Origin of the sequence: Rhizobacter sp. LjRoot28 (genome assembly GCF_964253025.1) — a bacterium.
Taxonomy (GTDB): Bacteria; Pseudomonadota; Gammaproteobacteria; order Burkholderiales; family Burkholderiaceae_C; genus Rhizobacter.
Genome location: NZ_CAXUQC020000001.1, coordinates 2,690,334 through 2,746,039, shown reverse-complemented (window position 1 = coordinate 2,746,039; position 55,706 = coordinate 2,690,334). Strand labels below are relative to the sequence as shown.

The 55,706-nt window shown below is 68.9% G+C and carries 49 protein-coding genes (2 of these 49 cut by a window edge); 19 read left to right on the top strand and 30 right to left on the bottom strand.

Features of this window, described 5'->3' with window-relative positions:
- On the bottom strand, positions 1-374 hold the beginning of the coding sequence (gene xerD / locus ACSQ2F_RS12525) for a site-specific tyrosine recombinase XerD (RefSeq protein WP_436023237.1). 535 nt of this gene lie to the left of the window's left edge; 374 of the gene's 909 nt are visible here — the first part of the coding sequence; the start codon lies at positions 372-374; its stop codon lies beyond the left edge, outside the window.
- 7 nt (positions 375-381) lie between these two features.
- Positions 382-1,356 carry a tripartite tricarboxylate transporter substrate binding protein BugE gene (locus tag ACSQ2F_RS12520; protein ID WP_436023235.1) on the bottom strand — a complete coding sequence of 325 codons (975 nt, stop codon included), beginning with the start codon at positions 1,354-1,356 and terminating at the stop codon, positions 382-384.
- Positions 1,357-1,549: 193 nt separating this feature from the next.
- Here ACSQ2F_RS12520 and ACSQ2F_RS12515 point away from each other — a divergent pair, with 193 nt between their 5' ends.
- A complete protein-coding gene (locus ACSQ2F_RS12515; protein ID WP_436023233.1) occupies positions 1,550-2,452 on the top strand; it encodes an AEC family transporter in 903 nt (300 codons plus the stop codon).
- Positions 2,453-2,469: 17 nt separating this feature from the next.
- Here the strand turns inward: ACSQ2F_RS12515 and queG are convergent, their stop codons facing one another.
- Positions 2,470-3,582: a tRNA epoxyqueuosine(34) reductase QueG gene (gene queG, locus ACSQ2F_RS12510; RefSeq protein WP_436023231.1), complete on the bottom strand. Its 1,113-nt coding sequence runs from the start codon at positions 3,580-3,582 to the stop codon at positions 2,470-2,472.
- On the opposite strand from queG, the gene tsaE reads away from it, so the two are divergent.
- From tsaE to ACSQ2F_RS12495, 3 genes are all read left to right on the top strand, one after another.
- A complete protein-coding gene (tsaE, locus tag ACSQ2F_RS12505) occupies positions 3,583-4,047 on the top strand; it encodes a tRNA (adenosine(37)-N6)-threonylcarbamoyltransferase complex ATPase subunit type 1 TsaE (protein ID WP_436023229.1) in 465 nt (154 codons plus the stop codon).
- Positions 4,044-5,384 (top strand): N-acetylmuramoyl-L-alanine amidase, encoded by a 1,341-nt coding sequence (locus ACSQ2F_RS12500; RefSeq protein ID WP_436023227.1) that lies wholly within the window; start codon positions 4,044-4,046, stop codon positions 5,382-5,384. The genes tsaE and ACSQ2F_RS12500 overlap by 4 nt, the downstream gene beginning before the upstream one ends.
- Before the next feature lie 394 nt (positions 5,385-5,778).
- Positions 5,779-6,399, top strand: coding sequence for a PEP-CTERM sorting domain-containing protein (locus ACSQ2F_RS12495; protein ID WP_436023225.1), 621 nt, complete (start codon positions 5,779-5,781; stop codon positions 6,397-6,399).
- A 395-nt stretch (positions 6,400-6,794) separates the two neighbouring features.
- Here ACSQ2F_RS12495 and ACSQ2F_RS12490 read toward each other — a convergent pair whose 3' ends face one another.
- Positions 6,795-6,971 (bottom strand): hypothetical protein, encoded by a 177-nt coding sequence (locus ACSQ2F_RS12490; protein WP_436023223.1) that lies wholly within the window; start codon positions 6,969-6,971, stop codon positions 6,795-6,797.
- A gap of 292 nt (positions 6,972-7,263) precedes the next feature.
- Here ACSQ2F_RS12490 and ACSQ2F_RS12485 point away from each other — a divergent pair, with 292 nt between their 5' ends.
- Positions 7,264-8,022 carry a tetratricopeptide repeat protein gene (locus tag ACSQ2F_RS12485; protein WP_436023221.1) on the top strand — a complete coding sequence of 253 codons (759 nt, stop codon included), beginning with the start codon at positions 7,264-7,266 and terminating at the stop codon, positions 8,020-8,022.
- Positions 8,023-8,315: 293 nt separating this feature from the next.
- On the opposite strand, the gene ACSQ2F_RS12480 is transcribed toward ACSQ2F_RS12485, so the two are convergent.
- From ACSQ2F_RS12480 to ACSQ2F_RS12470, 3 genes are all read right to left on the bottom strand, one after another.
- The gene (locus tag ACSQ2F_RS12480; RefSeq protein ID WP_436023219.1) at positions 8,316-8,717 is read right to left on the bottom strand and encodes a hypothetical protein; all 402 of its coding nucleotides are present in this window, start codon (positions 8,715-8,717) and stop codon (positions 8,316-8,318) included.
- Between the two features lie 51 nt (positions 8,718-8,768).
- Positions 8,769-12,035 carry a hypothetical protein gene (locus ACSQ2F_RS12475; RefSeq protein ID WP_436023217.1) on the bottom strand — a complete coding sequence of 1,089 codons (3,267 nt, stop codon included), beginning with the start codon at positions 12,033-12,035 and terminating at the stop codon, positions 8,769-8,771.
- Between the two features lie 467 nt (positions 12,036-12,502).
- Entirely contained in the window at positions 12,503-13,156 is a 654-nt protein-coding gene (locus ACSQ2F_RS12470; protein WP_436023215.1) for a DedA family protein, read from the bottom strand.
- A gap of 141 nt (positions 13,157-13,297) precedes the next feature.
- On the opposite strand from ACSQ2F_RS12470, the gene mutL reads away from it, so the two are divergent.
- From mutL to ACSQ2F_RS12450, 4 genes are all read left to right on the top strand, one after another.
- Positions 13,298-15,175, top strand: a complete 1,878-nt coding sequence (mutL, locus tag ACSQ2F_RS12465; RefSeq protein WP_436023213.1) for a DNA mismatch repair endonuclease MutL — start codon at positions 13,298-13,300, stop codon at positions 15,173-15,175.
- Positions 15,176-15,177: 2 nt separating this feature from the next.
- Positions 15,178-15,687, top strand: a complete 510-nt coding sequence (locus tag ACSQ2F_RS12460) for an O-acetyl-ADP-ribose deacetylase (RefSeq protein ID WP_436023211.1) — start codon at positions 15,178-15,180, stop codon at positions 15,685-15,687.
- A 147-nt stretch (positions 15,688-15,834) separates the two neighbouring features.
- Entirely contained in the window at positions 15,835-16,329 is a 495-nt protein-coding gene (locus ACSQ2F_RS12455; RefSeq protein WP_436023209.1) for a TspO/MBR family protein, read from the top strand.
- Between the two features lie 49 nt (positions 16,330-16,378).
- Positions 16,379-16,939, top strand: coding sequence for a putative glycolipid-binding domain-containing protein (locus ACSQ2F_RS12450; protein ID WP_436023207.1), 561 nt, complete (start codon positions 16,379-16,381; stop codon positions 16,937-16,939).
- A 67-nt stretch (positions 16,940-17,006) separates the two neighbouring features.
- Here the strand turns inward: ACSQ2F_RS12450 and ACSQ2F_RS12445 are convergent, their stop codons facing one another.
- The 5 genes from ACSQ2F_RS12445 to ACSQ2F_RS12425 form a co-directional block, all read right to left on the bottom strand.
- Positions 17,007-18,095 carry a DUF4034 domain-containing protein gene (locus ACSQ2F_RS12445; protein WP_436023205.1) on the bottom strand — a complete coding sequence of 363 codons (1,089 nt, stop codon included), beginning with the start codon at positions 18,093-18,095 and terminating at the stop codon, positions 17,007-17,009.
- A gap of 148 nt (positions 18,096-18,243) precedes the next feature.
- Complete coding sequence (locus tag ACSQ2F_RS12440) at positions 18,244-18,963, bottom strand: hypothetical protein (RefSeq protein ID WP_436023203.1); 720 nt, start codon at positions 18,961-18,963, stop codon at positions 18,244-18,246.
- A 406-nt stretch (positions 18,964-19,369) separates the two neighbouring features.
- Positions 19,370-23,533, bottom strand: coding sequence for a translocation/assembly module TamB domain-containing protein (locus ACSQ2F_RS12435; RefSeq protein WP_436023201.1), 4,164 nt, complete (start codon positions 23,531-23,533; stop codon positions 19,370-19,372).
- 56 nt (positions 23,534-23,589) lie between these two features.
- A complete protein-coding gene (locus tag ACSQ2F_RS12430) occupies positions 23,590-25,416 on the bottom strand; it encodes an autotransporter assembly complex protein TamA (RefSeq protein WP_436023199.1) in 1,827 nt (608 codons plus the stop codon).
- 326 nt (positions 25,417-25,742) lie between these two features.
- Positions 25,743-26,540, bottom strand: a complete 798-nt coding sequence (locus tag ACSQ2F_RS12425; RefSeq protein ID WP_436023197.1) for a ferritin-like domain-containing protein — start codon at positions 26,538-26,540, stop codon at positions 25,743-25,745.
- Positions 26,541-26,575: 35 nt separating this feature from the next.
- Here ACSQ2F_RS12425 and ACSQ2F_RS12420 point away from each other — a divergent pair, with 35 nt between their 5' ends.
- The 4 genes from ACSQ2F_RS12420 to ACSQ2F_RS12405 all read left to right on the top strand — a co-directional run bounded on the left by ACSQ2F_RS12420 (position 26,576) and on the right by ACSQ2F_RS12405 (position 29,043).
- Entirely contained in the window at positions 26,576-27,100 is a 525-nt protein-coding gene (locus ACSQ2F_RS12420) for a gamma carbonic anhydrase family protein (protein WP_436023195.1), read from the top strand.
- Positions 27,101-27,103: 3 nt separating this feature from the next.
- Positions 27,104-28,063, top strand: coding sequence for an Hsp33 family molecular chaperone HslO (locus ACSQ2F_RS12415; protein WP_436023193.1), 960 nt, complete (start codon positions 27,104-27,106; stop codon positions 28,061-28,063).
- Between the two features lie 14 nt (positions 28,064-28,077).
- Positions 28,078-28,554, top strand: a complete 477-nt coding sequence (locus ACSQ2F_RS12410) for a CopD family protein (RefSeq protein WP_436023191.1) — start codon at positions 28,078-28,080, stop codon at positions 28,552-28,554.
- A 186-nt stretch (positions 28,555-28,740) separates the two neighbouring features.
- The gene (locus ACSQ2F_RS12405) at positions 28,741-29,043 is read left to right on the top strand and encodes a hypothetical protein (RefSeq protein WP_436023189.1); all 303 of its coding nucleotides are present in this window, start codon (positions 28,741-28,743) and stop codon (positions 29,041-29,043) included.
- Between the two features lie 270 nt (positions 29,044-29,313).
- On the opposite strand, the gene ACSQ2F_RS12400 is transcribed toward ACSQ2F_RS12405, so the two are convergent.
- A complete protein-coding gene (locus ACSQ2F_RS12400) occupies positions 29,314-30,492 on the bottom strand; it encodes a hypothetical protein (protein ID WP_436023187.1) in 1,179 nt (392 codons plus the stop codon).
- A 249-nt stretch (positions 30,493-30,741) separates the two neighbouring features.
- Between ACSQ2F_RS12400 and ACSQ2F_RS12395 the strand changes: the two genes are divergently transcribed.
- Positions 30,742-31,920, top strand: coding sequence for a PEP-CTERM sorting domain-containing protein (locus tag ACSQ2F_RS12395; RefSeq protein ID WP_436023185.1), 1,179 nt, complete (start codon positions 30,742-30,744; stop codon positions 31,918-31,920).
- A 239-nt stretch (positions 31,921-32,159) separates the two neighbouring features.
- Here the strand turns inward: ACSQ2F_RS12395 and ACSQ2F_RS12390 are convergent, their stop codons facing one another.
- Entirely contained in the window at positions 32,160-33,098 is a 939-nt protein-coding gene (locus ACSQ2F_RS12390) for an AraC family transcriptional regulator (protein ID WP_436023183.1), read from the bottom strand.
- A gap of 142 nt (positions 33,099-33,240) precedes the next feature.
- Here ACSQ2F_RS12390 and ACSQ2F_RS12385 point away from each other — a divergent pair, with 142 nt between their 5' ends.
- Positions 33,241-34,203 carry an alpha/beta hydrolase family protein gene (locus ACSQ2F_RS12385; protein WP_436023181.1) on the top strand — a complete coding sequence of 321 codons (963 nt, stop codon included), beginning with the start codon at positions 33,241-33,243 and terminating at the stop codon, positions 34,201-34,203.
- A gap of 240 nt (positions 34,204-34,443) precedes the next feature.
- On the opposite strand, the gene thrH is transcribed toward ACSQ2F_RS12385, so the two are convergent.
- The 3 genes from thrH to ACSQ2F_RS12370 form a co-directional block, all read right to left on the bottom strand.
- Positions 34,444-35,067 (bottom strand): bifunctional phosphoserine phosphatase/homoserine phosphotransferase ThrH, encoded by a 624-nt coding sequence (gene thrH / locus ACSQ2F_RS12380; protein WP_436023179.1) that lies wholly within the window; start codon positions 35,065-35,067, stop codon positions 34,444-34,446.
- 20 nt (positions 35,068-35,087) lie between these two features.
- On the bottom strand, positions 35,088-35,702 hold the full coding sequence (locus ACSQ2F_RS12375) for a LysE family translocator (protein WP_436023177.1): 615 nt from the start codon (positions 35,700-35,702) through the stop codon (positions 35,088-35,090).
- Between the two features lie 131 nt (positions 35,703-35,833).
- Complete coding sequence (locus tag ACSQ2F_RS12370) at positions 35,834-36,622, bottom strand: 2OG-Fe dioxygenase family protein (protein WP_436023175.1); 789 nt, start codon at positions 36,620-36,622, stop codon at positions 35,834-35,836.
- 103 nt (positions 36,623-36,725) lie between these two features.
- Here ACSQ2F_RS12370 and ACSQ2F_RS12365 point away from each other — a divergent pair, with 103 nt between their 5' ends.
- A complete protein-coding gene (locus ACSQ2F_RS12365; protein WP_436023173.1) occupies positions 36,726-37,775 on the top strand; it encodes a LysR substrate-binding domain-containing protein in 1,050 nt (349 codons plus the stop codon).
- 12 nt (positions 37,776-37,787) lie between these two features.
- Here ACSQ2F_RS12365 and ACSQ2F_RS12360 read toward each other — a convergent pair whose 3' ends face one another.
- The 11 genes from ACSQ2F_RS12360 to ACSQ2F_RS12310 all read right to left on the bottom strand — a co-directional run bounded on the left by ACSQ2F_RS12360 (position 37,788) and on the right by ACSQ2F_RS12310 (position 49,964).
- Positions 37,788-38,423, bottom strand: a complete 636-nt coding sequence (locus ACSQ2F_RS12360; RefSeq protein ID WP_436023171.1) for an AAA family ATPase — start codon at positions 38,421-38,423, stop codon at positions 37,788-37,790.
- A gap of 5 nt (positions 38,424-38,428) precedes the next feature.
- On the bottom strand, positions 38,429-39,058 hold the full coding sequence (gene pnuC / locus ACSQ2F_RS12355; protein WP_436023169.1) for a nicotinamide riboside transporter PnuC: 630 nt from the start codon (positions 39,056-39,058) through the stop codon (positions 38,429-38,431).
- 30 nt (positions 39,059-39,088) lie between these two features.
- Complete coding sequence (ftsB, locus tag ACSQ2F_RS12350; protein ID WP_436023167.1) at positions 39,089-39,367, bottom strand: cell division protein FtsB; 279 nt, start codon at positions 39,365-39,367, stop codon at positions 39,089-39,091.
- A gap of 20 nt (positions 39,368-39,387) precedes the next feature.
- Complete coding sequence (gene eno, locus ACSQ2F_RS12345; RefSeq protein ID WP_436023165.1) at positions 39,388-40,671, bottom strand: phosphopyruvate hydratase; 1,284 nt, start codon at positions 40,669-40,671, stop codon at positions 39,388-39,390.
- Between the two features lie 64 nt (positions 40,672-40,735).
- A complete protein-coding gene (kdsA, locus tag ACSQ2F_RS12340; RefSeq protein WP_436023163.1) occupies positions 40,736-41,593 on the bottom strand; it encodes a 3-deoxy-8-phosphooctulonate synthase in 858 nt (285 codons plus the stop codon).
- Positions 41,594-41,630: 37 nt separating this feature from the next.
- Positions 41,631-43,310, bottom strand: coding sequence for a CTP synthase (locus ACSQ2F_RS12335; protein ID WP_436023161.1), 1,680 nt, complete (start codon positions 43,308-43,310; stop codon positions 41,631-41,633).
- A 57-nt stretch (positions 43,311-43,367) separates the two neighbouring features.
- Positions 43,368-44,246 (bottom strand): alpha/beta fold hydrolase, encoded by an 879-nt coding sequence (locus ACSQ2F_RS12330; RefSeq protein ID WP_436023159.1) that lies wholly within the window; start codon positions 44,244-44,246, stop codon positions 43,368-43,370.
- Positions 44,246-45,067, bottom strand: a complete 822-nt coding sequence (locus ACSQ2F_RS12325) for a peptidase (protein WP_436023157.1) — start codon at positions 45,065-45,067, stop codon at positions 44,246-44,248. Before ACSQ2F_RS12325 ends, ACSQ2F_RS12330 begins: the two co-directional genes overlap by 1 nt.
- On the bottom strand, positions 45,064-47,673 hold the full coding sequence (mutS, locus tag ACSQ2F_RS12320; RefSeq protein ID WP_436023155.1) for a DNA mismatch repair protein MutS: 2,610 nt from the start codon (positions 47,671-47,673) through the stop codon (positions 45,064-45,066). Before mutS ends, ACSQ2F_RS12325 begins: the two co-directional genes overlap by 4 nt.
- A gap of 269 nt (positions 47,674-47,942) precedes the next feature.
- Positions 47,943-48,752, bottom strand: coding sequence for a TIGR04325 family methyltransferase (locus ACSQ2F_RS12315; RefSeq protein ID WP_436023153.1), 810 nt, complete (start codon positions 48,750-48,752; stop codon positions 47,943-47,945).
- 198 nt (positions 48,753-48,950) lie between these two features.
- Complete coding sequence (locus ACSQ2F_RS12310) at positions 48,951-49,964, bottom strand: inositol monophosphatase family protein (protein WP_436023151.1); 1,014 nt, start codon at positions 49,962-49,964, stop codon at positions 48,951-48,953.
- A 174-nt stretch (positions 49,965-50,138) separates the two neighbouring features.
- Between ACSQ2F_RS12310 and ACSQ2F_RS12305 the strand changes: the two genes are divergently transcribed.
- From ACSQ2F_RS12305 to ACSQ2F_RS12295, 3 genes are all read left to right on the top strand, one after another.
- A complete protein-coding gene (locus ACSQ2F_RS12305) occupies positions 50,139-50,852 on the top strand; it encodes an RNA methyltransferase (RefSeq protein WP_436023149.1) in 714 nt (237 codons plus the stop codon).
- A 68-nt stretch (positions 50,853-50,920) separates the two neighbouring features.
- Entirely contained in the window at positions 50,921-51,685 is a 765-nt protein-coding gene (gene cysE / locus ACSQ2F_RS12300; protein WP_436023147.1) for a serine O-acetyltransferase, read from the top strand.
- Between the two features lie 718 nt (positions 51,686-52,403).
- Positions 52,404-52,913, top strand: coding sequence for a hypothetical protein (locus tag ACSQ2F_RS12295; protein WP_436023145.1), 510 nt, complete (start codon positions 52,404-52,406; stop codon positions 52,911-52,913).
- Between the two features lie 290 nt (positions 52,914-53,203).
- Here ACSQ2F_RS12295 and ACSQ2F_RS12290 read toward each other — a convergent pair whose 3' ends face one another.
- Positions 53,204-55,435: a helicase-related protein gene (locus tag ACSQ2F_RS12290; protein ID WP_436023143.1), complete on the bottom strand. Its 2,232-nt coding sequence runs from the start codon at positions 55,433-55,435 to the stop codon at positions 53,204-53,206.
- 81 nt (positions 55,436-55,516) lie between these two features.
- On the bottom strand, positions 55,517-55,706 hold the final stretch of the coding sequence (locus ACSQ2F_RS12285; RefSeq protein WP_436023141.1) for a putative bifunctional diguanylate cyclase/phosphodiesterase. It continues 2,441 nt past the right edge of the window; only the last 190 of its 2,631 coding nucleotides appear in the window; its start codon lies off the right edge, out of view; it ends in the stop codon at positions 55,517-55,519.

Below are 55,706 nucleotides of genomic sequence, written 5' to 3'. Positions count from 1 at the left end.
GCCACCACCTGCGCCTCGCTGAGCACCTTGGGAATGCGCGGCGCCTGCTTGGCCGCGAGCAGCTTCAACGTGGGGTCGGCCGTGACCAGGCGCTCGCGCAGCGCCCAGCGGAAGTAGCGCCGGAACACGGCGAGGCGCCGGTTGGCGCTGGTGGACTTGCGGCCCGCATGGTGCGCGACGGCGTGCTCACGCAGGTCGGACTCGGTGGTGTCGTCCAGCGAGCGGTCTTTCTCGCGGGCCAGCCACTGCGCGTAGAGAGTCAGGTCCCGGCGGTAGGCCGCCAGGGTGTTCGCCGCCAGGCCGTCCTCGATCCAGAGCGCATCGACGAAGCGGTCGATGGCGCCCTGGCTCTGTTGCAGCGGCGTGGCGGCCAAGCCCGGCTCAGTCGAGCGTCAGCTTCTGCGCGGCCACGACCTTCTTGTAGACCTCGTACTCGGCGGCGGTCTGGGCGGTGAACTGCTGCGGCGTGTTGCCCACGAGGATGGAACCGGTGGCCTCGATGCGCTGCTTGACCGTCGGGTCTTCCATCGTCTTCTTGACGGCGGCGTACACCTTGTCGACCACGTCCTTGGGCAGGTTCTTCGGGCCGTGGATGCCGTAGTAGGCCATGCGGTTCACCGGCTCCAGCCCCACTTCCTTGAACGTCGGCACGTTCGGCAGCACGGCCAGGCGCGTCGGCGCGGCCACGGCGATGGCGATGAGGCGGCCGTCCTTGATGAAGGGCAGGGCAGAGGGCAGGTTGTCGAAGATCATCGGGACCTGGCCGGCCACGGTGTCGTTGAGGGCGGGGCCCGCGCCGCGGTACGGGATGTGCGTCACGAAGGTCTGGGTCAGGCTCTTGTAGAGCTCGAACTGCATGTGGCCGATGCCGCCGGTGCCCGAGGTGGCGTACGAGTACTTGCCAGGGTGCTTCTTGAGTTCCGCGATGAAGCCCTTGTAGTCGCGGGCCGGGAAGCTCGGGTGCACCGCGATGACGTTCGGCGTGGCGGCCACGTTGGTGATCGACGTGAAGTCGGTCAGCGGGTTGTAGCCGATCTTGGGATTGATGGCGGGGTTCGACGCTGTCGTCGACACGGTCGCGATGCCCAGGGTGTGGCCGTCAGGCTGCGCACGGGCGATTTCGTTGGCGCCGATGGAACCACCGCCGCCCGCCTTGTTCTCGACGATCACCGTCTGGCCGAGCGGGCCGTTGAGCTTTTCGGCCAGCACGCGGGCGATGATGTCCGTGGTGCCGCCCGGGGCGAAGGGCACCACCAGGCGCACGTTCTTGGTCGGGTAGGTGGACTGGGCCCAGACACTGGTCGTGGCACCCAGCATGACGGCAGCGGCGGTGGCGACGAGGGTTCTGCGTTGCATGGCGAATCTCCTGGAATGAGGAAAGAGTCGGGGCTGGCACCCCTGCGGGCGCTGCAGTCTCCGGATCGTCGGAGTATCGCGCATGTGCCCGAGGCGGCAGGCCCCGGAAGGCCTGTGACGTGGCATGTTGCACGCGCCTTGGCGCTCGCGGGCTGTGGAAACTACGCAGCGTCGCGGCTGGCACACTTGCCGGATGTCCACCGCTTTGCTGCTGCTGCCCGACTTCCTGCTGATCGCCTGCGGCTTCTTCCTGTGCCGCTTCACGGCACTCGACCGCAGCGTGTGGGAAGCCGCCGAGCGGCTGGTGTACTACCTGCTGTTTCCCGTGCTGTTGTTCAACTCGGTGGTGCGCAGCCCGCTTCAGCCGGCTCAGACCATGAGCCTGACGGCCGCGGGGCTCACCACGCTGCTGTGCGGTGTGGCGCTCGCCTATGCGGTGCGCCTGTGGCCCGGCGTGGATGGCCGCCTGCATGCCTCCGGTGCACAGGTGTCGTTCCGCTTCAACTCCTTCATCGCACTGGCACTCGCGGAGCGACTCGGCGGGCCGACCGGCGTCGCCTGGATGGCCCTGCTCATGGCCTTCGGGGTGCCCATCTGCAACGTCGCGGCCGTGTGGCCGCTGGCGCGCCACGGTGGCCAGTCGTACGCCCGCGAGATCGTGCGCAACCCGCTGATCGTCGCCACCTTGCTCGGCCTGGCGGCCAACCTCGCCGGCGTGCGTTTTCCCGACGCCGTGAGCACCACCCTGCAGCGCATCGGCGTCGCGGCGCTGCCGGTCGGCCTGCTCGCGGTGGGGGCCGGCCTGCGGCTCGGCGGACTCAAGTCCGCCCCGGTGCTGGGCGCCACCTTCCTTGCCATTCGGCACGCCGTGCTGCCGATGATCGGCATCGGCCTGGCCATCGCCTTCGCGCTGCCGCCCGAGCAGCGGCTGGTGGTCGTGCTGTTCGCTGCCATGCCGACGGCCTCGAGCGCCTATGTGCTCGCGGCCCGCATGGGCGGCGACGGGCCCTTCGTGGCCGGTCTGGTGTCGCTCTCCATCCTCATCGGCATGGTGAGCATCCCGTGGTGGCTGGCCGTGCTCGGATGGGTGACCTGAGACCCTGATTGCCGCAGTCAGCGGCGCGGCGCGTGGCGCAGGGCCCAGTCGATGTGCTCGCGCACGAGTTCCGTGGCAGCCTCGCGCCGAGCGGCGAGGGCGTGCCGGATCTCGTCGTCCTGTTCCGGGGTCAAGACCTGGCGCAGCGCGTTGCCCAGACCCACGGCAATGTTGCGCTGCCATCGCTCGAAGCCGATGCGGCGGATGGGGCCGCCTTCGGTGTGGCGCAGGAAGTCGTCCTCGGTCCAGCGCCAGAGCGTCAGCAGGTCCGGGTGGGTGAGTGGCGCGCGGGCGTCGAAGTCGGGGAGGGTGCTGCGCTGGGCGAACTTGTTCCAGGGGCACACCAACTGGCAGTCGTCGCAGCCGTAGATGCGGTTGCCCATGAGCGGGCGAAGGTCCTCCGGGATGGCGCCGTCGTGCTCGATGGTGAGGTACGAGATGCAGCGGCGCGCGTCCACGCGGTACGGCGCCACGATCGCGCCCGTGGGGCAGACGTCGATGCAGGCGCGGCATTCGCCGCAGTGGGCGCTGACCGGTTCGGACAAGGGCAGCGGCAGGTCGACATAGATCTCGCCGAGGAAAAACATCGAGCCTGCCTCGCGGTGCAGGGTGAGGGTGTGCTTGCCGCGCCAGCCGATGCCGCTGCGCGACGCGAGCTCCACCTCCAGCACCGGCGCGGAGTCGGTGAAGACGCGGTAGCCGAGCGGGCCGACCTCGGCCGCCAGCTGGTCGGCGAGCTTCTGGAGCCGGTTGCGCAGCACCTTGTGGTAGTCCCGGCCGCGCGCGTAGAGCGAGACGCCGGCCGCCGTGGGCTCGTCGAGGCGCTGCCACTCGACGGCCTGCCAGCCGTCCGGCAAGTCGCGTGGCAGGTAGTCCATGCGCGCGGTGATGACGCGCACGGTGCCCGGCACCAGCTCGGCCGGACGGGCGCGACGCAGCCCGTGGGTGGCCATGTAGGCCATCGAACCGTGAAAGCCGTCCTGCAGCCAGGCCAAAAGACCCGGCTCGGCCGACGACAGATCCACATCGGCCACGCCGATCTGTGAAAATCCGAGCGCACGCGCCCAGCCCCGCAGCTGCTCGACCAGCGAGGCCTGGAGTTCCTTGTCTTCGATCCGGACGTCCGTCATTTGCCGATTCTAGAAACCCGCACGCAGCACTGGCCCGACGAGGGGGCATGCGCCGCCGCCGCCCGCGAGCTCGCAGCGCGCCCTGCGGTTGCGCAGGCCTACATCGAGTTGCACGGCACGCTGGGTGCCGGCAAGACAACCTTCGTTCGCCATCTGCTGCAGGCGCTCGGCGTGACGGGTCGGGTGAAGAGCCCCACCTACGCCGTGATGGAAGCCTATGAACCGGCGGGCCGCAAGGTCTGGCACTTCGACTTCTACCGCTTCAACGATCCCCAGGAATGGGAGGACGCCGGCTTTCGCGACGTGTTCGCAAGCGCCGGCCTCAAGCTCGCCGAATGGCCCGAGCAGGCCGCCGGCCTGCTGCCCGTGCCGGACCTGCGGATGGAACTCGTCCCGCTTTCCGGAGACGAACGCCGCGTGACCTATTCCGCCTGCACCCCCCTCGGCCTGGAGCTGCTGCCGTGAAGCGGCGCACCGCATTGCAGGCGCTCGGCAGCGTCGTGCTGAGCCTCGGCTCCGCCGAGATCGCCTTCGGCGCCTCGCTCGTGGCCGTGCGCGTCTGGCCCGCCGACGAGTACACCCGCGTGACGCTCGAGTCCGACACCGTGCTGTCCGTCAAGCACTTCATGGCGGACAACCCGCGCCGCCTCGTCATCGACATCGATGGCCTGGAGTTGAGCCCCGCGCTGCGCGAGCTCGTCGGGAAGGTCAAGTCGGACGACCCGTACATCGCCGGCGTGCGCGTGGGCCAGAACCAGCCCCGCGTCGTGCGCCTGGTGCTCGACCTGAAGCAGGCCACCGCACCGCAGCTCTTCACGCTCGACCCGGTGGCCGCCTACCAGCACCGGCTCGTGTTCGACCTGCACCCCGTGCAGGAGGTCGACCCGCTGCTGGCGCTCATCAGCGAGAAGCAGACGGCGGAGCAACAGGCCGCCGAGGCGGTGCAGGACGCGCTCGGCGAGTTCATCGGCAAGATGGGCCGGCCGCCGCTGCCGCGCCCACCGGGCGGGGCGGCCAGCAGCCCGGAACCGGCGGCATCCACGCCGCCCATGATGACGCCGCGCCCGCCGCCCACCACCCAGGAGCGCATCGACCGCCTCATCATCGTGGCCCTCGACCCCGGCCACGGCGGTGAAGACCCTGGCGCCATCGGCCCGAGCGGGCTGCGCGAGAAGGACGTGGTGCTGGCGGTGGCACTGAAGCTGCGCGACAGCCTGAACAAGATGCCCGGCATGCGCGCCATGCTCACCCGCGATGCCGACTTCTTCGTGCCCCTGCACGAACGCGTGCGCAAGGCGCGCCGCGTGCAAGCCGACCTCTTCGTCTCCATCCACGCCGACGCCTTCATGAAGCCCCAGGCCCGCGGCGCCTCGGTGTTCGCCCTTTCGCAAGGCGGCGCCACCAGCGCCGCGGCGCGCTGGATGGCCAACAAGGAGAATGCGGCCGACATCGTCGGCGGCGTGAACATCAAGGCCCGCGACGCCACCGTGATGCGCACCCTGCTCGACATGAGCACCGCCGCCCAGATCAAGGACAGCCTCAAGCTCGGCAACGAGGTGCTGGGCCAGATCGGCAAGGTGGGGCGCCTGCACAAGCGCAACGTCGAGCAGGCCGGATTCGCCGTGCTGAAGGCGCCCGACATCCCCTCCATCCTCGTCGAGACGGCGTTCATCTCGAATCCGGAGGAAGAGCAGAAGCTGCGGGACCCGGACTACCAGGCTGAACTGGTGGAGGCGCTCTCGGTCGGCATTCGACGGTACTTCGCGAAGAATCCGCCGCTGGCGCGCAATCGGCAGCTCTGAACTATTCGGTTGACGTTGGCTGTGCTTCGTTTGGCTGCTGAATCCACGGCCGGAGTTGTGCGAGGAAGGGCGTCAGGCGGAGAGCACCTTCAAGTCGGCCTTGCATTCGTCAACTGCAGAGCTCTGGTGTTCCTCAGCGCCTGCCTATCGAGCAGCCGCGCCGCAGCCACGGGCACGGATGGAAAAGCGCCTGACTGGCGGGCATGGACCCAACCCGGTCAATCGGGCTTGGGACTGGCCTGGTCGTCTCGGAAATCAATGCCCCGCAGACGGGGCGTGCATGGTACAACTCGGCGGCGCCGGGGGTAGTGCACTCCGCGCCGCGCCAGGTGATCGACCGCCGCTCAGCGCGACCCGCAGTGTCTTGCGGTCCTGTCTCATCGAAGGAACCTCCATGACCACGCCCTCCCTGCGCTCACTGACCGCTCGGCTTTTGCCCGCGGTCCTGCTGATCAGCGCGCTTGCCGCCACGGCGGCACCCATCACCACCATCGACCAGGCCAACCCGGGTCCCTTCACGGGCACCGGCGGCAACATCGCGCCAAACTCCTATGGTCAGTCCTTTACCGCGGGCCTGTCCGCAGTCGACGCCTTTGACTTTCTGTTGGGCGGATTCGAGGCGAACGTGGTGGTGCGCGTTCGCGACGGCCTCGCGGGTTTCGACGGGCTCAGCGGCAACATCCTGGCCGAGTCCGCCCCGGTACTCGTCGACAAGGCGGGCAGCTTCTGGTTCCACTTCGACCTCAACGAGCGCCTCGCCCTGAACCCGGGCCAGACCTACGTTGCCGAGCTCGCCATCCTCACAGGCTCCCTCGGCATCCGGATCACCACCGACAACTCATATGCTGGCGGTGAACTGCTGATCACCAACTTCGCAGCAGGCGAATTGCGCTCTGACTACGACATGGTGTTCCAGGAGGGGCTGCATTCACCCGTGCCCGAGCCTGCGAGCGCCTTGCTCATGATGCTGGGATTTGCCGGCATCGGCTGGGGCGTGCGACGTCGCGTGGGCTGATCCAGCGCGCTGCGCCGAGGCTGCGATCGTGGGGGCCGCGCATTTGTATAGACGTCCATAGGATTGCAAAGTGGCGGACCTGACCCCGACGCCCCCGGACTACTAGGCTGAACTGGTTGAGGCGCTCTCGGTGGGCATTCGACGGTACTTCGCGAAGAATCCGCCGCTGGCGCGCAATCGGCAGCTCTGAACGGGTCGTTCGGAGTTGCTGCTGCTCGGCCAAGGCGCTGTCGAACCCGCGGCTCAAGGCGTTCGAATGGCTGCGTCACGCCCGCGGATCCAGTCGGTCGCTGCAACGCACTGCCGCGGCCGAGCGCCGATGGACGGCATGTGTCGCCGCGCCAACCGGGACGGCAGGCGGGCACCTGAAAGGTCGATAGAACTGACCTGGAATTTCAGCGACCGGTGCTCGACGGGATCAAGGCCATGAAGCCGCGCGAGTGCGCAGCGATGCGTCGCTCCAGGTCGGCGTGGTCGGACGCCCCGGAGAGAAACTTCTCTTCTCGCTGATCCAAGGTCTCGGCAGTGAACATGAGGCGCAAGGCGCGGAGCAGGTAGCGGAACGTGGTCATGGCTTGAAGGGCTCGTGGCCCTTGTTGTGTCGAAATGGGGGTAAACCCTATATCGACATTGTCGCGACGGCCTTGAGCACTCATGCACTGAACAAGTCCGCAATCCCAGCCCAATTCGGAGCGGCGCATGGCCTTCCAATCGTTGCGATGCGGAGGCAATCGAGCGTTGCGACCTTCTTTCGTGGAGCGTGGCAGTCGGCCGCCAGTTTTTTCAGAGTCTGCGGTGGAACGCCCGTCGGGCTTGCGCCAGAATGCCGGTCGCAAACGCCAACAATACAAAAGGGGAGGGGCGATGCCATTCGCAGGTCTGGGGCTTCACGTCGTGTTCGCGTTGCTGTGCGCGATCCATGCCATCCGCACACGCCAGCAGATGTACTGGCTGTTCATCTTGTTCGCCTTCCCGCTGTTGGGCAGCCTCGTGTACCTCTTCGGGGTCTACCTGCCCAATTCCCGGATGGAGCGGGGTGCCCTGCGGGCCGTCTCGGCCGCAGCGCGAGCGCTGGATCCCACGCGTGAAGTGCGCGAAGCGCGCATCGCGCTGGACGAGGCGCCGACGGCTCAGAACCAGCTGCGCCTGGCGGCCGCACTGCTCGACACGGGTGATGCCGGTGAGGCGGCCGAGCGCTATGAGGCCTGCCTGCACGGCCCCTTCGCTTCGGACCCCGACATTCGCCTCGGCGCAGCACGCGCGTTCGTCGAATGCCAGCGCTATGTCGAGGCCCTGCGCCACCTCGAAGCCTTGCGAGCGGAGCGCCCCGACTTCCGCCCGGACGCGGTGGCCTTGCTCATCGCGCGTTCGTACGCGGGCACGTCGCGGGACGCCGAAGCCCGTGTGGCCTTCGATGCGGCCATCGAACAGCACGGCACGTATGAAGCCAAGGCGGAGTACGCCATCTGGTGCCTGGCCCGGGGCGAGACCGCCACGGCCGATCGGCTGACCGCGGACCTCGACAAGATCTCCGCACGATGGAACCCGCTCACCCGGGAGCTGAACGCTGCGGTGTCTCGGCGCTTGGGGGCCGCTCGGTCCTTGGCGATCAGGCAGCGCTGACCGCCCCCGCGGCGCGGGCCGATGCGGCGAAGCCGCGGTTCGCGTGGTGAAGGCCCTTTACTACGACCTGACGACCAGGCGGCGTCCCGCATGCAAGTCCGACGCGCGGATCGCTTTGAGTGCGCCTGAGTCAACGCCGGTCTGCGCAGAATTCTCAGGATGGTCCGCGGCCCCGAACTGGATCGTCGCGAAGCCGTGCACACTGTTGGACCGACGATGGGCCGTTACCGTCCCGTTGCTACCCTTCGGCATGTCGGATTAGCCGGCGAAAAGCGGTGGTTGTTTCCCCGATTTCAGTATTCGGCCGGGAGCCCTGATCCGCCTTTCAATCTCGAGATTGCCCATCGCTGCGGATTCTGAAATTCGTACTTCATTTCGCAAGATAAATCGGCATTGAGCTCAACCAGTGCTACCTTGAACGGACGGGCTGATTGAAGCGAATCGCATATCTGGCCGGCGATCCCGCACGCCCAATGGATGAAGGGCTTGTGAGCGATAACGTCGACGATTTCAACGCCACGCGAGCCGCCGAAATACGCCTTGACCTCGGTCGCGCCGGGTACATTCGCGATTCGAAGAAAAGCGTGCTGCCATGCCGAATCAATCGTTGACCTGGCTCGGTCGAAAGCTTTGACGAGCTCAACGGCACGCGCTGCCGCTTGTCGTATCCATCCTTGACACCCGTGCAGGTCCACAAGCAGCGAGGGTGGGAGTTGCTTGGTCGAGATCAGTCTAATGAAAGGGGGTCACTCTCCTGTCTCATACCCGTCCGCCACCTCGCTTGGCACACGCACCAGATCCGCCGTATCAGACACCCACTGATCTCGATCTCCGCGATACGTCTCCAGTCGCCCGCGCGCTTCGGTCGTCCAGCCCCCTTTCGCGGCCAGCTCGCACAGTAGGCTCAACCCGATGCGACGAAGCGCCCCGGACGGCTCGGCGCCCAGCGCGCTTTCCATCGCGGCAAGGTTTTGCACGCTTCGGCCAGCGGCGCACTGCGCCATCGAAGCGACCGCGTCGGCTACGACGCCCGGGTGCAGAAAGCCCTTGGCCTGCAATCGTCGAAGCAGATCCAGGGCCGGCTCCGGTGGCAGGACCGTGAGCGCCACCTGGACCGCTTGGCCAATGTGCCATCGTCGGTCAATCAGCGCGTCCACCAGTGGGGCGGCGGAGGTGCTCAGTTCCGCCGCGCCTTCGCGGCGGAGATGGCAGTATGCCGAGACGATGGCCGCGAGCGAATGGGGCCGCTGCACCGCGGCGAAAACAGCTGCCAACGCCTGGCCAGCCGTGCGGCCGTAGGTTGTGAGCAGGACCTGCGCCGCCAGTTGAACCAGCGCGGAGTCGACATCGCCAAGCAGCCCGACCAGGGCATCACGCAGGGACGACTCTCCTCTCGCTGGCGGCATCTGCACGAGGCGCTCCAGGGTTTCCTTCCGGATGAGCGCGTCGGCATGTCGAAGCAACAGGGCCATGTGCTGGCCCCAGGCGTGCTGGCCTTCGGGCGTCAATCCGACCTGGGGCACCCGGATCGTGGAACGTGCCAGCGCCGGAGGGCCGTCGAGCGCCGCGGTGCGAAAGCGCAGCCAGGTTTCCGGTCGGTGGAGGAAGCTCCAATAGGCGCGCAGCAGCGCGATCCGCACGTCCGGGTGCAGCGACGCATCCTCCTCGAACGCTCCGAGGAAGTCGTACGCTGCGTCGCTGCGCAGGTCGCCGACCAACCGGACGATCTCCTTGGCGACCGTGACCTTGTTCCGGGGCACCTGGCCGATCAGCCGAAGTGCCTCCGCAGCCGGCATGGCGACCACCGATTGCCGCAAGGCGTAGATCGCGACGCGGGCACGCGCATCGTCGAGCGCGGAGACCAGCGTGGGCACTCCACGCCCGCCGTCTGTGCGCCCGAGTGCTTCCAGTGCTTTGTCGCGCAGCGCCGCGTCCGGGGAGTCCAGGCGTGCGAGCCGAGCAATCGGATCCAGGGCGAGCGACGGCATGGCCGCGTATCGCTGGACAACGCCATAGAGTTCCCAGGCGTTCCGCTTGGAGCTGTTCAGGATCGCGAGCAGTGAGTCGCCATAGCGCTGCTGCTGAGCGGCGGTCCAACGCTCGAAGCCGCGCTCAAAGACAGGCAGAAAGGCCGCCTGGGCGGAGGAGAAGCGGCCGCTGAACTGGCGCGCGGTCAGGAACGGCGTCAAGAGGTCTTGCCGGTTCCAATGCAGGTGCTGCGCCACGGTGCCGATCGTGATCCAGCCGGGCTCGCGATCGAGCAAAGACGGGATCCATTCGTCTACCTGCTTCGGAGGGCCGATGTGCGCCAGTGCCTCGAGCCCCGATCGGGCGTCAATGGCACGGCCGTCCCGGGCAAGCGCGAACAGGAGATCGGTGAAGGACTCGACGGCCCTAGCCCGGCGACCGAACGCAAGGATCAACCGCACGGCGACGCCGCCCTGGTTGCGCTGGACCCAGGTCTCGAGCATCGGCATCAGCGGCGGTGCGACTTGCCGCATCTCCCGATCACTCATGCGCGATTCCCAATGGGACGCGCCGATCCTGCCAACGCCGCCCAGGCGCTCGACCAGGCGGGGCAAGGTGGTCGCGACGAAATCGGGGTGCTGGACGATGACCCCCATGAGCCACTGCACCGCGGCCGACATCGTCATGGACGAGCAGTCGCGTGCTCGAAGCGCCGCGTCAATCAGCGCAGTGAAGCTGGGCAAATGCCTCGCGTCCCAGCGCGAGACGGGCAGCGCCGCGAGTGTCGTGAACATCGTGAGCCGCACCGGATCCTGCTCGTTGTCACGAGCCATGCAGAATTCGAGCACGGCGTCCAAGCTCGCGGATTCGTAGCGGGCGGCGTGGACCACCGCAGCCACAGCCTGGGCGCGCAGTTCGCCGTCCGGCTGCGACAGGTACGGCCGCGCCAGTTGCGACGCCTCTGCAAACGGCAGGCAGCCGAGGTAAGCGACGCGCGTCATCGGCTCGGTCTCAAGGAGGCGTGCCGAGAAAGCACGGCGCGCTTCGGCCTGCCGCGTCTCCTGCGGCAAGGCGCGCACCAGCGAGATGGGCACCGCCCCGCTGGGCGCTCTCCACCCCTCACCGGCGACACCGTAGAGCGCCGCGCGCTGAACTGGGGTCAGCCGAGGGAATGCGGCCTGCAGGTTCCGCAGCGAGTCCGCCATTTGCAGCGAACATACGGTCTCGGGATCCAGCCTTTTCAGCACATTGACCGCTAAGTCGACACGCGCCGTTCCCCCGTGATTCAGGAGGATGCCGGCCACCGATTGTGGGAAGTAGGCGGCGTAGCGGGCCATGGGAAGCGTCGCGATCGGCATCCGGCCTGCGGCGGCCACGAGCAGCGTCAGTCCCGCGACGCGGTCCTGGCGTAACAGGCCCTGCAGCGCTGCCACGACTTTCATGCGGAGAACGTAAGAGACGGGCTCCGCTTCATCGAGTTCACGAAGTAGTACGTCCCGCACGTGCGCTGGCAGCCGCTGGGCCAGCGTCGCCCATCGCGACGGTGCGAGTGCTGCGAGTTCGTCCGTGCCCAGCCTTGCAGTGATGAACGCGTCACTGGTCCAGGGCAAAAGGTGCAAACGGTCCGCCTGCGACAGCTTTGATTCGAGCGCATCGTTGACATGGGCCCGGCCCGCCTTCCAGAGCCGCCAGGCCAGTGTCTGGCGACAGCGCGGCGCCAAATCAGGCATCCGCTTCAGCAACACGCCGTCGGGAACTATCCGCGTAGCAAGTCGGGCGGCGCGCAGGGCGAGGGACTGAGACGGATCGCACAGGAAGCTGGCCACGACGCCCGCGTCCTGCGACCCCGACGCGGCCATCAAGGCCAGCATCCGCTCGTAGTGGACCTCCGAGTCCGCCAACGTCTGCAGCGCTTGCGTCAGTCGATGATTCCGGGCCGACTGCCGTCCGAGCTCGATCATCCGGCGGAATCGCTGGTTGTGGCTGAGGGCGTCTACCTCGTCGACGATGTCCCTCGCAGTGGGCGCGGTCCAGGGGAACTTCATGGCGATGGAGGGTGTGGTCGGAATGGAATCGTAGGATACGCGTCGCCATGGACGGGCCGTCCGGACGGGCGACGAAACGAGCAAATGCAGGTGTTCACCAGCGGATTGGCTCACCGCAACTGCGATCGTGGGGATCCCGACAAGGTGCGCAAATGGCGCGCACACACATCGAATTGCACTGGCCCGAAAGGCATCCTTTGAGGCAGCGGTGCCGAGCAGCCTACTCCGGAGCGGCCTATCACGGCCGGCCGCTACTGGCCAGTTGCAGTCTTAGTCAAAGGCATCAGCGCGGGTACGCATTCGCTGTGCATACCGGTCACGGACGACAGCAGTTCTACCAAATCGCCCGCGTGGTTCTCACGCATGAACCGACTCCCGCAAAGCCCTGTTGAACGTTGCCAGCCAAACCACCGTTTCCGTTCGCGTTCAACGGCACCGCGGGCCGGCGGAACTGGGCAACCGGCCCCTCAGGCCACCAGCGCCGCGGCGCGCCGCTTGGCCTTCCACGCCCCGAACAACACCAGCAGCCCCGGGATGATGATCGCGGCCCAGATGATCTTGTCGAGGTTTTCCTTCACCCAGGGGATGTTGCCGAAGAGGTAGCCGGCCATCACGATGCCGCCGACCCAGAGGAGGGCGCCGACGACGTTGAAGAGGGTGAACTTGCTGCGCGTCATCTCGGCCACACCGGCCACGAAGGGGGCGAAGGTGCGCAGGAAGGGCATGAAGCGGGCGGCGATGATGGTGGCGCCGCCGTACTGCTCGTAGAAGGCGTGGGCCTGCTGGAAGGCGCGCTTGTTGAAGAAGCGGGAGTTCTCCCACTGGAACACCTTCGGGCCGAAGTGGCGGCCGATGCTGTAGTTGAGCTGGTCGCCCAGGATGGCCGCGACGATGAGCAGGCCGATGGCGATGGGCAGGCTCATGAGCCCGGCCCCGCACAGCGCACCCACCACGAAGAGCAGTGAATCGCCCGGGAGGAAGGGCATCACGACGAGCCCGGTCTCCACGAAGATGATGGCGAACAGCAGGGCGTACACCCAGGTGCCGTAGGTGGCCACGAAGTTGGCGAGGTGCACGTCGACGTGCAGGATGAAGTCGATGAGGAAGGCGGCGATATCCATGCGGCGCATTATCACGGCAGGGCGTGATGCCCGGATGAATCGCTCGGTGACCGACCCCCGGGTGAGGGGGCGGTGACGAGTTGGCATTCCCTCGTCGGTCGCGGGTCCCTGAGGCCGGTGGCCGCTCCCTACAATGATGGGATGAACGCCGTCCTGCAGCCGTCCGCACCGCGCCCGATCCGCGAGTTGCCCGATGAACTCATCAGCCAGATCGCCGCGGGCGAGGTGGTGGAGCGCCCCGCGTCGGTGGTGCGCGAGCTGGTCGACAACGCCCTCGACGCCGGCGCCACCGAGGTGGTGGTCAAGCTCGTGGGCGGCGGCGTGCGCAGCATCCTCATCGAGGACGACGGCCATGGCATCCCGGCAACCGACCTGCCGCTGGCCTTGCGCCGCCACGCCACCAGCAAGATCGGCTCGCTGAGCGACCTGGAAAGCGTGCTCACCATGGGGTTTCGCGGCGAGGCGCTGGCCGCGATCGCCTCCGTCGCCGAGGTGAGCATCTCCAGCCGCACGGGCGGTGCGCCGCATGCCCAGCGGCTGGATGCCCGCTCAGGGGAGCTGGCGCCGGCCGCCCGCGGGGTGGGCACGAGCGTGGAGGTGCGCGAGCTCTTCTTCAACACGCCGGCCCGCCGCAAGTTCCTCAAGAGCGACGCCACCGAGCTGGCTCACTGCGTCGACGCCGTGCGCCGCCACGCTTTGACGCGGCCCGATGTCGCCTTCGCGGTGTGGCACGAGGGCAAGCTCGTGCAGCAGTGGCGACGCGCGCCGCTCGACCAGCGGCTGAAGGACGTGCTCGGTGGCGACTTCGTCGAGCAGAGCCGGCCGGTCGACATGGTGCTCGGGCCGATGCGCGTGTCCGGCCGCGCCGGCATTCCGGCGGCCGCTCGGGCGCGGGCCGACCAGCAGTACGTCTATGTCAACGGCCGCTATGTGCGGGACAAGCTCATCGCGCACGGCATCCGGTCGGCGTATGAGGATGTGCTGCACGGTGGCCGGCAGCCGTCCTACGTGCTGTTCGTCGAGATCGCGCCCGACCGGGTGGACGTGAACGTGCATCCGACCAAGATCGAGGTGCGCTTCCGTGATTCGCGCGAGGTGCACCAGGCGATGCGCCGCGCCGTGGAGTCGGCGCTTGCCGCTTCGCAGGCGCTGGCAGGAGGCGCGCCCCTGACGACCACGCCGCTGCAGGTCTCGATGGAGGGCCCCGACGCCGTCCACGCGTTGGCCGCGGCCGACAACGACATGTGGGCGCGCGGACCGGCGCCCGTGGCGTACCGCGAGGCCTCGTCCGACCGACGCGACTTCCGGCCGGGGGTGCAGGTGGGGCTCGGGTTGCAACAGGCCGCGGTGCTCTTCGCCCAGGAACCGCCGGCCGCATGGCAGGCAGCCGCCAGCCGACCGGCCGCGGCGCCCGCAACGGCCTTGCCGACCGGCGACTGGCCGCTCGGCCGTGCGCTGGCCCAGGTGGGCGGGGTGTTCGTGCTCGCCGAGAACGACCAAGGCCTCGTCATCGTCGACATGCACGCGGCGCACGAACGCATCGTTTACGAGCGGCTGAAGGCGAGCCTGGGCGCAGCCGACATCGAGACGCAGCCGCTGCTGATCCCGGCCACCTTCTCGGCCACCGCCGAGGAGATCGCGACCGTGGAATCTCAGGGTGACAACCTTCGCCGCCTCGGCCTCGACATCTCCGCGCTGTCGGCCACCACGCTGGCCGTGCGGTCGCGGCCGGCCGCGCTGGACGGTGGCGACGTGGTGGAACTGGCACGCAGCGTCATCGCCGAGCTCGGCCAGTTCGACGCCACGAGCGTCATCGAGCGCGCCCAGCACGAGATCCTGTCGACGATGGCCTGCCATGGCGCCGTGCGCGCCAACCGCCAGTTGACGATCGACGAGATGAACGCGCTGCTGCGCGACATGGAACGCACCGAACGCGCCGACCAGTGCAACCACGGCCGGCCCACCTGGCGACAGCTCACGATGAAGGACCTGGACGGGCTCTTCTGGCGGGGGCGCTGAGCATGCCGGCCCGGCTGCGTGCGATCCAGGCCGACATCACGACGCTGGCGGTCGACGCCATCGTGAACGCCGCCAACAGCTCGCTGCTGGGCGGCGGCGGGGTGGACGGCGCCATTCATCGGGCAGCTGGCCCGGCCTTGCTGGCCGCCTGCCGCGACCTCGGTGGCTGTCCCACGGGAGATGCGCGCATCACGCCCGGCTTCAGGTTGCCGGCGCGGCACGTCATCCACACCGTGGGGCCGGTGTGGCACGGCGGCGCCCGCGGCGAGCCCGGCTTGCTGGCCGCCTGCTATCGGCGCTCGCTGGAACTGGCGGCGGCCCACGGTGTCCGCACGCTGGCCTTTCCTTCGATCAGCACCGGCGTGTACGGGTACCCCGTGAACGAGGCCGCCCACATCGCCGTGTCCACGGTCCGAAGTTTCGACGGACAGGGCGTGGTCGAGGTGACCTTCTGCTGCTTTTCCAAGCACGATCTCGAGGTGTACGAAGCGATCCTGGCGCGCACGGCCTGATCACCGGCCGCGTCCGTCGCCGGAGATGGATGCCCGGCACCTGCAAAGCCGCTTGACCATGCGGGTGGGCCGCATGGTGCACAGTGGGAGGGCTTCGCGCGCTGGACGCTGATGGCGCGCTTTCCTTCACCCGCAGGGCCGCCGCCAATGCCTACACGCTCTTCGCTCGCGCAATTCATGGGCCTCCTCGGCTGGCTGGCCGTGGTCTTCGTCGCGGCTGCCGCCGGCGCCGTCGCCTCCATGGACTCCAGCACCTTCTACGCGCAGCTCGTGCGCCCCGCCTGGGCGCCACCCGCATCCGCCTTCGGCCCGGTGTGGTCCGTCCTGTACCTGCTGATGGGCGTGGCGGCGTGGCTCGTCTGGCGGGCCCATGAGCGCGGGCCGCGCCGTGCGGCGCTGGCGCTGTTCCTGGTGCAACTGGCCGCGAATGCCTTGTGGACCTGGCTCTTCTTCGCGTGGCGGCTGGGCGCCCTGGCGTTCGCCGAGGTGCTGGTGCTGTGGGTGCTCATCGCCATCACCGCTGCGCTGTTCTGGCGGGTGAGGCGCGTGGCCGCCGTGCTGCTTCTGCCGTACCTCGCCTGGGTGACGCTGGCCTGCGCCCTGACCGGATCCGTGTGGCGGAACAACCCGGGACTGCTGTGATGAAGTCGGTTGCGCCTCCGCCAGCGGGCTCGACGTCCGGATGACCGTCATGCATGCAATCGACTTCCTGTGGAGCCGACTCGATTCACCGGGCCACGATGCGTGCCGGTTCGAAGCGTCCGCGAGGGCCTGCCGCTGGACGGGCATGGCCGCCTTCGCGGAATCCGATCTCGTGTGTCAGTTGCAGTACGAAGTGGTGGCCAGCCCGGCGTTCCGGTTCAGGCGTGCCTGGGTCGAGGGCCGCGTCGGCCCGAGAGCCGTGCGGCTCTCCTTCGAGTCGGACCGCCAATCCCGCTGGTGGGTCGACGGGCGCGAACGGCCCGCACTGGCCGGACTGATCGACCTCGACCTCGGCTTCACCCCGGCCACCAACATGCTGTCGATCCGCAGGCTCGGCCTCGCCATCGGCGAGCACGCCGAGGTGCAGACCGTCTACCTCGACATCCCGAGCCTGCGCGTGCAGCGCCTGCCGCAGCGCTACCAGCGCCTCACCGACACCACGTATGCCTACGAGTCACCCGTGCATGACTACCGGGCCGTGCTGCAGGTGACGGCGGAGGGGGCCGTCTCGGCGTATCCGGGCGTGTTTGCGCTGCAGCGTCCGGCGTGAAGCGGGTGCGTGACGCCGCTGCAAGAGCGCTGCGCAGGCGTGGGCATGCACCGGGGATCGGCGCACATCAACCGGGTTGAGGGTCCTTCGGCGGCGTCCAGCGATGCCGACGGTCGCAGACGTCCACCGGGTCAACGAACTCCGCGCCCGCGTGATAGCCATGGATGGCGGTCCGCAGGGTCCGGTAGAGCTCGCCGTCCGGCGACCGGCAGGCCACGTCGGCGAACTTCGTCAGGTTGTGCATGCTGGAGGGGTAACGCCGCATCAGGTCCTCGTAGCCCGCCTTGAGTTTGGTCCACGAAGGATTGCGTCCGGGCTCGTTGACGAACGGCAGGTTCTGACGATAGTCCACGAGCCAGTAGAGGCGCGCGTACATGCCCATGCCTTCGAAGGCCCGGGTCTGTTCGGCGACCCGTTGCGCAAAGCGTTCGTAGGCTGCCGCACTCCCACCCCACCTCGGCTGGTAGTGCCTCGCCATGGCGAAGTGGATGGCGTGATACTCACCGTGCTGCTTCACCGCTTCCTCGTACAAGGCGACGAGGCGAGCCTCCGGTGCGCCGGTCTCGGTCAACAGGTCCAACCGCAATGCATACGGTGCTGCACACGAACCCGACGTGAGCACTTCGGATTCTGCAGCCGCCACCGCCTTGGCCATCCGCTCGCGAAAGAGCTCCCAACCTTCGGGCGCCACGGTCGAGGCGTAGCCCTCTCCCCGGGCGTGCCACGCGTAGATGTGCCAGTAGGTCGCTTCGGCGAACGCCGCCGCGGCTGATCCCGGTCGTGCCGCCTGCCATGCCTTGATGGCCTTCAGGTCGCGCGCCCAGTTGTTCCAGGCCACGAAGTTGTCGCGCAGCCCTTGGCCGTACTGCGTGAGCTTCCAGCGGCCGTCGGGAAATCGGTCCTTTCCGGTGCACCACTGCTCGTAGAGGGCATCGAGCTTGGCGTAGTCCCGCGCGTTGTAGGCCTGCTGCACAAGCCCGGCGCCCTCGTGGAAGAACAAGGTCGAGTCCGAGCAGGGGACACGCTTTTCGAGATCGATGTTCGTACAGGTCACCTCGTTCTCGACCATGACGGGCGGCGAGGCGATGGCAATCTGGGCCGAGACGGAAGTCCCGGTCAGCGCGGCGAGGAGGAGGGCTGCGATGCGGTGTTTCATGGTGGCAGGCATGGGCGTTTGGCGGGTCAGCTTGCTGGGGTGGACACAGCCAGCGTGTGTCGACACGCGCCGCGCTGCGGCGTGCGGTACGCTGGCCGAGTGAAGACGACGACCGCTGCCCGGCCTCCGGCCGAGCATCGGGCTTTTGTCATTCGACCCTTTGTACGACGGTCAAGGTGGTGCGGTAGGCACCGGCCGCCACCAGCACCGAGCCGCTGCGCGTGCCCACGGCGCCCGGCGCAAGCGTGATGGTGAACATCCGCGGCCGGACGTTGGTCACGGTGATCCAGCTGTCGGACGGTGTGGCCGTGTAGGCGGACACGTCTGACGGCAGGCTCACGGAAACATCGAATGGCGAGGACGCTGTTGCAGGCGGCAGGACGGCGGTGTATTCGTTCGGGAGAATGGAGATGTCGCTGTACACCTGGAAGCTGTAGTCGATCGTCTGCGGCGACCCCGCGTACTGCGTGGCGCAATCGATCACCGGACAGGCCTTCAGGACCAATGTGCCGGTGTAGGTGCCGACGGCGAGGCCGTCCGCCGGCACGATGGACGCAGTGGCAGTCGATGCAACGGGATCGACGACGATGCTCACTCGCAAGATGTTCGGATCGGGTTGCCCGGACGGCGTGACGGCCAGGATGTACAGCGAGCTGGCAGTGCCCCGCCCGGTGAAGACCACAGCCGGGCTCGACCGGGTGCCTTCAAGCAGCGAGTACCGCCACGACACGGACGTCTTGTCGACGCTCACGGTCAGGCGGTTGTCTTTCGGTGCTTCGTGGGTGTCATTGTCGCTGCCGCCGCCGCATGCAGCCAGCGCGATGATTGACGATGCGGCAAGTGCGCCGAGCCCTGCTCTGATGAACATGAGATCCCTCCCTGGGTTGCGTTGTCGAGCCTGCGCTCGCGTGCGCGGTTCAATTCGTTCGAGCGGCAAGGAGAGCGCCGCCAGGAGGGATCGAACCGTCGCAGACGCAAGGCGGCCGGTTGTTGTGCGGGGCAGTGTAGCCGCCGACCCGTGCGGTGTGCCGTGGCGCGAAGCAAACGATACCGGCTCGAGACTTTGCTCACGACAAGGCCACCCGCGCTCGGCTCGCGGCCCGCGTCGATGAGAGCCGCATCCGAACGTGGCGCCGCGCGCTGGAGGGCTTTGGATCAGGGCGCCGTAAGCGCAGCGGGGTCAGGCCTGCCATCTTGCACGGCAGCAACCTCCGCCCCGCACGGGGTCTGCGCCGCAGACCTCGCCATAACGCCCGCCCGATGCGGCGACGCCGTCAATTCCACCGCCACGTCCAGATCACATCCACCGCGCTGTCCTCACCGCTCTGCGCCCGCAAGGTGAAGCGACGTGCCGCGCGATAGATGAGTTGCCATGAACCGGCGGCGGCGTTCAGGCCTGTTTCGTAGGCGACGAACCAGCGCTTGGACAGCTGCTTGCCGAGGGTGACGACCGTGTCGCTGAGTTCGCCGGACTCGCCGCGGGCGACCGACAGCTGGTCGAGCCCGAGCTTCTTCAAAGTGCCGCCTGAAGGGTTGCTGCGCTCGCCGGCCAGCAGGGCGAGTGCGGCGCGCTGCAGCAGCGCCGTCTCGGCGCGGCCCATGCCCTCGGGTTCGCGGCCGGTCACGATCCAGGAAAGCTTCTCCATCTCGCTCATCTCCGGCTCGCTGTAGAGCCGCACCCGCGGGTCGGCTGCGCTGCCTTGCACGGCCACGCCGACGCGCACGTCGATGTCGGGCCGCACGGCGAGGATGTCGAGGCGCGGTGTGGCGACGTCTCCATTGAAGGTGATGATGCCGCGCTCGATGGCGAGGTTCTGGCCGTAGGCGGTGTAGGTGCCTTCGTCGGTGCGCAGCCGCCCGTTGACGGCCAGTTCGCCGCCCGGCGTGGTGATGTTCAGGCGGCCCTTCAGCAAGGTGTCGAGTCCGCGGCCGCGCAGGCGCAGGTCCTGGCCGAGGTCGACCGCGATCTGCACGTCTGCGCGGGCCAGCGCGCCGGGCGGGGCGTCGTCCGGGGAGGTCGGTGTGGTCCGGCTGTTCACGTCGATGACCGATACGTCCTCGTCGAGCGCGGGCGCGTCCGCCTGCGAGATGTCGATGCGGCCCTCGTCGACGGTGAACCGGCCGTCCACGTCGATGTCGTTCGCCGTCATGGCCAGGGTGGCGTCGCCGCTCAGGACCACGCGGCGATCGACGCGGCCGAGCGCGAGCAGGCGCTCCGCCTTGACCTGCAGCCGCGCCTGGGGGCTTGCCCCGAACTGGGCGCCGCCCTGGGCCACGAGCGTGCCATCGCCGCCGCGGAAGATCAGGCGCTCGAGGGTGGCGCGCTCGCCTTCCAGCGACAGGGCCATCTCGCCACCGCTCAGCTTCACGCCCTCGAGCAGGTGCGCCACCTCCAGGCCGCTGCCCGTAACGCGTCCACGGTATTCGGGTGCACCGAGCCGGCCGTCGAGCCGCGCGTCGGCCTGCAGGCGGCCGCCGATGCGCCAGCCGGCGGGAAGCCAGGCACGGAGCGCCGCGAGGTCGGCCGCGCGAAGCTGCAGCGTGCCAGCCAGCGGTGCGTCCGGACCGGGGAACACGGCGGCCGGGTCGGCGCGCAGGGTCTGCTGGCCGGCAAGCTCCAGGCCGCCGCCGCGGACGGCCTCGGTCAGCGCCCAGGCGCCGTTGCGCGCGGTGGCCGCGAGGCGCAGTTCGGTGAGGTTGAGGTCGCGGACACCGGCCGCGTCGGCCAGGCGCAGGTCACCGCCTTGGCGTTGCAGGACGATGTCGGCATTGAAACCCTCGGCGCTCGTGGCCTTGATATGCCCCCCGACCCGCAGGTCCCCGGACCAGCCCATGTGCGGCTGCAGACGGGCCAGCCACGGTGCCACGGGCAGTGGATCGAGCTGGGCGTCCAGTTCGACCCGCGGTGGGGCCTCGCCCGCGCCGGCGGCAAAGTTCGCCTGTTTCCAGCGCAGCGTGGCGCCGAGCAGTTGGGCCGAATTCGGCGCGAGGGCGGCCTGGGCGAGTTCGCCCGCCGGTCCGAAGCGCAGCGTCGCCTCGAGCTGGCGTGCATCCACCCAAGGCGTCGATCCGTCGGTCGGGGGCGCCGCGCGAATCTGGTCGAAACGGCCCCGCCACTCGCCGCCTCCCGGGCTGGCCGGCGTCCACCCGCCCGTGCCCTGCAGCGCGAGGCGACCGCCGCGGGCTGGAGCCTGCCCCTGCGACAAGGCCGCGTCCGTCCACGCCGGGGGGCGCAGCGGGCTGGTGGCCAGCAGGCTCATGCGGTGCTGCCGCAGGCTGCCGTCGACCTCGGCCTCCAGGCGGTCCAGACGCTGCTCGCCGCGCGCGAGCGTCGCGGCCCGCAGCGAGAGCTTGAGCGGCGCAGCCGGATCGGCCGGTGCGGCCGTCCATTCGGCGTGCGCGGTGCCGAGGCGCCAGCTGCCGCCGTCGATTCGCTCGGCGCGCACCTCACCCTGCGTGCGCAGCGCCGGCCACTCGCCTGCGGCATTGGCCTTGGCCTGCAACGTGCCGCTGCGCGGCGCCCAGGTGTCTGCACCGGGGATCAGGTTGAAGAGCGGACGCAGGGCCGCCAGGGCCGGCGCGTCGATGTCCACCTCGCCGCGGTCGGCTTTCGGGTCGGCCGCGATGGCGAGCGCCGCGGCGGCCCGGGCGCTGCCCGCGCCCACCTTCGCGTCGAGGCGCGCGCTGCGGTCCGCCGCTTTGAATGCCAGGTCGGCGCGCAAGGGCACGCCGGCCAGCCGGCTGTCACGCAGGGTCACGGTGGCATCGCCGGTCAGGGCGATCAGGGAGTCGCGCAGCGGCACCGCGCTGGCAGGGGGTGAGGCGGCCGAGGGAGAGGCGCGTGCGGGCAGGGGTGCGCCGGAGGCCGCGGCCGATGCGGGCGCCGGCGCCGCGACCGCCGTCGGCGGCACCGCGAGGCCCACCTGCCAGTCGCCGTTCAAGGCATGCGGCCCGCGCTGCCAGGCGGTCGCCTCGCCGGGCCCGGTCCACCAGTCGGACGGATCGAAGCGCGTGAGGCGGCCCTTGCTGCGGGCGCGCCAGGTGCCGGCTGCTTCCCGCTGCACATCGGCCTCGAATTCGGCCTGTGCCGAGCCGGCCGCCAGCAACCCACGCAGATCGCGCGCGTGGAGACTGCCGTCCGTGGGCAGGGCGAGAACGCCATCGAGCCGAACCTGCACCGGCTGGTTGGCGCGGCGGCGCAGGGTGCCGCGCAGGTCGGTCTTCAGCGTGGCGGTCAGCCCGGTGGCCGCCGCGTCGGGCGAGGCGCTGCCGGGCACGGGCAAGCCGTCCACGCGCAATTGCAGCGGGCCGCTGAGGCGCGCCGGCGTGGCAGCTTCATGGAGTTGGCCGACTTCCACGTCGGCCAGGGCCAGGTCCAGCGTCAGCGTCGTCTGCTGCCAACGCCCTCCGCCGTTGACGCGGCCGGCGGGCCGCGCGCCGTGCAGCTGCACGTCGAGGGCCGCGATGTCGAGCCGCGAGAGGTCGGACGGGTTGCCTTGCACCACGGCTTGCACTTCGGCCAGCGGCAGGCGCAGCGCACTCCAGGGGCCGGGCAGGCCGTTGCTCAGGTCCAGCCTCACGCCGGTGGGCTGGCGCCCGCCGTCGCCCTCGACCGTTGCGGTGCCGGTGAGGCGCGTGGCCGGCAGGCCGGCCGACAAGGTCGACAGGTCGAGGTCACGGGTGCTTGCCGCCAAAGCCACGACGGGCCAGGCGTCGAAGGGCGCGAGCGTGGCATTGGCCTGCAATTGCGCGCCGGCACCGGCATCCAGCCGGGCGCGCAACTGCGGCCGCGGCAAGGTGCCGGACAGGTCGACCTGTGCCTGCAAGGGTTGGCTCGCGCCGGGCAGGCTCGCCACCGTGACGATGCCGGCGAGGGCCATGTCCTGGGTGGTGCGAAGCGTCATCCGGACGTCGGCTTGTCGTTGCGCCATGCGGGCCGACAGCCGGTGCACCCGGTGCAGGCCGCCATCTTCGGCACCCAGGTGGACATCCGCCCGGAGCGACTCGATCGGTGGCAGATCATTGAACTGGACCGTCTCGACGGCCAGGCCCCGGACATCGAGTTCGAGCGGCAGGCGCACGTTGTCGGGTGCGCCCTGACGTGCCGCGGCGGGCTGTGGGTCGGGTCGGGTTTGCACCGTCACCCGCCGCGCGCGCGGCTCCACGAGGGTGATGCCCACGAAGGCGCCTGCATGAGGCCGAAGCTGCCACTGAAGGTCGCGCCAGCTGATGGCTTCCGCGGTGACCGTCATGGTGGCCGACGTCCAGGTCATGCGGTCAGCGGAGAACGCGCCGCCGTCCGGACGGCCCTGCATGCCGCTGAACGCCAGGCCCGGGACCTGGCGCAAGGCCCAGTCGACGCCGGTGTCCGTCTTGAGCCAGACGATGCCGGCACCCACCGCCACCGCCACGACGCCCAGCACGCCGAGCGTGCCCACGAGCCACCGGCGGCGGGGTCGCGAAGGTGGAGGTGAAGTGGTCGCCACGGCCGCGCTCAAAAGGTGACGCCCACGTTCAGGTGCAGCCGGAACTTGCGCACCTCTTCACCGTAGGCCACGTCGAGGCTGACCGGGCCGATGGGGCTGCGGTAGCGCAGACCCACGCCGGCGCCCACCGCCGGGTCCAGGTCGCTGAAGCGCTCGGCGGCGCGGCCGGCATCCACGAAGGCGGCGCCCCACAGCTCGGGCATGCGGGCCAGCAGCGGGCGCGCCACCTCCACGCTGCTTGTGAAGACGACCCGCCCGCCGGTATCGACCCCGTTGACCTGTGGCGTGAGCGATCGGAAGGCGTAGCCGCGCACGGAGTTGTCACCGCCCGCGCGAAAGCGCATGGACTCCGGCACCGAGACATCGTCGCGCGAAAACACCTGGCCGAGTTCGATGCGAGCCTGGCTGAACCACCGGTTGCCGAGTGGCCAGTAGCCCCGGTAGCGGCCATACAGCCGCGAGAACGGGCCACGCGCGCCCGGCTCCGATTCAGCCACGCCGGCACCGACCTGGCCCACCCAGACATGGCCGCGCGTGGGCAGCAGCGGGTCGTCGACATCGCGCCAGATGCCGTGATAGTGGAGACCAAGCGCGTTCGCCTGCTCACGGCCTGCGGGCCCGCGAGTCAACGAGCGCTCGAACTCGAGGAACACCAGCCGATCGATGGCGCGGGTATCCTGCGCGCGACCGATGCGGGCCCGTCCGGACACGACGGTGTCGGTGTCGGACTCGATGCGCTCCGCCGCGCCGCCGACGAGGTTGCGCCACAACCCCGGGAGGGTGTGGGTGCTGAGTTCGCCTTGCCACGAATTGCGCAGCTGCGACAACTCGAAGTTGTTGCGGGCAATGGCGGCCCAACCGAAGGGACGGCGATGAACGTGTTCCACCGTGCCGCGCACGCCCACGTCGGCGCTCACGCCGATGCCGAAGGTGGCCTCCTGCAGCTTGCGCTCGCGCACCCGCACGTCCACCACGGCGGCCCCCGGGTCGGCGGCGTCGGGCTGCACGATCACCGTGGCCCGGTCGAAGAGGTTGGTGTTCTGCAGCCGCTCCTGGAAGTCCAGCAACAGGGATTCGGTGGCAATGGTGCCGGGGTCGAAGTCGGCAACGTTGCGGATCGTCTCTTCGTCGTGCGCCTGCAGGCCGCGGATGCGCAAGGAACCGGTGCGGTACAGCGGCCCGCTGTCGGCGACGAGCGACAGCTCGGCCCGCTGACGTTCGCCGTCGATGCGTGCCGCGGTCTCCTGCCATTCAGCGGCCAGGTAGCCTTGTGCGCGCAGCTGCGCGAGCGCGTCACGCTTGCCGCCGCTCCAGAGCGGGTTGCGAAAGGGCGCGCCCGGGGGCAGGGGCCAGTTCTCACGCAGGGCTTGCGTGGCCGTGGCGGCGTGTGCATCGCCTCGGGCGGCCGACTCGGCCAGCGGGCCCTCGGCCCGGATGCTGACCTCGCCGACGTGGACCCGGGCCCCCGGCTCGACGCGCACCCGCACGACCGGCCGTTCGCCCGGCACCCGCTCCACCTGAATGGTCGGATTGAAGTAGCCCTCGGTCTTCAGCAGCTCACGGGCTTGCGCCGGCGTGGCCGCCACGAGCCGCGCAAGCTCGGTCTCGTCGAGCGCCGCGTCGGGCGCGATGACCCCCAGCCGTGCCACGTCGAGGTGGGTGGACAGCAGTTCGTCGAGGGGGCGCGGTGCTTCGACCTGCAGCTTCACGGGCGTTGGCGGGGGAGGGGACCCCTCCTTCCGGTCGTCGTCGCGTGTGGCGCAACCCACGAGCAGCACGCACAGCAGCGCGGCGGCCATCGCACCCCGAAGCCGGGACGGCGAGGCGGAACTCATCGGGAAGCGCCCGCCGCGGGCAAGGGGCGTTCGAGCGCGGGGTACGGTACCCGGGGCGTGCTGACCAGGCCGCGCAAGGCTGGCGTCAAGGGCGTGCCGCCCCCGCCATGCCCCCCCGACCGGGAGGCAGGGGATGATTTCAGCGGTCTCAGGGCGCGGGAAAGTCGAAAGTTCATGGAATACGGTGCTGATGCCACAGGCGGGGTCGCCCGGCGGGCGTTCAGGGCAAGGGGCGTGCCTTGCCCTCGTCCCGCTCCCGGGCGCCGCGATGCGCGGCGTGGATTCCCCCTGCCGGCCGCCGCGAAGCGGGCGACGACGGCAGCGTCTCAGGCCTCGCCCGACCCCGTGAGGTAGGCGATTTCCTCGGCGCTGAACCCGGCGGCCGCGCGTGCTTCCAGGTTGAAGGGCGGACGCACCTTCGGCGCCTGATGGCGTTCGGCAAGGACCGCGTAGTGGGCGATGGGGTCGAGGCCATCGCGCCGGCACAGCCATCGGTACCAGTGGTTGCCGATGGCGACGTGGCCGACCTCGTCGCGCAGGATGATGTCGAGGATCTCGACGGCGCGCGCGTCGCCGGCCCGGGCGAGCTTGGCCTGCAGCGGGGGCGTGGCGTCCAGGCCGCGTGCCTCCAGCGTGCGCGGGACCAGGGCCATGCGGGCGACCACGTCGCCGGCGGTGCGCTGGGTCATCTGCCAAAGGCCGTCATGCGCGTCGAAGTCGCCATAGTCGAAGCCGAGCGACTGCAGGTGCTCCCGCAACAGGGAGAAGTGCAACGCTTCCTCGCTCGCCACGCGGAGCCAGTCGGCATGGAAGGCGGGCGGCATGCCGGTGAAGCGGAAGGCCGCGTCCAGGGCGAGGTTGATGGCGTTGAACTCGATGTGGGCGATGGCGTGCAGCAGCGCCGCCCGCCCTTCGAGGGTGAACGGGCTGCGCGACGGGACCTCGCGCGCCGGCCGCAGCACCGGCCGGGCGGGCCGGCCGGGCAGGTCGGCGGGCGCCGCGATCTCGACGTCGGTGTCGAGGTCGGCGAGGTCGAGGGACGCGTAGAGCGTGCGCGCCGCATCGGCCTTTTCGGCCGGATCGGACAGCACCAGGACGGCCAGAGCACGTTCGCGCGGGTTCATCCCTAGAATTATGGCTTTTGCCCCCGGAACGGACCATGGCCATCTACCAGCTCGGCGACGAAATCCCCGACATCGACCCGACCGCCTGGGTTGCCGACAGCGCCGAGGTCATCGGCGCGGTCACGCTGGCCGAGAACAGCAGCGTCTGGTTCGGGGCCGTGCTCCGTGGCGACACCGAGCGCCTGACCGTGGGCGCCAACTCCAACGTGCAGGACGGCTCCGTGTTGCATGCGGACCATGGCTTCCCGCTGGTCATCGGCGAGAACGTCACCGTCGGGCACCAGGTGATGCTGCATGGTTGCACCATCGGCGACGGCTCGCTGATCGGCATCCAGGCGGTGGTGCTCAATGGGGCCAGGATCGGCCGCAACTGCCTGGTCGGGGCCGGTGCGCTGGTGACCGAAGGCAAGGAGTTTCCCGACGGCTCGCTCATCATGGGCTCACCCGCCAAGGTGGTGAAGACGCTGTCGCCCGAGCAGCAGGCCGGCATGGCGCGCGGTACTGCCCACTACGTGTTGAACGCCCGCCGCTACCAGGCGGGCCTGAAGAAGATCGGCTGAACGATGAGCGAAATGCACAAGTTCCTGTTCGAGGGCCTGCCGGTGCGCGGCATGCTCGTGCGCCTGACCGAAGGGTGGCAGGAGGTGCTCAAGCGCCGTCGCGAAGCCGGTGATGAATTTCCGGAACCGGTGCGCCGGTTGATGGGCGAGATGGCAGCCGCGGGCGTGCTGATGCAATCGAACATCAGCTTCAACGGGGCCATCGTGCTGCAGGTGTTCGGCGACGGGCCGGTGAAGCTGGCGGTGGCCGAGGTGCAGAGCGACCTGGCGTTCCGCGTCACGGCCAAGGTGGTGGGCGACGTGCCCGACGACGCGCAGCTCGAAGCGCTGGTGAACGTGAAGGGCGGCGGCCGCTGTTCGATCACGCTCGACCCGCAGGGCCGCGTGCCGGGCCAGCAGCCGTACCAGGGCGTCGTGGCGCTCCACGGCGACCAGCGCGAGCCGCTGCAGAAGCTGAGCGAGGTGCTGGAGCACTACATGCTGCAGTCCGAGCAGCTCGACACCAAGCTGATCGTGGCTGCCGACGACAACATCGCCGCCGGCTTGCTCATCCAGCGCCTGCCGGTCGAAGGTTCGCGCAACCTCGGCACGGCCAGCAACGAGGACGAGATCGGCATCAACGAAGGCTACAACCGCATTGCGCACTTGGCCGCCACGCTGACGAGCGAAGAGCTGCTCACGCTCGACGCCGACACCGTGCTGCGCCGGCTCTTCTGGGAAGAGGACGTGCGCCGCTTCGAGCCGGCCATGCCGCGCTTCGCCTGCACCTGCTCGCGGGACCGCGTGTCGGACATGCTGCGCAACCTTGGACAGGAAGAGGTCGACAGCATCATCGAGGAGCAGTCCAAGGTCGAGGTGGGCTGCGACTTCTGCGGTCGCCAGTACGTCTTCGATCCCATCGATGCCGGCGAGCTTTTCGTCCCGGCGCGGGACCAGCCGCCCGGCTCCACCTCGCTGAACTGACACCAGGACACCCCATGGTCTACGCGCTGTTGAAGACGATCCACCTGCTCGCAGCCGTGGTCTGGCTCGGCGGCATGTTCTTCACGCTCTTCTGCCTTCACCCCGCCGCGGCGCTGCTGCAGCCCGCCGAGCGGGTTCCGGTCGTCGCCACCGCCCTCGGTCGCTTCTTCCGCATGGTCGAGGTGTCCATCGTCGTGCTGCTGGCCAGCGGCGGCTGGATGGTCTGGCGCGTGGCCTCCACCACGCGCCGTACCGGGCTGCCGTTCAACATGCCGCTCGAGTGGCTGATCATGGCCGTGCTCGGCGTGGTGATGGTGCTGATCTTCGGCCACATCCGCTTCGCCCTGTTCCGCCGGGTGCAGCGTGCCCGCGCCGCGCAGGACTGGCCCGCCGCAGCCGCCGCGCTGGCGTCGGTGCGCGGCTGGGTGGCGATCAACATGACGATCGGCGTGGTGGTCGTGCTGGTGACCTTGATGGGGACAGCGACCTGAGCGGGCCGCGCTGGGAGCGGCGCCCTCGCATCGGCCCGTCGATGACACGCACCCACTAGCCCCTGGCTCAGGACGGCTGTGCACCCGTTGCGGACGTTCCCGAGGCCATGCCAAGGGCGGGAAAGCCGTCGTTCGCGCCGGTCGGCTACGGTTTGGAGCGAAGGGCTGCAGATGACTCAATCACCGATGGATGATCGTCGCAAGATCGCCGAGGGCCGTGCTCGATGGCTGTGGATGGACTGCGACGTCGATACGTACGCGAACGAGCAGTACTACATGCTGCGACCTGGCCTGTGGCGCTCCATCAACCACAAGGTCGACGGCATGCTGTGCCTCGCCTGCGCGGAACGCCGGCTGCGTCGGGGGCTCACCAGCCGTGACTTCACCGACGCCAGGGTCAATGAAGGCCAGGCACGAGTCTGCCCGGGGCTGGCCAAGCGACTTGCAGCCGTCGCCCCGCGAAGGAAGCGGTTCGACGCGGGGCGCTAGCCTGCGCAAACAGGCGCTGCTGGTTGTCGAGGCCTGATGGACGGCAGCCCTTAGTCGCTGTGCTCTGCGGCGTCTGCACCAGGCGCATGGCGCCCCGAGAACCGCTTTCGGCTTGCTGCCCGTCGCGGTCGCATCAGGCGGCGGAATCAACCGGTCAACGCATCGGTCTGGGTGAGCATCTCAGCCAGACCATTGGAAAGCAGTTCGCGCGGCCCGAGTGGCAGTCCCCCGGCCGCACGACGGGCATCCGCCGCCCACCGGTCCGGCCGCTCAACGTCCACGCGGGGGGGTGCCGTGGCCGTGGCCGTGGCCGTGATCGTGATCGTGATCAGGGTCGTCGTCGTCGTGGTCGTGGTCGTGGTCGGGCCCCGCCTTCTTCACTGGCGTCAGCAGGACCACCGTGGTCACGTTGCTTCCGTCGCGCAAGCCGTACGCCAGGATCTGTCCCCGGTTGTTGATGGCAAAGCCGTCCCAGAGACGCCACCCCACCATGTCGGCCGGTTCCACGAGCTTGGACAATCGAACGATGCCGGTCTTCTTGTCGTAGTAGAAGCCCGCCGTGTCACGTCCGTCCCATCCCGAACCCACCACCTGCCCCCGGTTGTTCAATGCGACGCCGTAGGTGTTGATGAAGCCGTCATTCGCACCCCTCGCCATCAGGTCCACGATGCCAGTGCCCGGCTTGTACAGGAAGGCCTGGCCACGCACTCGGTCACGGGACATCCCGCCCGTGACCCACCCGCGATCGTTGATGTCGTACGCGTAGACGTACGCAGCGCCGGAGCCCTGGAGCTGAGTGACCGCGCCGCGGTCGTAGATGTAGCTTGCCAGCTGGGTGCCCGTCAGGAGGGACCCCAGGATCTGCCCGCGGTCGTTGATGCCTTCGGGTTGAACGTCCAGCGCAGTGGGGAGGACTTCCAACCCGCGGCCGAGCGAGAACGTGATGGTCTCCCACCGGGTTCCGCCGACCGACATGGCGAGGACCACGCCGCGATCGTTGATGTCCACCCCATACGTGGTCGGCAGGTACTGCGTAGGCAGCAACCCGATGTCGGTCATGCCGACGCCCGGGGTGTAGAGAAAGCCGCGGACGATCACCGGGGGATCGTTCTCGTCGGTGTTGTAGTAGACGGTTCCGGTCACCTGCCCAAAGTTGTTGATGGCGACAGGCACCGGCCGCGTCTCGAACCCGGGGGACTGCGACGGCAGCGTGCCGATGTCGATGGGCTCGCCCTGGCCAGGGGTGACGATCACGGCATGCCCATCGCCCCGCGTGCCGACCAGGGCGCCGCGGTCGTTGAGGGCCGCCGCCTGGAAGGTGTGCCCGGGAATCAACGTGGCGGTGTCGATGAGGGTGTAGCGGGGCGCAGCGGCCGCGGGCAGCGCGGCAAGGCACAAGGACCACAGCAAGGCCCACCCTGAGGCCCGCAGGATTCGTCCGTCGTTCATGGTCGTTCCTTGAAGCGCCGCAGGTTGCGATATTCCAACTTAGGTGCACCTCCTGGCCTCGTCAAAGCGTTTGACGCACGGGCCCCTGCAAGTCGGGGGGGGGTGAGGCGCGAAGCACAAAGCCATCTGCCGAACGTTCCGACTCGAAGCGATGGCAAGGAACGGTCGAACCAGACCTCGCAGCGGGAAAGTGCTGGAACATTGGGGCGGCCGGACTAAAGTCGGTGCATCACCGCAGGAGATGCCCGCATGAAGTCGCTTCGCATTTGCGCATGGGCCTTGGCCTTCGCTTCTTGTCTCGGTGCCGTTACCGGGGCGCTTGCCGCGCCGCGCTACCGACTCCAGGCGATCGCGCCGCTGGAAGTCAGCGGGGGCGAAGCCTGGTTCGGCGAGATGACGGGGTTCAACGACGCCGGGCAGATTGCCATGTCGTGGTACCACGCCGGGTCGGACGGCGGTCAGGGCTTGTTCCCGTACTTGTACTCGCGCGAGACCGGCTACCAAGCCCTCATGCCGCCGAGTGCGCGAGGGGAGCCTCGGATCGCGCCCGTTCACGATCTCAACGCCGGTGGCGTGGCTGTCGGTCAGTTCTGGCCTCAGGCCTACATCTTCCGCCCGGAAGGACGTGGCGAATCCGTGCCCCTCGACGGCTCGTACGGCGTGGCGTACAGCATCAATGATCGCGGCGATGTGGCCGGACTCGTGGGCTTTGCCGAAGCGGCGCAGCCGTTCGTTCGCATGGCTGGTGGGGAGGTCGCGGTTCTTCCGCATTCCGGGGCGGCCGTGGACATCAACAACAACGGGCAGGTGCTGGTGCTGGCACAGGCCGACGGTCCCGAGATGTTCCTTCACGACGCGTCGACGGGCAGGTCCACGATGCTCGTTGCCGGAATGCGCGTGCTTTCGCCGTATGCGTTTCTCAACGATCAGGGTGACGTGGCCATGACGGTCCATGACGAGATCGGCCTGCGGGTTCAGATGTACCGAGACGGGCGCTTCTCGACGCTGGCGGGTTCACAGGGCGATGTGGGCAACGTCGTCTACGACTTCAACAATGCTGGTTGGGTGCTGGGCACTTCGGCGCTTGAATCGCAGGGCCCCGGGCGCTTCGAGAGCTTTCTCCACGTGCCCAACGCAGGTTCCTTCACGCTGCAGTCCCTGATCGATCCGTCCAGCACCGTAGGCTGGACCGACCTTCTGGGCTTCGAGATGAACGAGCAGGGTGATATCGCCGGCCGAGGCACGTGGGGCGGGCAGGTCCGACCGTTCGTTCTGAACCTGGTGGCGGCCCCGGTGCCCGAGCCGTCCTCGGCTGCGCTGGCGCTGGCAGGGCTGGCGTTGCTCGCGCGCATTCGTCCTCGAAGCCACGAACCGGAGCCCCGGGCGCCGGCCGGCCCTGGACGTTCAAGCCGTCGCCACCGAGCGTAGCGCTTCGTTCCGGCGGACGGACGGACGACCCCGCCTCCGCGTAGCGGGCTCCTTGCAGGCGCCCGCCGCGGCAAGCTCCTGCTGACCTCGTGCCTGCCCTGCGCCGACGCAGCGCGCGTCGGCGCCCAACCCGCCTGCGCCGCATACGGCCCGGCGCCGGTCGCCTGCCGAACGAACATGAAGGCGCGTGTCCACGGCAGCGGTTCTCGCCTCGACGTCGGGCCGGCAGTTTTCATCGGTCAGGCGCTGACTTCAGCCGTGTCGAGACCGTCGCGCGCGGCTGCACGATCGTGTCGCGCGAAGTGCGCAGGCGGGCAGCCGACATGGCGGGTGAACGCGACGCTGAACGCGCTGGCCGAACCGTAGCCGACGCGTCCGGCGACATCGGCGACCGTGGCGCCGTCGCGGCGGAGCAGGCGCTTCGCGAGCGCCATGCGCCATCCGAGCAGGTAGTCCATCGGCGTCACGCCGAGGAGCCGGCTGAACCGGTCGAAGAACGCCGACCGGGACATCGCCGCCTCGCGAGCGAGTTGGGCGACGGTCCACGACGCGGAGGGTTGCTCGTGCATCCGCCGGAGCGCCGCGGCCAGTCGCTCGTCGGCGAGTCCGCGCACGAGGCCGGGCGAGGCCGCGTGGTCCGGCGCCGAGCGAAGCGCCTCGATGAGGAGCACGTCCAGCAGGCGGGCGAGCACGACGTCCCGCGCCGGGCGCCGCGCGCGGAACTCCGCGTGGACGAGTGACACGAGCGTGGTGAGGGTCGGCTCGCCGCGCACGTGCACGAGCTGCGGCAGCAGCGACACCAGCAATCGGGCGTCCGGCGACGCAAAGACGCAATAGCCGACCAGCATGCGCACGTCGGGGGGCGCGTCCGGGTCGCCGTGCCGGATCTCGCCGTCGGGGCGGAACACGTACGCCGTCTCCTCGTCTTCCGGGGGCGGCTCGAGGCTCGTCACCGTGAAGTCGAAGGCGGCGGGCACGAGGACGAAGTCGCCTTCCTCGAGCACCAGGGGCTCCTGACCCGCGACGGTGAGACGGGTCGCGCCCGCGACGATCGCGCAGAAGAACGGGCGTCCTGCCTCCGCGCGCCTCGCCCTCCACGGTCCCGCGGCGGTGGCCACCTTGGCGAAGGGCGCGCTCGGCCGCAACAGCGAAACGACCTCGGCGAGCGGATCGACCATGTCTGGACTTTCTAACATGAACTATGGACTTCGCATTGTATTCAGTCCGGGTGACGGGCGCTATCGTTGGCTTGTCGGTTGCACGGCCGGTCCGCGGCGCAAGGCAAACGAATCCCAACCAAACCTCAGAAGGAACCGCCTCATGTCTACATCGATCTCGTCCGTCGGCACCATCCCGTCCGTCGCGCCCGTGCCCGTCGTGTCCCTTGCCCCGATCGCGCTGCCCGCGCCCGGGCGCGCCGTCCGGCTTCAGGTGCGCGTGTCCGCCCCGGTCACCGGCAGCGACCTCCCGATCGTTCTTCTTTCGCACGGGCACGGCTCGTCCAACAACCTGTCGTCGCTGAACGGGTACGGGCCGCTCGCAAGCTACTGGGCCGCGCGCGGCTTCGTCGTCATCCAGCCGACCCACCTGTCGTCAGCGACCCTGCGTGGCGTCGTCGACCCGAACGGGCCGGAAGGCGCGTTGTTCTGGCGCTCTCGCGCCGAGGACATGACACGCCTCCTCGACGCGTTGGACACGATCGAGGAAGCCGTGCCGGGGCTGGGCGGTCGGATGGACAAAGGTCGCGTTGCCGTCGCCGGGCACTCGCTTGGCGGCATGACCGCGGGCATGCTGCTGGGCCAGCGCCTGACCGATGCGGCCGGTACCGTGGTCGACCTGCGCGACCCGCGGATCACCGCCGGCGTCATCATCGCGGGGCCGGGCAACCCGTCTTACCTGACCGGGGCCGCGCGGGACCGCTACCCCATCCTGCGCACGCTCGACTTCTCCGCGATGACCGCTCCTGCGCTCGTGGTCGTCGGCGATCGGGACATCAACCCGATGTTCTCCGACCAGGCGGCGTATCGGGAAGGCGCCTACACCCTGAGTCCCGGCCCCAAGGACCTGCTCACCGTGTTCGGGGGCGAGCACATCCTCGGCGGGATCTCCGGCTACGACGCGGCTGAGACGACCGACGAAAGCCCGGCGCGCGTGGAGGCGGTCGCGCAGATGACGTGGGCTTATCTGCGCACCGCGCTCAACCCGGCAGACCCGGCGTGGCCAGCCGCCTGCGGCGCGCTGCGCGATGCGCCAAGCCCGTTCGCCCGCGTCGACACCAAGTGACCTGCGCCGCCAGGCGATCGATGAGGCAACCGTTCGGCGGCGCTCCCCGCCGGCGGAACGCCGACCGGGGTCCGGTCGGCTGTTCCGCATCCGGAGATGTCATTCGAGCAGACAGGTCGCGCAACGATTGAACCGATGCACGCCCTCTTTCAGCGGGGCCCGGTCGATCGACACGTTGCCGCTGCGGCCAACGATGAGTTCCTGCTTCGACGCTCGGCCCTCGACGGACCCTTCGATGACTCAATGAAGTGACAGCGCCGCCGAGGCCTTCGCAGGGATGAGGGCGGACAGGATGTCGTCGTAGCAGTGCGCCACGGTCAGGTCGCGGGCAGCCTGGCGCGTTTCCGCGGACGGGCGGAAGAGGAATCCCTGCGTGGCCTGCCGCAGCATCGTCAGGTCGTTGAACGCATCCCCAACGGCCAGGGTGCGTGCGCCCGCCGCGGCAAACTCCTCGATGACCTCGTGCTTGCCGCGCGCGCGGGCGTAGCGGGCGCTGGCGACGAAGCCGCTGGCGTCGCACACGAAGCGATGGCAGCGCAGTTCGGGGTGGCCGAGGGCGTCCCAGAGGGGCAGGATCATGTCCTGGAAGGCGTCGGAGACGAGGACGATGCGGTGGGTGGCGCCCAGCGCCTCGATGAAGCCGATGGCACCCGGAAGCGGCGCGGCATCGCCCACGATGCGCTGCACGTCGCGCAGGCGCAGGCCGTGGTAGCGCAGCAGGGCGATGCGGCGCTGCACGAGGCGGGCGTAATCGGGCTCCTCGCGGGTGGTGATGGCCAATTCGGCGATGCCGGTGCGCTCGGCGATGTGCGGCCACAGTTCGGGGATGAGCACCCCTTCGAGGTCGATGCAGGCGATGTCCATGGGTCGTCCTTCGTGGATGGTCAGTGGGATGCGGGGCTGAGGGCGAGCCACAGGCCGAGCGCCACGAGCACGCCACCGATGCCGCGGTTGAGCAGCACCTGGCGGCGGAGCATGCGCTCGCGCAGGTGGGCTTCGGAGAAGAAGAGCGACACGAGGCTGAACCAGGCCAGGTGGGCGACCGACATGAAGAGGCCGTACCCGATCTGCTGGGCGAGCGGCGTGTCGGGGCCCACCACCTGGGTGTACACGCTGACCACGAAGAGCGTGGTCTTCGGATTGAGCGCGTTGGTGAAGAAGCCGGTGCGCAGGGCCTGGAAGCCGTTGATGCGCGCGGCCGCGCCGTCGGCATCGACGGCTGGCCGGCTGGTGAAGGTCTTGTAGCCGACCCAGATCAGATACAGCGCGCCCGCCATGCGGATGAGGTCGAACCACTCCGGGGAGTTGCGGATGAGCAGGCCGACACCCAGCATGGTGTAGATGACATGCAGCTGCACCCCGACCGCGACACCGAGCGAGGCCAGCAGGCCGGCGGACCGCCCGTACAGCAGGCTGTTGCGGGTGACCATGGCGAAGTCGGCCCCCGGGCTGATGACGGCAAGGATGGTGATGGCGGCGACAGCCAGAAGTTCGACCATGATGGGCTCGCTTGGGTGAGAGGTTGAAGGGCGTGCCGCGTGAGCGGCATGACGGGACAGCGGATGGGCGCAAGCGCGGCGCCGGCGATGCCGGCGCGGGGCAGGGCACCCGGAGGCGCCCTGCCGGATCACTACGGTTTGCGGCGGAAGGTGATGACAAGGACGTCGCGGATCGCGGGCGCACCGACATCGAGTTGCACGATGGGCGTGACGCCGTGGAAGACCCGCTCGTCATTCACGATCGCCAGGTCGAGCGGTTGCTGCAGCGTGAACTGATCGAGGCGCTGCTTGTCGCGGTCGTAGATGGTGGTCGAGCCGTTGACCATGTTGGTCCGGCGCACCATGGCCATCATCACGAAGTTGACGCCGTCCTGGTGGACGCCTTCGGGCGTGGGGTGCCCGGTGCCGCCCGCTTGCGCCTCGATGCGGAACTGATGCACTTCGATGTGCCAGGGCGAGTAGGGCGACAGGCGCCCGAACAGTTCGCACCCGAGTGTGATGAGGGTGTGCAGCGTGTGCCCGGCAAGCACGTCGGGCCGGATGGGGTCGTAGTGGCGCGCGATGCCGCCGTTGAGCGGGTTGTAGTCGAGCTTCTGGTAGTGGGGCTGGTGCGGCTGCACCTGGAAGCAGCGGCTGGACGGCAGCGCGCTCAGCGTGGCGTGGCGGCGGCGGCGATAGCGCCCGCCATCGGCCATGTACCCGTCGACGGGCATGTCGTCCCAGCTGTCGTGGAACGCGGGCCAGTCGCTGAGGGCATCTTCGCGCAGGCCGCGCAGCAGTCCCTCGGTGCGTGCGGCGGGAATGAAGCAGAAATCCTTGCGGGCAATCGTGCGGCACACCCGGTCGACATCGCTTTCCGATGTCTCACCGATCGGCGCATTGAACGGCACTTCGGCCGCTTTCTCAAAGCTCGTGATCATTGGGTCCTCTCCTTTGTGGCACTAGGCGCCATGGGGTTCCAGGGCGTCGGAGCCGATTCTTGCGGGAGAGACAGCGGGTGAAAATCGATTTATCCTGTCGCGCATGCGTGAGAAAAAGTCACCGTTCGACGGCCGCGTGCCTCCCTTGAACACCCTGCGGGTGTTCGAGGCTGCGGCACGCCTGGAGAGCTTCGTCCAGGCGGCCGAGGAGCTGCACGTCACCCATGGCGCCGTGAGCCGCCAGGTGAAGCAACTGGAGACCGCCCTCGGCGTGACGCTCTTCGAGCGACGCAACCGCGCGGTCTTTCGCACGCCGCAGGCGGCGCGCCTGCTGGAGGCCTGCACCGCGGCCATGGGAACGCTGGCCGAGGCGATGCGCGCGCTGCGCGCGCCGGAGGAGTCGTCGCCGCTCGTCGTGTCGTGCGAGCCGACGATCGCGATGCGCTGGCTCATCCCGCGCCTGGCGCGCCTGCGCCAGCGGCACCCGGCGCACCAGGTCCACCTGCTCACGGCCGGTGGCAAGGTGGACTTCGCGCGCGACCGGGTCGACGTCGCGCTGCGCCGCAACGATTTCCACTGGGGAGAGCACTGCCACGCCGAGCAGGTGGCCGAGGAGCGCATGGGGCCGGTGTGCGTGCCTGCCCTGGCCCAGGCCGTGCGAGACGGCCAGGCGGTGCCCCTGCTGCACGCGCGGACGCGTCCGAGTGCATGGCCGCGTTGGGCGGACGTCTCGGGACGCCCGATGCGCGCGGCGGGCAGCAGCCAGTTCGAGCACTTCTACCTGAGCCTCCAGGCGGCCGGTGCCGGGCTGGGTGTGGCACTCGGTTCGGCCTACATGGTGCACGACGACCTGCGCGACGGCCGTCTCGTGGCGCCGCTGGGTTTCGTACCGGACGGCTCGGCCTATGTGCTGCTCTCGCCGGTCCCCTTCGATGCCGATCCGCGCCGCGCGCGGTTCCTTGCCTGGCTCAGGGAAGAGATGCAGGCATCGACCGAACCCGTGGACGAGCTGGCGCGGCCGGAACCCGTGTCGTCAGGACGCAGCCGGCAGGGTGCCGGGACGGCCGGCGCCCGATCGACCCGCAGGCCCGCGGCGTCGGGCCCCGAACGCCGGGCCGCAATGCCCGGACGAAAGGCCGCTGCCGGAAAGTGAGGCGCGGTGAGGTCAGCCTCGCGGCAGGCGCAGATGGCGTTCGCAGTCGCCGTCGCTGCAGCGGTCGCAGGCCCATTGCCAGCGCGGGTTGACGCGGCCTTCGTAGGCGGGGTCGGGGCACTCCAGCGCGTGACGCACCGCGGTGAGTGCCGAGGCCAGCCGTGCATCGCCTTGCCCCGCCACGATGGCGTACGACACGGCCCCGCGCGCCAGCGCGGCGCGCACCCGACGCATCACCGGTTCACGCACATGGGGGCCGTCGCGCTGCAGGCCGTCGGGCTCCCAGGGCAGGTCGAGCGCCGTGAGCAAGGTGAGGCCATAGCCTCGCTGCGCGTGCAAGGCGGCCGCGTAGAGCGAGTCGTCGTCGAAGAGGTGATCGCTGTAGACGGCAATCATCAGGGCCGTCGTGTCGGCGATGACGACGTCGTGGTCCTGCGCTGCCTCGGCGATGCGGCGGGTCTGTTCGGCGGCGATGCCCGCCTGTTCGTCGGGGCGCGGCGTGCGGCCCCGGGTGTCGCAGAACTCACGGAGGTACTCGGCCACCACCGCCACACGGTGGCCTTCGGCGGCCAGCACCTCGCCCAGCCGGTGAGCCAGCGTGGTCTTGCCGGTGCTCTCGGCGCCCAGCAGCGCGACGGTCAGCGCCATCGTCGTCAGCGAACGGTGGCGAGCCGTTGCCAGGCGCGCCAGCCCGAGAAGGACATCGCGACGAACACGAGGTAGAGCGCCGTGGTGAACCACAGGCCCTTGTAGGCGAAGAGTCCCACGCTCACCACGTTGACCGCCACCCACGTGGGCCAGTTCTCCACGTACTTGCGGCCGAGCAGCCATTGGCCGACGAGGCTCGCGGCGGTCGGGAAGGCGTCCCACCACGGCACGTCGGTGTCGGTGACGTGGTCGAGGAAGAGGGCGATGAGGGGCCAGGCGACGGCCAGGGTGAGCAGGACCTTCAGCCGGCTTGCCGGCCGCAGGTGCCGCACCTCGAGGGCTTCGCCGTTCTCGGCGTGGCCGCGCAGCCATTGCCACCAGCCCCAGCCGGCCACCACTACGAAGACGATCTGCAGGCCGGCCTCGCCGTAGAGGCGGCTGTTCCAGAACAGCGCGAAGAACATCAGCGAGCTGATGATGGCCAGGGGCCACGCGGCGGGGTTGACGCGCATGTTCAACACCACCATCGCGATGGCGAGCACGCAGCCCGCGAGCTCGAGCCAACTGACGGGCGCCCCCCACGGCGAAAACGCCGTCGCGAAAAGGGGCTGCAGGGCCTGCAGCAAGGTGTCCATCGAAAAGCGGTGCGACGAGGGCGACGGGCTTCAGGGCTTGGGGGTCGTCACCTGGACGTAGATCTCGTCCGGCTTGACCATGCCCAACTCGAAGCGCGCCTTCTCTTCGACCATCTCCAGGCCTTCCTTGAAGTCGCGCACTTCCGCGCCCAGGCGCTCGTTGCGGGACTTGGCGGCGTCGTTGTCGGCCTCCTGGGCCGACAACTTCGCCTGCAGCTCCATCACGCGCGGCACGCCGCCCTTGCCGAACCAGAGTTCGGCATGCACGAAGGCCAGCAAGGCCAGCAGTGCCAGGGTGACGAAGCGCACGACGCGGGAGCCCTCGACGATCAGCGCAGGTTGTAGAACGCAGCGCGGCCGGGGTAGGTGGCGATGTCGCCCAGGTCTTCCTCGATGCGCAGCAGCTGGTTGTACTTGGCCATGCGGTCGGAGCGGCTCATGGAGCCGGTCTTGATCTGGCCGGCGTTGGTGCCGACGGCGATGTCCGCGATGGTCGAGTCTTCGGTCTCACCCGAGCGGTGGCTGATGACGGCCGTGTAGTTGTTGCGCTTGGCCATCTCGATGGCCGAGAAGGTCTCGGTCAGCGTGCCGATCTGGTTGATCTTGATGAGGATCGAGTTGGCGATGCGCTTGTCGATGCCTTCACGCAGGATCTTGGTGTTGGTGACGAACAGGTCGTCGCCCACCAGCTGGACCTTCTGGCCCAGGCGCTCGGTCAGGTGCTTCCAGCCGTCCCAGTCGCCCTCGTGCATGCCGTCTTCGATGCTGATGATCGGGTACTTGTCGACCCAGGTGGCGAGGATGTCGGTCCATTCGCCAGCCGACAGGGTCAGGCCCTCGCCGTGCAGCACGTACTTGCCGTCCTTGTAGAACTCGCTGGCGGCGCAGTCGAGGCCGATGGCGATCTGCTCGCCGGCGGTGTAGCCGGCCTTGTCGATGGCTTCCAGGATCAGCTGGATGGCGGCCTCGTGGCTGGCGATGCTGGGGGCGAAGCCGCCCTCGTCACCGACGGCGGTGCTCATGCCCTTGTCGTGGATGATCTTCTTGAGGGCGTGGAACACCTCGGCGCCGTAGCGCATCGCCTCGCGGAAGCTCGGGGCTCCCACGGGGATGATCATCAGCTCCTGCAGGTCGAGGTTGTTGTTGGCGTGGGCGCCGCCGTTGATGACGTTCATCATCGGCACGGGCAGCTGCATGGCGCCGGAGCCGCCGAAGTAGCGGTACAGCGGCAGGCCGCTTTCTTCCGCTGCGGCACGGGCCACGGCCATCGAGACGGCGAGCGTCGCGTTGGCGCCCAGGCGGCTCTTGTTCTCGGTGCCGTCCAGGTCGATCAGGGTGCGGTCGAGAAAGGCCTGCTCCGAGGCGTCGAGGCCGAGCACGGCTTCGCTGATCTCGGTGTTGACGTGTTCGACGGCGCGCAGGACGCCCTTGCCGAGGTAGCGACCCTTGTCGCCGTCGCGCAGCTCGATGGCCTCGCGCGAACCGGTGGAAGCGCCCGAGGGCACGGCGGCACGGCCCATGACACCGGACTCGAGCAGCACATCGCACTCGACGGTCGGGTTGCCACGGCTGTCGAGGATCTCACGGCCGACAATGTCAACAATCGCACTCATTCGGGGTTCCTTGGTCTAGTTTTGCAAACGGGGCGGACACTGGGCGGATGGGGTCACCACCCGCTCAGCAGGAGAAGTCGTTCTCGAGCAGGGGCTGCTGCTTGATCACGCGGTCGAGCGCCACGAGCTGCTCGAGCAGCGCGCGCATGTGCTTGAGCGGCACGGCGTTCGGGCCGTCGCTCATCGCCTTGGCCGGGTCGGGGTGGGTCTCCATGAAGAGGCCCGAGATCCCCACGGCCACGGCCGCGCGTGACAGCACCGGCACGAACTCGCGCTGGCCGCCGGAGCTCGTGCCCTGGCCGCCGGGCAGCTGCACCGAATGGGTGGCGTCGAACACCACCGGGGCGCCGGTCTCGCGCATGATGGCCAGCGAGCGCATGTCGCTCACGAGGTTGTTGTAGCCGAAGCTCACGCCGCGCTCGCAGGCGAGGAAGTTGTCTTCGGGCAGGCCCTTCTCGCGCGCGGCGGCACGGGCCTTGTCGATGACGTTCTTCATGTCGCCGGGGGCGAGGAACTGGCCCTTCTTGATGTTCACCGGCTTGCCGCTCTGGGCGACGGCGCGGATGAAATCGGTCTGGCGGCACAGGAAGGCGGGCGTCTGCAGCACGTCGACCACCGCGGCCACGGCCGGCACCTCGGCCTCCGAGTGCACGTCGGTGATGACGGGCACGTTCAGCTCGCGGCGCACCTTGGCGAGGATCTCCAGGCCCTTTTCCATGCCCGGGCCACGGAAGGTCGAGCCCGACGAGCGGTTGGCCTTGTCGTAACTGCTCTTGAAGATGAACGGGATGCCGAGCGCCGAGGTGATTTCCTTCAGCGTGCCGGCCACGTCGAGCTGGAGCTGCTCGGACTCGACCACGCAGGGGCCGGCGAGCAGGAAGAAGGGCTTGTCGATGCCGACATCGAATCCGCAGAGTTTCATGCCGCGACCTCGCTTTCGTTGCGGGTGAAGGCGGCGCTCATGCGGCCGCCTGGGCTGCCGCGGTGCCGGCCAGGCGGTCGGCCTGGTGCGACAGGGCCGCGGAGATGTAGGAGTTGAACAGCGGGTGGCCGTCCCACGGAGTGGACTTGAACTCCGGGTGGAACTGCACGCCCATGTACCACGGGTGCACCGTGCGCGGCAGCTCGACGATCTCGGTCAGGCGCTCACGCTGGGTGAGGGCCGAGATGACGAGGCCGGCCTCGGCCAGGCGGTCGAGGTAGTTCACGTTGGCTTCGTAGCGGTGGCGGTGGCGCTCGGTCACCACGTCGCCGTAGATCTCGTGGGCCAGGGTGCCGAGCTTGACGTCGGAGCTCTGGGCGCCGAGGCGCATCGTGCCGCCGAGGTCGGACTGGGCGGTGCGCTTCTGGATGGAGCCGTCGGCGTCCTGCCATTCATCGATCAGGGCGATGACCGGGTGCTTGGCGTCGGCCTCGAACTCGGTGCTGTTGGCGCCGTCGAGCCCGGCCATGTGGCGGGCGTACTCGATGGTGGCCACCTGCATGCCGAGGCAGATGCCCAGGTAGGGAATCTTGTGCTCGCGGGCGAACTGGGCGGCCAGGATCTTGCCTTCCACGCCGCGCTTGCCGAAGCCGCCGGGCACGAGGATGGCATCGAAGCGGGCGAGCTGCTTGATGTTGTCCGGCGTGAGCGTCTCGGAGTCGACGTAGTCGATGTCGACCTTGGCGTGGTTGTGGATGCCGGCGTGGCGCAGCGCCTCGTTGAGCGACTTGTAGGAGTCGGACAGGTCGGTGTACTTGCCGCACATGGCGATGCTGACGCGCTGCTTGGGGTTCTCGACCTCGTTGACGAGGGCGTCCCAGCGCTTCAGGTTGGCCGGCGGCGTGTTGATGCGCAGCTTGTCGCAGATGAGGCCGTCCAGCCCCTGCTCGTGCAGCATGCGGGGCACCTTGTAGATGGTGTCCACGTCCCACATCGAGATCACGCCCCATTCGGGCACGTTCGTGAAGAGCGAGATCTTGCTGCGCTCTTCGTCGGGGATGCGGCGGTCGGCACGGCACAGCAGCACGTCGGCCTGGATGCCGATCTCGCGGAGTTTCTGGGCGGTGTGCTGGGTCGGCTTGGTCTTGAGCTCGCCCGCCGCGGCGATCCACGGCACGTAGGTGAGGTGGACGAAGGCCGTGTTGTTCGGGCCCATGCGCAGGCTCATCTGGCGCGCCGCTTCGAGGAAGGGCAGGCTCTCGATGTCGCCCACGGTGCCGCCGACCTCGACGATGGCGACGTCGACCTCGTTGTCGCCGCCGAGACCGGCGCCGCGCTTGACGAAGTCCTGGATCTCGTTGGTGACGTGCGGGATGACCTGGACGGTCTTGCCGAGGTAGTCGCCGCGGCGCTCTTTCTCGAGCACGCTCTTGTAGATCTGGCCGGTCGTGAAGTTGTTGGCCTTCTTCATCCGGGTGGTGATGAAGCGCTCGTAGTGGCCGAGGTCGAGGTCGGTCTCGGCGCCGTCGTCGGTGACGAACACCTCACCGTGCTGGAACGGCGACATCGTGCCGGGGTCGACGTTGAGGTACGGGTCCAGCTTGAGGAGGGTGACCTTGAGGCCGCGAGACTCGAGGATCGCCGCGAGAGATGCAGCCGCGATGCCCTTGCCCAGCGAGGACACCACACCGCCGGTGACAAAGACGAACTTGGTCATTGCTTCTGGCATCGATTCGACGAATGCCCTGGTGGTAAAGCGCGATTATAGGCGTGGTCAGGAGGCGGCTGGGGCCTCGAACAGGGATAGCCAGCGCAGCACCTCGGCGGACGTCTCGTCGGGCCGCTCGAAGGGGTAGAGGTGGGTGCCGTCGATCCAGGATACCCGGCCGTGCGCGATGCGCTCGGTCGCCAGCATGCCGACCTGGCGCACCTCCGTGGAACGCGTGCCACCGATGAAGGCGAGCGGGCACTGCAGCGGGTGTGAACGCAGGAAGCGGGGGATGTCGTGCGGCAGCGTGTTGTAGATGTCCGTCTCGACCTCGCGCCGGAACGCCAGGGTGTGACCGCGCTCCATCGACGGCGGCGCGGGCTCGATGCCGCAGGCGATGTAGTCCTTCAGCACGTCCGGGTCCCAGCGGGCGAAGGCGTCCTTGCTGGCGAAATGGTGATGCGCCGCCTCGACCGTCGGCCAGTGATGCCGACGGCGCTGTGACACGTGGCCCGGCGAGAAGCGGGCGCCGAAGCCGGTCGACTTGGCGAACTGCACCATGGTGCCCACCAGCCCGCCGATGATGGGCGAGTCGAGCAGCACGACGCCACAGGCCAGGTCGGGGCGGCGGGCGGCGGCGAGCACGCTCAGGAAGCCGCCCAGGGAATGGCCGACGAAGTAGGCCGGGCGCCCGACTTCCTTCTCGGCGAAATGGATGAGCTGGTCGCGCAGGCGCGGCCAGTGGTTGCTGACCGGGTACTTCGGGTCGTGGCCGTACTTCTCGACGGCATGCACCTCATGGCCTGCCGCCCGCCAGACCTCGAAGAGCTTGCGGTAGGTGCCGGCCGGAAAGCTGTTGGCGTGCGAGAAGACGATGGGGGGCAGTGAGCCCGTCGCCGCAGGTGCCGCGGCGGCCGGAGCGCGGGAAGGATTCTTCTTGGGCATCAGACGATCTTGTCACCGGGGCCGTGGATCTTGCCCATGGGTTCATAGCGGCTGGGGGAGCGCAGCGGGTAGGTGGCGGCGTCTGCACCCCACTGCGGTTCGTCGATCGCCTCGAACACCTGGCGCAGCTTCTGGCCCCAGGCGCCCCGGATCATCGCGAAGTACGGGTTGTGTTCGTCGATGCAGACGATCTTCTCGGTGGCGAGCGTGTTGGCCTCGTAGACCAGCAGGTCGAGGGGCAGTCCGACCGACAGGTTCGACTTCAGCGTCGAGTCCATCGACACCAGGGCGCACTTGGCCGCCTGGTCCAGCGGCGTGTGCGGGTTGATCATGCGGTCGAGCACCGGCTTGCCGTACTTCGATTCGCCGATCTGGAAGAAGCAGGTCTCGCGCGTGGCCTCGATGAAGTTGCCGGCCGAATAGACCAGGAACATGCGCATCGGCTCGCCGCGGATCTGCCCGCCCAGGATGAGCGAGGCGTTGAAGTCGATGCCGGCATGCTGCAGGGCCCGTGCGTCCTGGTCGTAGATGCGGCGAATGGCGCTGCCCAGCACGCGCGCCACGTCGAACATGCTGGTGGCGTTCCAGATGGTGATGGGCGGCTCGTTGCCGTTGTCCAGCTTCTCGACCTGCAGGATCTCGCGCACCGACTGCGAGATCGACAGGTTGCCGGCCGACAGCAGCACCATGAAGCGGTCGCCAGGCTTCTCGTAGACCATCATCTTGCGGAAGGTGCTGATCTGGTCCACGCCCGCGTTGGTGCGGGAGTCGGACAGGAACACCAGGCCCGCGTCGAGTTTGATGCCGATGCAATAGGTCATGGGGCGGTTTCCAGCGTCTGGAGGTTCTTCAGGCGATACAGCGCTTCGAGCGCTTCCTTCGGGGAGAGCATATCGGGGTTGATGCCGGCCAGCGCCCGGTCCACGTCGGACGGTTCGGGCGCCGCCACGGCCGCGGGTGCGGCGAAGAGGTCGACCTGGGCGCTCGCGGCCTCCTTGCTCGTCTCGAGGGCCGAGAGGGTGTTGCGGGCTTGGCGGACGAGGGTGGCCGGCATGCCGGCCAGGCGCGCCACCTGCACGCCGTAGCTGCGGCTGGCCGGCCCGGGCTGGATGTCGTGGAGGAAGACGATGTCGTCCCCGTTCTCTGCGGCGGACACGTGCACGTTCACCGCCTGCGGATGTTTGAGCGGAAACTCCGTCAGCTCGAAGTAGTGCGTCGCGAAGAGGGTGAAGGCCTTGTTGCGGTCGTGGAGGTGGCTGGCAATGGCGCCCGCCAGCGCCAGGCCGTCGAAAGTGGAGGTGCCGCGGCCGATCTCGTCCATGAGTACCAGCGAGTGCTCGGTGGCGCCGTGGATGATGGCCGCGGCTTCGACCATCTCGAGCATGAAGGTGGACTGGGCGTTGGCCAGGTCGTCGGCCGCGCCGATGCGGGTGTGGATGGCATCCATCGGCCCCAGGCGGCATTGCGCGGCCGGCACGAACGAGCCCATCGCCGCGAGCAGCGCGATCAGCGCCACCTGGCGCATGAAGGTGCTCTTGCCGCCCATGTTGGGGCCGGTGATGACGAGCATCTTGCGGGTGGCGTCGAGCCGGCAGTCGTTGGCCATGAAATTGCCGCCCCCCGTCTCCTGAAGCCGCGCCTCCACCACCGGGTGACGGCCGGCCTGGATGGAGATGCAGGGTTCGCGCACGAACTGCGGGCGGCACCAGTTGAGGGTCCCCGCGCGCTCGGCAAGCGCTGCAAGGGCGTCGAGCGAGGCGAGGGCGCGGGCCAGGGCTGACAGTGCCTCGATGTGGGCCTGCAGGCCGTCGATCACCTGTTCGTAGAGCAGCTTCTCGCGGGCGAGCGACCGGTCCTGCGCCGAGAGCGCCTTGTCCTCGAACGCCTTGAGTTCCGGGGTGATGAAGCGTTCGGCGTTCTTGAGCGTCTGGCGGCGCTGGTAGTCGGCCGGCACCTTGGCGGCCTGCCCCTGCGTGACCTCGATGTAGAAGCCGTGCACCCGGTTGAACTGCACCCGCAGGTTCGGGATGCCGGTGCGCGCGCGTTCACGGGTTTCGAGTTCGAGCAGGAAGCTGTCGCAGTTCTGGCTGATGCCGCGCAGCTCGTCCAGCTCGCCGTCGAAGCCGGGAGCGATGACGCCGCCGTCGCGCAGCTGCACGGCCGGTTCTTCGGCGATCGCTGAGCGCAGCAGTGCCTCGATCGCGGGCGCAGGCGACAAGCCCTCCGCCAGCCGATCGAGCAGCACCGAGTTGCCCACGGGCACCGTCTCGCGCAGGCGGGGCAAGGATTCCAGCGTGGCGCGCAACCCGGCCATCTCGCGCGGGCGCACCTGGCGCAGCGCCACGCGGGCGGTGATGCGCTCCACGTCGCTGATGCCGCGCAGGGCCTCGCGCAGCGGATCCAGCGTGCCGCGCATCAGCACCTCGAGCGCGTCGTGCCGCTGCATGGCGACGGTGCGATCGCGCAAGGGGTGCGTGAGCCAGTGCCGCAGGGCGCGGCTGCCCATGCCGGTGAGGCACGTGTCGATCAGCGAGAGGAGGGTGGGCGAATCCTCGCCACGGAGGGTCTGCGTCAGCTCGAGATTGCGATGGGTGCTGGGCGGCAGGTCGATGAGGTGGCTCGCCCGCTCGACGGCCAGGGTGCGCACGTGCGCCAGGGCCTGCCCCTGCGTGTGCTCCGCATAGCTCAACAGCGCCGCGGCGGCCGCGTGCGCCACCGGCACGTCGTGCGCATTGAAGCCGGCCAGCGTGCTGACGCCGAGCTGCTCGCAGAGCTTGCGCTCGCCGAGCGTCGTGTCGAACTGCCACGCCGGCCGGTGCGTCACCGAGAGCCGCGCTTGCGTGAGCGCGGGCGGCACGGCATCGCGGTCGACCAGCGCTTCTGCGGCATTGAGCCGCGACAACCAGCCCGGCAGCTCCCGCTCGCTGCACTCCGTGAGCCCCAGCTGCCCGTTCGACAGCCCGAGCCAGGCGAGGCCATAGGTGACCACGCCGCGCTGGCTGCGCCGTGACAAGGCCAGCAGCAGGGCGTCCCGCTTGTCGGCGAGCAGTTCGGTGTCCGTCACCGTGCCGGGAGTCACCACCCGCACCACCTTGCGTTCGACCGGGCCCTTGGCGGTGGCCACATCGCCGACCTGTTCCGCGATGGCCACGGCCTCGCCGAGCTTGATGAGCTTGGCGAGGTAGTTCTCGACCGCATGCACCGGGACGCCGGCCATCACCACCGGCTCGCCGCCGCTCTGGCCGCGCGTGGTCAGGGTGATGTCGAGCAGGCGGTTCGCCCGGCGCGCATCCTCGAAGAACAGTTCGTAGAAATCGCCCATCCGGTAGAACACGAGCGTCTCGGGGAAGGACGCCTTGATGCGCAGGTACTGCTGCATCATGGGCGTGTGGGCGCTGAGGTCCGGAAGCGTGGTGGCGTCGGTCATGCCGTGCGGGGGCGGTGGGTGGGCGAAGCGGCGTATTGTCCAGCACGGCGGCCGCCCGCTGGCGATCGCGCCGACATTTCCGCCGCTTTGGCGGTCCGCCCTTGTGGGCAACCCTGGGGACAAGCCGGGGGCAGGCTGTGGGCGGCCGGTGGACACGCGGTGGACACGCGCGCCCGCGCAGCCCGTTGCAACGGCCGGGCTGTGCGCAACCCTGTGGACAAGCTGGGGGCGCCCTGGGGGCGCGCGGTGGACGGGCTGTGGACGGAGGATCACACCGCCAGGTCGAAGCAGAAACCCGTGTAGTGGTCCAGGTCCAGCCCGGTGGTGAGCGGCAGGGTCAGGCGCTTGCCGGGGTTCTCCCATTCGTCGCGCTTCACGTAGCCGAGCGAACTCGCCTCGTGCAGCAACTCGTCACGTGCCATCACCCGGTAGGGACAGATCGCGGTGCCGATGCTGTTGAGCGTGATGTAGCCCTGTGTGGGATGGACCGGCGTGATGTTGAGCACGATGCGGCGAGGCCGGACATGCAGGCCGGCCAGCAGTTCGCTCAGCTGCTGCGGCAGGTATTGCAGGCTGCCGGACAGGTAAAGCACGTCCTGGCCGCTCGCGGCATTCGCATCGGTGGTGAAGCTCAGGTGGCCGTCGGGATCGCGGGCGGTGGCGAGTTCGCGACCCCGCGTGACCACCGCGGGCACGTCGCACACGGTCCACCGCAGGTCGTGCGGGTAGGGCAGGACGCGGCGAAAGGCGAAGTACTTGAGGCCGATGTGCCCCCCGAGGTCGAAGATGCTGCGCAGACCCTCGTCGAGCGAGCGCGTCAGCCAGAAGAGCGCCGGGTAGTCATGGGGGTAGAGGCAGGGCAGGTAGAGCTCGGCCGAGGCGGCGTTGTCGTACCCGAGGGGGCGCGTGCCCGGCGCGTCGCGGGCCGCAGCCTCGAAGCTCTCGTAGACACCGAGGAACAGGTTCTCGTCCCGGTTGTCGGCGAAGTGCCGCCTGCAGGCCTGCTCGCGCAGATGGCGCAAGCCAGGGACGTGGTCGAGTGGGTGAGCCGTTCGAACCGGATGCAGTGTGACTGCCATGGCGTCCTCCGTTGTGCTGCGCTGCGCGGCAAGTGGAGTGCCTGTCGAAGAGTGGTCCCCCGGTCAGAACGTGGCCGTCATTAAGCTTGGGCCGTAGTGCGCCATCGCTTGCGCGATTCGACGCAACATCATGATCAGCGCGTACGGTGCGCGGCGTCGGGCGACGCCGCGCACGCTTGCTTCTGGCCCCGCTGCCCTTCAGCGTCCCGCGTCGTCGTTGGGCGTCACGTCGGACTTGCGGATGCGAACCGCCCGCTTCTTGAGCGCGGCAGCACGCGCCTCGGGCGACTGCGCGTCCGCTTCGGCCTTCGCGAGGGCGGCCTCGGGGCTCCAGTCAGGCAGGGTCTGCGCGGCCTGGTCGGCGGCATCCAGCGGTTCGACGCCGAGGGTGTTCTTGTCGTCGCTGATGACGCGGCTGTACTTCGACAGCAAGCCTACCAGCTGGCCGTACACCTTGGGGTTGCCGGCCACCACCTCGCGCTGGTACATGAAGTCCGCTTCGCCCGTGAAGTTGCCGATGAGGCCGCCGGCTTCCGTGATCATCAGCGAGCCGGCGGCGATGTCCCATGGGTTCAGGCCGGTCTCGAAGAAGCCGTCGTAGTTGCCGGCGGCCACGTAGCAGAGGTCGAGCGCGGCGGCGCCCGGGCGGCGAAGGCCGGCGCAGCTCACCATCACGTCCTCGAACATCTTCATGTAGCGCTTGAAGTTGTCGCCCTTGCGGAAAGGAAAACCGGTGCCAATGAGGGCATCCGACATGCGGGTGCGGCGCGAGACGCGCAGCCGCTTGTCGTTCAGGAAGGCGCCACGCCCCTTCGATGCGTAGAACAGGTCGTTGCGGGTCGGGTCGTAGACGACCGCCTGCTGGATCTGGTCGCGGTAGGCGAGGGCGATGGACACCGCGTAGTACGGCATTCCGTGGATGAAGTTGGTGGTGCCGTCGAGCGGATCGATGATCCAGACGTATTCGCTGTGGGGCGCGCCATGCGTGCGGCCCGATTCCTCGGCGAGGATGCCGTGCCCCGGGTAGGCGCCCAGCAGGGTCTCGATGATGATGGCCTCGGCCTTCTGGTCCACCTCGGTGACGAAGTCGTTGGGGGACTTGGTGCTGACCTTGAGCAGGTCCAGGTCGAGCGATGCCCGGTTGATCAGCGACCCGGCTGCGCGCGCCGCCTTGACGGCGACATTGAGCATCGGGTGAAGCGTTTGCGACATGGGTGGTCCTGCAAAAGGAGGAAGGGAGGCCGGCGAGGAAGAAAGAGCGAGCAGCGGCGAGGGTATCGCCGTGCGGATAATGCGAGTTTACCCTCGGCATGAGGGTTTCGTCATTGTGAATGGCGCGTGCCATGGCGTCCTGCCGGGCGAATGTCGCGCCGAACGAAGGCCTCCATGGACAGCACCCGCTTCATTCTCGTCAACACCAGCCACCCGGGCAACGTGGGGTCCACCGCCCGCGCCATGAAGGTGATGGGCTTCTCGGACCTGGTCCTCGTGGCGCCCCGGTTTCCCGACGTGCTGGTGCAGGAGGAGACGGTGGCGATGGCCAGCGGGGCGGCCGACATCCTGGTTCGCGCGCGGATCGTGCCCACGCTCACCGAGGCGCTGGACGGCGTCACCTTCGCCTGCGCCACGGCCATGACCCCGCGGGACTTCGGTCCGCCGACGCGGGCGCCCCGAGAGTTGCTGCCGGAGCTTGCGGCCGGCGGCCACCGTGTGGGCTTCGTGTTCGGGTCCGAGCGATACGGCATGTCCAACGAGGACGTCTACCGCTGCCATGCTTGCCTCAGCATCCCGACGCACCCGGACTACGGCTCGCTGAACCTCGCCCAGGCGGTGCAACTGCTGGCCTACGACTGGCGCCAGGCATTGGGCGGTTTCGCGGTGGCGGCCCGCACCGTCGATCCGGCGCTGGCCGATGCCGCCGCCGTGACCGGCCTCCTCGCCCACTGGGAGCGCGCCCTCACCGAAGTGGGCTTCCTCGATCCGACCGCGCCGCGCAAGCTCATGCCCCGGCTCAACCAGCTGTTCAACCGCGCCCAGTTGACCACCGAGGAAGTCCACATCCTGCGGGGCATCGCGCGGGCGATGGCCCCCTCGGCGTAGCCGACCCCACCGGGGCGCAGCCCGGTGCCCGCCGGTACACTGCGGGGCCGAACCCTCTCCGACGATCCATGTTCCAGCGCCTTCGTGAAGACATCGCCTGCATCCTGGAGCGCGACCCCGCCGCGCACTCTGCCTGGACGGTGCTCACCTGTTATCCCGGCCTGCATGCCATCGTCATGCACCGCTGGGCCAACGCCTTCTGGCGCCGGGGCTTCCGCTGGGCGGGCCGCTTCATCTCGCACCTGGGTCGCTTCTTCACCGGCATCGAGATCCACCCGGGTGCCACCATCGGCCGCCGTGTCTTCATCGACCACGGCATGGGGGTCGTCGTGGGCGAGACGGCCGAGATCGGCGACGACTGCACCATCTACCAGGGCGTGACCCTGGGCGGCACGTCGCTCACCAAGGGCGCCAAACGGCATCCCACCCTGGGCCGCGGCGTGATCGTGGGCGCGAATTCGCAAGTGCTCGGTGGCTTCACCGTAGGCGACGGCGCCCGCGTTGGGTCAAACGCCGTGGTCCTCAAGCCGGTGCCTGCGGGTGCCACCGCCGTCGGCAACCCCGCCCGCGTGCTGCTCAAGGAAGTGGAAGCGCAGCGCGAGGAAGCCGCCGCCCGCATGGGCTTCTCCGCCTACGGCGTGACCCAGAACGACGACCCGCTCTCGCAGGCCATGAAGGGCCTGATCGACAACGCCGCCGGCAATGCCCACCAGATCGCGATGCTCTGGGCCGCCATCGAACGCCTCTCGCCCGTCAAGCAGGACTGCCTGCCCACCGACGCGCAGACCACCGAGTGTTTTGATGCTGAGCGGCTCAACCAATTAATGAAGTGAGCCCCCCAGTCGTTTCACTCCTGCCCCCAAGGGGCGCCCCGGGTCGTCCGGCTGGAATGTTGGCCCCGCAGTCGTTTCACTCCTGCCCCCAGGGGGCGCCACGGGTCGTCCGGGAGACCCGGACTCGCGTGTGGCTTGATGGGCGCTTCGCTGGGCTCGGCGTCACGGCCTTTGCACGAGGGCCGGCTGATGCGGCGCGGGGCGCTGTTGGCAGTTGAGCGCCCGAACACAAGAGCTTCTGATCAAGCAGATTTGGAGAGACGTCCTGGCATGCTCCGGTCCTCGGCGTTCACCGCGCGTAAGACCTTCACATTACCAACGATACGAATAAGCTGAAGCTGGTGTTCAGGCGCTTCTTTGAGCACTTTCTTGTCGCGACAAGAAAGTGCTACGGCTGCCGGGCCGAGACCCGGCGCGGCGGTGCCGCGGAGACATCGCATCGGACAACGCCACAGCATTGCGCCGCCCTCCACCGACTGAGGTGGCGCGCCGGGCAGGTGATGCCCGCCCCTACGCGCCGCAGCCGTGCCGCAAAGGAGCGGTGTGTAAGCACCAATCGCTGACCTCGAGTTGCGCCCGAATGAGCAGGTAGTGGCTCTCTGGTGCGTCAGTGAATCCTGACAGGGTGATCAGACATGGCCGATGTGCGCCGGCGGGTGGAGTGCCTAAGCTGTCTTTACCGCTCGCCAACCGGCGGGCTTCTTTCAAGGAGCAAGACATGACTTCGCACACCATTGACGAGAAGACCAAGAAGACGGCCACCGGCGTGGGGGCTGCCGTGGGCGGCGCCGCGGGCGGCGTGGCCGGTGGCATGGCTGCAGGCGCAGCGATTGGCGGGATGACCGGGCCGGTGGGCGCGGTGGTGGGTGCCGTGGCCGGTGCGGCCGTGGGCGCAATGGCTGGCCGTGGCGTCGCCAAGGCGGCCGACCCGGACGTCGAGGAAACCTACTGGCGCGACAACTACTCGGGCCGTCCCTACGTGGCCAGCGGCCAGACCTATGACGACTACGGCCCGGCCTATCGCTATGGTGCGGAGGCGTACAACCGCCATCCGGGCCGCCGCTTCGACGAGGTCGAGAACGACCTGGGCCGCGACTGGGACACCTCGCGCGGCCGCTCGAGCCTTCAGTGGGAACACGCCAAGCACGCCACGCGCGATGCATGGCAGCGCGTGAGCGATTCGGTCGAACGCGCCATCCCGGGCGACTCCGACCGCGACGGTCGCTGATCGCCGAGTCCCCGCGGCCTCATTCGAGGCGCGGCGGGGACTCAAGGGTTCGTGCAACACCGGCCTCGCGTCTGACGCGGGGCCGTTTCGTTTGACGCCACTGCACCTTCTTTGCGGTGACAGCGCCGTGGGGTCGCAGCGCCGTGGGGTCGAGCGCCGCGGTGTCGGGTCTCCCATATTGCGGACATGCAGCAGCGGGCTTCACGTGCAACTCGGCGACCCAACACTGGAGCGAACGGCAAGGGTCAAGCGCCCGCGGTTGTCCCGGATCGTGCTTTTTCGGCGACCGTTCAGCGCCGTGAGCGCGTGAACGCCAACGGCTTCTTGCCCTTGAGCTGCCGCTCGATGCCGTCGTTGAGTCGCTCGCGCAGGCTCACCACCGCGTCGACGTGGCCGTAGATGCCGGGGAAGCGCAGGTCGAGCCACAGCCACAGCGTGCATGAGCGCAGGGCCTGCTCCATGCGATCGAGGCGGCTGTGCTCATCCACGCTGTCGAGGAACCAGGGCTGACCCGCGCGACCGACGGTGGCATGGGCCTGGGCCCAACCGAGGAAGGCTTCGACCTGAGATTCGGTGCGGGTGTCGACCGGGGCCTGCGCGTAGGTGAAGCGCTCGCGCAGGGTGAGGCGGCCCGCGGTGCGGTCGAGCTGGTCGGCGAGTTCGAGCATCTGCTCCAGCTCGGCCACCTCGAAGTGCGCGTTGTCGAGCTGAAGCTGGCCCATGAAGATGCCGAGCACTTCGCGAAGCCGGGTCTTGCCCAGGCGGGAGGAGATGGTGTCGATGTGCCAGCCGTTCGGTGCGACGGGCGCCTTGAACTGGCGCGGGGCGCGCGGCTGGCGCGGCAGCAGTTCACGCAGCATCTTCATGGCCGACGGCTCGGCCTCGGCCAGCACGCTGGTGAAGCCCTCCTCGTGCATCCCGTAGCGGCCGGCACGGCCCGCGATCTGGTGCACCTCGGACTCGGTCAGCGAGCGGTCGCCCTGGCCGTCGAACTTGTTCATGGTGGAGAACAGCACCCGACGGATCGGCAGGTTCAGGCCCATGCCGATGGCATCGGTCGCCACCAGCACCTGCGATTCGCCGGTGGCGAAGCGTTCCGCCTCGCGGCGGCGCACTTCCGGTGGCAGGGCGCCGTAGATGACCGACACGGTGAGGCCGTTGGCGGCCGCGATGCGGTCCCGGATGGTCAGCACGTCGCGGCGGCTGAACGCGACCACGGCGTCGCCCTTCTTCAGGTTGGCCAGGGGAACCGGCCCGGGCAGCAACTGCACATGCTGCTTGCGCTGGAAGCGGATGACCTCGCTCGTCTCACCGCACAGGCCCAGGAGGTTCTCGATGGCCGTCACCGCGTAGGCCGAGCAGATGATGATCACCTCCTTGGCCGGCACCGCGACGATGGCCTGGGTCCAGGCCCAGCCGCGCGACGGGTCGAAGATCATCTGCGCTTCGTCGATCACAGCCACGTCGATGAGCTTGTTCGTGCCGACCATCTCGATGGTGCTCGACACCAGCCCCGCGCCTTCGACGGGCACGCTTTCCTCTCCGGTGAGCAGGGAACAGGCGACGCCACGCCCCTGCAGCCGGTCCCGCCCTTCGAGCGCGAGCAGGCGGAGCGGCGCGAGGTACGCGCCGCTGCCGGCCGTGGCCAGGCGCTCGAACGCGGCGTGGGTCTTGCCGCTGTTCGGCGGGCCGACAAAGAGCCGCACCTTGCGGCCCAGGCGACGCGCCTTGGCAAAGGTGTCGGGGTAGCCGTGGAAGGCCAGTTCGCTGGTCAGGCTGTCGAGCGTGTCGAGTTCCTTGACCCGGTGCTCCCAGCGCACGAGGGCGCGCGAGCAGCCGGCGATCAAGGAATCGAGCGGCTGGGGCTTGGCGCATTCGGCGAGCAGGCCGGGCAACAGCGAGGGCAGCTGGTGCGGACGGTGGGCCTCGCCGTGGCGTGCGAGCTGCTCCAGATGGGCGATGAGCGCCTCGGCGTCTTCGTAGGCCGGCGGGTCGCCCAGGGCGCCGATGAGCGCGTCCTTGTCGCCGTCTCGGTAGAAAGCCCACACCGGCTCGGCCGCCTGCGGCACGAGGAAGTGCACCGGCACCTGCCAGCCGGGTGTCGGCACCGTCAGCACCTGGCGCGCGTTGCGTTCCCACGCCATGCCGCGCCGCGTGATGCCGAGCGTCTCCAGCGTGGCCGTGCGGTCGAGGATCACGGCGCGGATGACCTTCCCCTTGAGCTTGTCCTTCTGGGCTGCAAGCGCATCCAGCTGGGCGATGGCCACGTCGATCAGGTCGGGATGGATCCAGCGGCTGGGGCGGGCACCGGGCACCACCTCCTGCAGTTCGATGAAGCCCAGGCCGTCGAGGTGGTCCTCGAAGTCAGGGGTGTTCTCGGGCACGAAATCCAGGGGAGTCACCACCTGCGGCAGGTGGTAGGCCGCTTGCCGGATGCGGTGCAGCTGTTCGGCAGTGACGTGCGCGGGAAGACGGCGGAAATGGCGGGGGTCGGGCAGGGAGTCGGGCTTGGGAGCGGGCATGGAAACAACACGGACACCGCGGCGCGGCTCAGGGGGCGAACTCTACCCTGTGCGGGCGGTGCTGCCCGCGATGCGGTCTTGTCAGGCCGGCGGCGCGGCGGCGTGCGCCTGCAGCAGGGCCGCGAATGCGCCCGGTTCCACGGGCCGGCTGAAGAGGTAGCCCTGCATCTCGTCGCAGTCGCGCGCGACGAGGAAATCACGCTGGGCCTCGGTCTCGACGCCCTCGGCCACCACCCGCAGGTTGAGCATCTTGCCGAGCGAGATGATGGCC

What these genes read in the sequence shown, in the direction of transcription:
- ACSQ2F_RS12520 (WP_436023235.1), bottom strand. Translation starts at nt 1,356, where the DNA reads ATGCAACGCAGAACCCTCGTCGCCACCGCCGCTGCCGTCATGCTGGGT.
- ACSQ2F_RS12515 (WP_436023233.1), top strand. Translation starts at nt 1,550, where the DNA reads ATGTCCACCGCTTTGCTGCTGCTGCCCGACTTCCTGCTGATCGCCTGC.
- queG (WP_436023231.1), bottom strand. Translation starts at nt 3,582, where the DNA reads ATGACGGACGTCCGGATCGAAGACAAGGAACTCCAGGCCTCGCTGGTC.
- ACSQ2F_RS12495 (WP_436023225.1), top strand. Translation starts at nt 5,779, where the DNA reads ATGACCACGCCCTCCCTGCGCTCACTGACCGCTCGGCTTTTGCCCGCG.
- ACSQ2F_RS12490 (WP_436023223.1), bottom strand. Translation starts at nt 6,971, where the DNA reads ATGACCACGTTCCGCTACCTGCTCCGCGCCTTGCGCCTCATGTTCACT.
- ACSQ2F_RS12485 (WP_436023221.1), top strand. Translation starts at nt 7,264, where the DNA reads ATGCCATTCGCAGGTCTGGGGCTTCACGTCGTGTTCGCGTTGCTGTGC.
- ACSQ2F_RS12475 (WP_436023217.1), bottom strand. Translation starts at nt 12,035, where the DNA reads ATGAAGTTCCCCTGGACCGCGCCCACTGCGAGGGACATCGTCGACGAG.
- ACSQ2F_RS12470 (WP_436023215.1), bottom strand. Translation starts at nt 13,156, where the DNA reads ATGGATATCGCCGCCTTCCTCATCGACTTCATCCTGCACGTCGACGTG.
- mutL (WP_436023213.1), top strand. Translation starts at nt 13,298, where the DNA reads ATGAACGCCGTCCTGCAGCCGTCCGCACCGCGCCCGATCCGCGAGTTG.
- ACSQ2F_RS12460 (WP_436023211.1), top strand. Translation starts at nt 15,178, where the DNA reads ATGCCGGCCCGGCTGCGTGCGATCCAGGCCGACATCACGACGCTGGCG.
- ACSQ2F_RS12455 (WP_436023209.1), top strand. Translation starts at nt 15,835, where the DNA reads ATGCCTACACGCTCTTCGCTCGCGCAATTCATGGGCCTCCTCGGCTGG.
- ACSQ2F_RS12450 (WP_436023207.1), top strand. Translation starts at nt 16,379, where the DNA reads ATGCATGCAATCGACTTCCTGTGGAGCCGACTCGATTCACCGGGCCAC.
- ACSQ2F_RS12445 (WP_436023205.1), bottom strand. Translation starts at nt 18,095, where the DNA reads ATGAAACACCGCATCGCAGCCCTCCTCCTCGCCGCGCTGACCGGGACT.
- ACSQ2F_RS12440 (WP_436023203.1), bottom strand. Translation starts at nt 18,963, where the DNA reads ATGTTCATCAGAGCAGGGCTCGGCGCACTTGCCGCATCGTCAATCATC.
- ACSQ2F_RS12430 (WP_436023199.1), bottom strand. Translation starts at nt 25,416, where the DNA reads ATGAGTTCCGCCTCGCCGTCCCGGCTTCGGGGTGCGATGGCCGCCGCG.
- ACSQ2F_RS12425 (WP_436023197.1), bottom strand. Translation starts at nt 26,540, where the DNA reads ATGAACCCGCGCGAACGTGCTCTGGCCGTCCTGGTGCTGTCCGATCCG.
- ACSQ2F_RS12420 (WP_436023195.1), top strand. Translation starts at nt 26,576, where the DNA reads ATGGCCATCTACCAGCTCGGCGACGAAATCCCCGACATCGACCCGACC.
- ACSQ2F_RS12415 (WP_436023193.1), top strand. Translation starts at nt 27,104, where the DNA reads ATGAGCGAAATGCACAAGTTCCTGTTCGAGGGCCTGCCGGTGCGCGGC.
- ACSQ2F_RS12410 (WP_436023191.1), top strand. Translation starts at nt 28,078, where the DNA reads ATGGTCTACGCGCTGTTGAAGACGATCCACCTGCTCGCAGCCGTGGTC.
- ACSQ2F_RS12405 (WP_436023189.1), top strand. Translation starts at nt 28,741, where the DNA reads ATGGATGATCGTCGCAAGATCGCCGAGGGCCGTGCTCGATGGCTGTGG.
- ACSQ2F_RS12400 (WP_436023187.1), bottom strand. Translation starts at nt 30,492, where the DNA reads ATGAACGACGGACGAATCCTGCGGGCCTCAGGGTGGGCCTTGCTGTGG.
- ACSQ2F_RS12395 (WP_436023185.1), top strand. Translation starts at nt 30,742, where the DNA reads ATGAAGTCGCTTCGCATTTGCGCATGGGCCTTGGCCTTCGCTTCTTGT.
- ACSQ2F_RS12390 (WP_436023183.1), bottom strand. Translation starts at nt 33,098, where the DNA reads ATGGTCGATCCGCTCGCCGAGGTCGTTTCGCTGTTGCGGCCGAGCGCG.
- ACSQ2F_RS12385 (WP_436023181.1), top strand. Translation starts at nt 33,241, where the DNA reads ATGTCTACATCGATCTCGTCCGTCGGCACCATCCCGTCCGTCGCGCCC.
- thrH (WP_436023179.1), bottom strand. Translation starts at nt 35,067, where the DNA reads ATGGACATCGCCTGCATCGACCTCGAAGGGGTGCTCATCCCCGAACTG.
- ACSQ2F_RS12375 (WP_436023177.1), bottom strand. Translation starts at nt 35,702, where the DNA reads ATGGTCGAACTTCTGGCTGTCGCCGCCATCACCATCCTTGCCGTCATC.
- ACSQ2F_RS12370 (WP_436023175.1), bottom strand. Translation starts at nt 36,622, where the DNA reads ATGATCACGAGCTTTGAGAAAGCGGCCGAAGTGCCGTTCAATGCGCCG.
- ACSQ2F_RS12365 (WP_436023173.1), top strand. Translation starts at nt 36,726, where the DNA reads ATGCGTGAGAAAAAGTCACCGTTCGACGGCCGCGTGCCTCCCTTGAAC.
- ACSQ2F_RS12360 (WP_436023171.1), bottom strand. Translation starts at nt 38,423, where the DNA reads ATGGCGCTGACCGTCGCGCTGCTGGGCGCCGAGAGCACCGGCAAGACC.
- pnuC (WP_436023169.1), bottom strand. Translation starts at nt 39,058, where the DNA reads ATGGACACCTTGCTGCAGGCCCTGCAGCCCCTTTTCGCGACGGCGTTT.
- eno (WP_436023165.1), bottom strand. Translation starts at nt 40,671, where the DNA reads ATGAGTGCGATTGTTGACATTGTCGGCCGTGAGATCCTCGACAGCCGT.
- kdsA (WP_436023163.1), bottom strand. Translation starts at nt 41,593, where the DNA reads ATGAAACTCTGCGGATTCGATGTCGGCATCGACAAGCCCTTCTTCCTG.
- ACSQ2F_RS12335 (WP_436023161.1), bottom strand. Translation starts at nt 43,310, where the DNA reads ATGACCAAGTTCGTCTTTGTCACCGGCGGTGTGGTGTCCTCGCTGGGC.
- ACSQ2F_RS12330 (WP_436023159.1), bottom strand. Translation starts at nt 44,246, where the DNA reads ATGCCCAAGAAGAATCCTTCCCGCGCTCCGGCCGCCGCGGCACCTGCG.
- ACSQ2F_RS12325 (WP_436023157.1), bottom strand. Translation starts at nt 45,067, where the DNA reads ATGACCTATTGCATCGGCATCAAACTCGACGCGGGCCTGGTGTTCCTG.
- mutS (WP_436023155.1), bottom strand. Translation starts at nt 47,673, where the DNA reads ATGACCGACGCCACCACGCTTCCGGACCTCAGCGCCCACACGCCCATG.
- ACSQ2F_RS12315 (WP_436023153.1), bottom strand. Translation starts at nt 48,752, where the DNA reads ATGGCAGTCACACTGCATCCGGTTCGAACGGCTCACCCACTCGACCAC.
- ACSQ2F_RS12310 (WP_436023151.1), bottom strand. Translation starts at nt 49,964, where the DNA reads ATGTCGCAAACGCTTCACCCGATGCTCAATGTCGCCGTCAAGGCGGCG.
- ACSQ2F_RS12305 (WP_436023149.1), top strand. Translation starts at nt 50,139, where the DNA reads ATGGACAGCACCCGCTTCATTCTCGTCAACACCAGCCACCCGGGCAAC.
- cysE (WP_436023147.1), top strand. Translation starts at nt 50,921, where the DNA reads ATGTTCCAGCGCCTTCGTGAAGACATCGCCTGCATCCTGGAGCGCGAC.
- ACSQ2F_RS12295 (WP_436023145.1), top strand. Translation starts at nt 52,404, where the DNA reads ATGACTTCGCACACCATTGACGAGAAGACCAAGAAGACGGCCACCGGC.
- ACSQ2F_RS12290 (WP_436023143.1), bottom strand. Translation starts at nt 55,435, where the DNA reads ATGCCCGCTCCCAAGCCCGACTCCCTGCCCGACCCCCGCCATTTCCGC.